The sequence below is a fragment of the Pedobacter sp. R-06 genome, from assembly GCF_049913135.1.
GTDB lineage: Bacteria > Bacteroidota > Bacteroidia > Sphingobacteriales > Sphingobacteriaceae > Pedobacter.
In genome coordinates this window covers 2,248,990-2,306,660 of sequence record NZ_CP183977.1, presented here as the reverse complement: position 1 = coordinate 2,306,660, position 57,671 = coordinate 2,248,990, and the positions used below count along the sequence as shown (strand labels likewise).

The following is a 57,671-nucleotide window of genomic DNA, read 5'->3' as shown; positions in this document are numbered from 1 at the left end:
CAAGCACTGATGTCGCAGCGATATTCTGGTCTCCACTTAACAGTACGCCTGCTCCTACAAATCAATCCTGGATCTATAAAAACGAGATGCTGGCACTCATTGACAACAGCGTAAGCGTTAATGCAAACAGCTTTCAGACAGGATCAGATGTACCTTTATTGGCTTGGCCCATAACACCAGGGCAGACAAATTCCGAATGGTACATTTTCCCTGAACAGAGTGTACTTACAAACAGTTGGTTTTATCTGAAGACCCTTACAGGTGAAACGCCTGCAGATTCCACGTACGTACTGACAGCGGCCGGTGATATTGCCGGTTCTGCTGTAGTGATAGATGAACAGCAGCCAGATGCCTTGAATCAATTATGGTGCATAACAGTTGACGGAAATATCGTTAATGCTGCAGCTCCGTCACTTTTTCTTTCAGCTGTAGCCGGCGAGTCTTCTTGCCTTAAGGCACTTGGTGCGAGTGGATGTACTCAGAACTGGTATATTACGCCAAACGGCATGTTGATTTCAGGTACATCAACGAATCTTCAATATCTGAATGTACAGTCTGCACTCAAAACTCTGGATGGCGGTGAAGTCCTCACTGTTGGATGGGGAGGTTCTAGCCCGCTATGGGAACCTATTGTTTACGAGCCGTTTCCCCTGGGTCAATGGTTTACCATCAGCTGTGCTATAGCCGTCCCGGGTGTACCAGAAACGCCATACCTTCTAACAGCCAATGATGACTGGCAGACAGTAACCGCCACTCCACCCCTGGGCGGATATCAGGTTCCGGATGGAATTGCTGCTATAAGCCAATTGTGGCGATTTAATCTCAATGGAACCTTAATAAGCGCAGTAAACCCAAATCTCAGCTTGAGCGCTAATGGTACAGGAGCGGCTCTTGTCTTACAACCGCTTCAATCGGCTAACCCAAACCAGCAATGGGAATGGGGATATTCCCAGAGAAATACACTAGGAAAGACCGGAAGGCAATACGGCATATTGCAAAACCTTGGTTTCCCTGGGCAAAATGCAGGCATTTGTTTCAACAGTGCTAATGCGGAGGTAACCCTCCAGGTTCAGAGTGGCGTAGCTGATATCGAGACTACGCTATGGGCAGTCGCTGCATTTGCACCAGCTTTCAACCGATCAACAACAATCAATAATTTAGGCGAGGGCGAAGGAGGTTCGCTTTTCCTGTCCATTTTGGGCTTAACTGAGCGGGTAAGCGTTGGCGAACGTGGGGCTGATCCGGCAACTTCGACTTGGGAGTTTGTTTATCCGGGATATATCGTCAGTGCAGCTAATGAAGAAATCGTCCTTGGCATTGGAGTTAACCAAGACCAATCTTCTTTAAGCCAGCCACAATTCACGGATGAAGTGGTACCATATCTAAAACAGCCGGGCTATCAGCCTTTTCAGCTATGGTCGATGACACAGGAAGGTCTTATTATTAATAAGCTAACCGGAAAGGCTCTGACAGTAACAACATCCGAGTCTGACACCAAGGTATGCCTCACAGAACTTAACCGAAAGGATAGCTCACTATCACAACTTTGGGATTTCTCTCCTGGCTTCGCATTGCAGAACCTTATTGTTCAGCCTATTACAGGGTATCCGCAAGGGGGCTCCGGCAGTGACTTTAACATTATTTACGAATATATTAGTCAACAACTAGGCCTGTCAAATGGCATCAGGACGCAATATTACAATCTCTCGGCACCCCTCTCAAGCTATCAAATACAGTTAAATGTATTGACCATACCCGACACCGGGATTTCCCCTGAAGATTGGACGATCACCCTTGCTCAGATTAATAAGGAGCTTACTGCAGCGTGCGCAGTCCAGTCTTTGTTCCAACAGATCACGAACTTTCATGCAGATCTGACACAGGCACAGTCTATCGCGCTGTCCGAAGCGATTACTGCCGCGGCACTTCCGGATTTATCCCAAACTAAGATCAAACCGAAGAAGAAGCATAAATGGATCACCGACCTTGTAGAAGGCGTAGTTTACACCGCGCTGAATTTTGCCGGTGATATGATGACCGCCGACGCAGATGCTCCTGCTATGAAAAAGATAGTCAAGCATGGTTTGCCCGCAGTTGCCAACCTTTTTGAGACCGGCCTGAATACCGCTATGGATGGGTTCGGCGGTAACTCATCTAATCAACAGACATCAAAAAACCTTATAAAACTTCAATCATTTCTCAATAATGTATACAATTATGAACTTTCTGTATTGCAGCTTCAACAAACATTATTGAGTATCTTCAATGCAACAGGCAGTGCCCTTGGCCAGATTGAATCGATCATTCTGCGTGATTGGGAAAAACTTCAGGCATTCTATAAGATGATCATTGATACGGGGAGGCTTTCCTCTCTTTTCTGGCCGTCAACAATGGGGCCAATGGAAGTCGGGCAGATGTTGTCGGAATATAGGCTCGGCGTATTACAGACCCTAATGCCTGCGAATACAACTTTCAAAGTCACTGCTAAAATGTTTACCAATTTTGCGCGTAGTCAACCTGCCGGTCTTCAAAATAACGGATTAACATTCATCGAAAACAACGCTGACAGAACACAAAATATCTATACAACTACGGCTAATCAGCAGGTCATGGATATGCTTTGGGCCAACGGTGAAAATCCTGTAAACTTCTTTAGAAATCTAAATGGCTGGGCCTTACCGTATATCTACCAGGTTTCTGTAGCCCCAGGGTTAGCACCACTTAGCGAATTAACAGCAGCAGTTATCGTAACAATACATAATTTTACTGATCAGTCCCTAACCCTTATACTTACCCTTAATTCCCTTATCGGCTCTAGGGAATCCTTTCAGTCAAATACGTCTACTTCTCTTACCGAACGATCTCTTGAACCCTACGGTGTCCAGCATTTTGCCGGGGCTTGCTGGCAATACGAAGTTCCTAACGGCGGACCGTCAAATTGGCGTTATATCACTACTGCTTTACAAGGCAATGTTGAAATCACGAAAAATCATGAGGTAATAAGTACTCTTTATGTTAATAATTCCTATAATTCAAATGGGAACTCTAATGATCCAGCTACCTATGAATGGACTATTATCACGCAAAACGCAGCATATGAAGTTTCAATTAAACAAGAGCCGGCTAACTCCGGTATGTGCCTTCATAACATTTTCATCTCTGTTGCCGAATCGTAAGTAAACCCAATAAAATAAATAATAGAACCAAATAAAATTGCCCCGGGTGTTGGTGTTCAAATTTTGGATATCAATATTTGGGGTATTTTTCTTAAATATCCCCCCTTTTTACCTAGCACACCTACCAACTTCCCAAAAAGTGAAAAATGTTTTTTAGGAAAAGAAAATTTAACCGACTTTCCAAGGACAAGAATCAGTTGGTGCTAGATTGTGTATATTAGACTTAATCACCTTCATCGCGGATCTATTTGCGGTTTCATTTCACGTTTAGTATTATTTGTGAATGTTGAGAAATTTGCACCTCTGATTAGATTATAGAGAACAAAGGTATTTGCACAAATGGCTTTAATCCTGCCAAATAAATTGAACTTTTTACAACACAATTGGAAAAATTCAGAATACTATTATATCTTTACTTACCATGCCAGAAAATTACACATATAAAATAATCAAAGTTCTATCAATTATTTCAAAGGTATAAATGGCGATTTAGAACCCAACATGCAAAGGAAATATAACTTTATAAAATTAGAGAAAGTAAATCTTACAAATTTCTCCCTTTATACCAAACAAGGAAAAACTTACCAGGTAAATGAAGTTATAAACAAAGGTGTTTATTGCTTAGCTGGAGCTAATGGATTAGGCAAGACAACATTTTTAAATGCTATTAATTATGGTTTGACAGGTATAATTTTAGATCCGCACAGGGGTATTCTTTCTCCATCAGAAATTGAATCTGAGAATAAAGTTTTTGCAGATCAATATTTCACCGGCCGAATTCAAAAAGCAGATTTAAAAGATGCATCTATCGAAATAACCTTTTCTGTAAACAAGAAATTTTTTCGAATTGTACGTGGCTTTATAAACAGAGATGAACTGAAAGCTTTTGAGATTTTCAGTATCAATAAAGACAAAATTGCAGTTTCGTTATTAGACACTAAAGCCAAAAGCCCAAAGCAGCTAAATGAGTTATATAAAGAGCATTTAGTCTCAGAAGTAGGCTTTACTGATTTCGACTATTTTGTTTTTTATCAACTGTATATTTTGACTTTTGATGAAACCAGACGCATGATTTTTTGGGATGACAGAGCATCGTATAATGCATTGTCAATTGCTTTTAACTCAGACCCAGCTGAAGCTGTTCAGGTGTCCGAATTGGCACGTAGAATTGATAAATATGAGTCCAATGGAAGGAACGCTAGATGGCAGGCAACCCAAATCAAAAATAAAATTGACGAATTAACCCAAAAGATATCAAAGAAGAAACCAAAAAATATTGAAGTTCTTGAAAAAGAATATAACAAACTTTTTGATGATCTTAAAGAATATGAAAATTCGTTAAAAAATAATAAGATTGAATTTGACGCCATGCTTAGAAAGCAAAGCTATATAAACTCAGAAATTATGCAGCTTAGATCTGAACATACAAAGCTTTTTTCTCGATATTCTAAGCCTAGGTCTAAGTTGCTTGAAAGTGCAAACGTCATTCTTTCTTTAAAAAAACAAGAGTGCTGTATTTGTGGTGCGCACGGCAATTATGTTGTAGAAGCTATTGAAAAAACTATTCATAAGGACGCATGTCCCCTATGCAAAACAGCAATTGATATCACTGACAGTAAAGAGCAAGGTGAACTGTTAAAAGTGATTGAGAAAAATGACATTGCTATTTCCGAAAAAAATGAAGAATTACAAAGGTTGTTTCAAGAAATAGATTTCAAAAGAATTTTAGTAGAAAAATTCGAAATTGAAGTAGAAACACTTACAAAAAAAATAACAGAATTTGACGAAGATTATCCTGATCTAAGATTCAATAAAACTGGAGATGAACAAGCTGATAATTTGATCTCTCAATTTCAAAATCAATTTGATCATTACGATACGGAATCCAAAAATGCCTATAAGCAAAGAGACAAACTCAAGCCTCAATATGAGAAATTATTGAAAAATGTTGAGATAGCATATAAAGAAGGTGAAAAGGTTTTTGTTCCTATTTTTAAGCGATTAGCCAAGAGCTTTATCGGTTACGAATTGGAAATAAACCCAAAACGAGATTCTAAAACAATAAAACTGATTTTGGAATTAAAAGATTCGGCAAGAACACAGGCTTCTCAGCTTTCTGAAAGCCAGCGTTTTTTTCTTGACATAGCGCTTCGCATGTCTCTTTTAATATATCTTTCTAAACCACAAAGCCCCGGAACAATGTTTATTGACACACCAGAAGGGTCTTTAGACATAGCATATGAAAGCAGAGTTGGGACGATGTTTGCAGAATTTGCTACAAGATATAATCAGAACATGTTTATGACAGCAAACATTAATGCATCACAGCTTTTAATTTCATTGGCCGAAAAATGCGGTAAAAACAATATGACATTTAGAAGGATGTTAGAATGGACAGATTTATCAATTGTCCAAAAAGAGGGAGAAAAATTATTTCAGAAGGTTTACAATGATATTGAAAAGGCATTAAATAAAGGCAAATGATAACAACACAATTATTACCTGAAGCTTTCTATGATAGTTTGTCGTTAGCTCATAAATTGGATAATTATTTAGACGGTTTTAAACGGCATGAAATTCAACTTTTTTCCTATTTCGCATCAATTTTATATTTATATAGTGGAAAGCCAATCGCGACCTGGGAGTATCGGTATATCGTTGTAGACGGTTTTCCATTTGCGGATACAATCAACGAAGCGATCACAAGACATTTAGCAAACGGTAATTTTGAGGAGAACGATGATTTTCTTACATTATCCGGGAGAGGAACTGATGAGTTCCAAAAGTTTACAAAACTGTCGATGTTTTCACCACGGGAGAGGTTTTTAGATGCTGCTTGCACTGCGAGCATATTAGTGCCATATTCTAAAACGGTCAAAAGTTTATTAAGCCAACCTGAGATAAAAGAAATTGGACAATTAAACAAGCGGTCTTGGCTTGAGCAAATGAACATATATCCGAAATTTCAAGAGATAAGTGAATCGTTAGGCGTGCATACTGATGATTTGTTGCTTCCTGCTGTAACGTGGATCAATTATTTAGGGGTTAACGAGAAAGAAGAATTTTAACATGGAAGAAAAAATAAGACTGGACAATATTTCCACTCACTATACATTTAAAATCTTCAAATCATTTGATAATAATCCTTTGAGCTTGAAGGCATTAGAAGTTATAACTAAGTCGCTCAAAGAATTATATCGGTTTTTTGAACCTGCATTTTTTACGGGTAACTTTTTTCTATATAAGCACTTTAACGATGAATTTTTATATTCGAAAACAACGGGCGAGTTACTATATGATCGTAATATTTTAATCAATAAAACCGCTGGAGATTTTGCTATTCAAATATTCGAGACAGGAGAAACATATATTTGGTATAATATAGATAAAACTAAAATTTATGAAGCTGAAAACACGCTGACATATCATTTCACTTCGGATCAGGACAGCTACATTGCCAAAGGGTCCGAAATCAAGGTTGCAAGTGAAGGAAAAGGGAGTAACTACGCTCCGTATTTTGTTAATTTGTCTAAAGCTCTCATAGCTTTTAAACACGAAAGGGTTTTTCGCTCAACTTGCCCGACTTTTCGCAAATCATGGAACGATCCTAAATATATTGCTTTCGCAGGGGAAGGTTCTGGTAATAATGCTCCTGAAAAATATATTCAGGAATCTCTTCATGAATTCCTTCGAACGCAGGAATCTTTAAGAGGCATTGCTTTCGAATGTTCAAGAGAACATAATTTTGATTCAGATAAACCAAAGCCTGTAGACGTTAGGATGTTATGGCGAGAAGCAAATAGGCATGCGCTAATTGAAATAAAGTACACTGGCCTTGTAATAAATAAAAACTCGGGAAAAAGTCGATTTCATCCTGATCAAGCAACCTTTGATGATGGATATTTCCAGGTTAAAGGTTATTATGATAGTGCTCTAAAAGACCATCCAACTACAATAGCAAAAGCCCTTTTAGTCGTTATTGATGGGCGTCGATCTAAAGTAAATAAATCTACTCAAACGGTAAATGAAGTTGATGGGATGTTTTACAAAGATGTAGAGGTAGAAATTTCAGCAGATAAGCGATATTATCAAGATAATCCTGCTTTTGAAAAGCCAATACGTATGTTTGCGGCACCAATTACTAATTAGTATAAATGATTAATAAACTTAACGATGATTTTGCACTGAAGAATGGTGGTTTTTCAGATTATGGTGATACAGTAAAACTGGCTCGGCATCGCTGGTATTATTATAAAGAAGGCTTTTCTCCTTTATTAGTAGAAAAGGCAATAGAGTCGGTGGGAATGAGACCAGAAGATTATGTGATTGATCCCTTCAATGGAAGTGGTACAACAACTCTTTCGGCAGCTGTGAAGGGTTATAATTCAATAGGGATAGAAGTCAACCCTTTCACTTCTTTCTTATCTGACGCAAAGCTTAAATCAGCAAACCTTATAGAACTCGAGAATTGGCTTTCGACTATCTTAGTAGCAGCAAATAAAACCCTAAAATCCCCCTTATTAGGTTTTTCCACTTTTTCTCAAACGCCAAAATTAGAGAAATGGCTTTTCAATGATAGTGTCTTAAATGCATTTGAAGGTGGGTGGATTTCAGCATCACAAATACCTTCATACAATTTAAGAAAATTGATGAAGCTTGCGCTAATAAATTCAGCTATGGATAATTGTAACGCAACAAGAGATGGAAAATGTCTCCGTTACAGACCATCATGGACATCACAACATTTTGACAAAGAATCATTTATAAGTTCTCTCATTAAGAATATCAATATAATCAAATCAGACATTGAAACTCAGCAGATTTTAGCAAAATCCACAATTATAAATGGGGATGCACGCAAGGTGCTTTCAAATGATAATTTGCCTGCCAATTTTCGACTATGTATTACTTCTCCTCCATATTTAAATACATTTGATTATACTGATATTTATCGCCCAGAATTATTTTTAGGTAAATTCATCAAAAATAATCCAGAACTGTATAAATTAAGGTTAACTACAGTAAGATCGCATGTTCAAGCTAAATGGGATATGCCAATTTCAAATGATTTTGGATTACTATATCAGCAGGCTATGAGCCACCTGGCTGCAAACCCAACTGGTTTAATGCATAAAAATATTCCTGTTATGGTCCAGGCATATTTCGAAGATATGCTCAACATATTAAAGCTTTTAAGAAACAAGGCAGCAAAAGATGCAGAGCTGTGGTTAGTTGTTTCTAACTCTGCTTATGCCGATATGGAGATTCCTGTTGATCTAATTATTGGGGAACTCGGAACCAGAGCCGGATGGTTTTTAAAAGAAATTGGAGTTATGAGGTATATTCATCGCAGAAAAACCAAACACAGTCCAAATGTTAATAGCCTTAGAGAAAGTGTTGTCATATTTACTGCTAGTAAAATACACCGATAGTTAAAGTGTTTAAGGCAAGCACCAAATAGTAAAAAAACGTAATGCTAACAATAGATCAACAGGATTTCTACAACAGGTGGTTACAGAAGGCTGACGATATTACTACCGTAGATGTCTCCAGTTTAATTGATAAGTATGTGGCATTATTTATTAATTACAACTTCTTGTACAATATTTTACCGATTAGGAAATCACAGGAGACTGGCAACAAAAGAGAAAAAATCGGCGATAGAGCGGGTGCCACTTCATTTACAATGGAGTTCGTGGGTGCAGAAGTAATTGGTGCTTATTTAACAAAGCAAGACCTTGACCATCAGATAGAATTATTATGTCAGGCTATGCCTTATTTTAATATCGAAATTGATAAAGGAAAGCCGCAACCCCGTCGTGATCAACAACTAATGAAAGGTCTACAATCTCCAGACCAAAATTTAAAAATTTTAACATTAATGAAAACGCTTTACGCGATTCGATGTAATATTGTTCATGGTGAAAAAGGACTGAATCAGTATCAGGAACTCCTCCTACTCCCTGCTATAAAGTTATTAAGGGCTATTGTTGTCCGCGTTTACGAGAGGTTGGACATTTAATTAATATACCTTAAATTAAAAAGGAAGTCATAATTAATTTTGCACAAATGGAAACAGAATTTGCTAATCAGTTGATAAGTTTGCAATTAAACCTAAATCAGCAGCTAAATGGTTCGAGTTTTGTACCAACAGGTTCACAAAAATCCTCCAACAAATTTGGAGGATTTTTTGTTTAAAAGGATTTCGTTATGCTAAAATCCTGAACAGCCATTTATTAGTGAGATGAATTCGTTATCTGATAATTGTCTGGTGCACGGCTGGGACTGAACGAGCTGAAGCATCTGATAAATGGAATCAAGGGGTTGTCTTAGTCTTGCTCCTTGCCAGTGCTGCTCCGACACAGCGCTAGACCAACAATACCTTAGGATAACTTTTCTTTACCTTTCATTTAGCGATTGTGAACACGCTGATCTAATGCGACGCAAATCTTTGACCTACCTGAGTTACCCCAGAACTACTACTCAACCGAAGTAAGTGCAAAGCAGTATACAAGCAAGTCCCAAGGCCTGGCTGGAAGGTGGCCTTAACGTGGGGTAAAGGTGGATTTTGGAATATTTCTTTTTGGAATTTTAATCAGATCGATTAGTTGGGTTATCGTCCTTTTCTGATTATCCTAATATACTAAAATTATAGTAAAACGGGCAAAAAAGCAGCGCAATTTGGTACGGACAGCAGAAATGCAGCTTATACTTGTCTGCCCTGTTTTATGTGGATATAAAAAACTTAAATGGCAATCAAATTTTAATGGATGCTTCTGTGTATGCCTCAACTTTTTTAATCATGAAGTTACCGAAGCATTTCTCAATGATTACTTTTTTTCTGAAAACCATTTCGCAACTCAACCCCGCCTGACTGGCTTCTAAAGTCGATCTGTTTTCTTTTGTTATTATGGTTTTGAATTTTTTATGATGTAAAACAAAGAATGGCTAAACCCAGCCATTCTCACTTATCCTGTAATTTTCAACGATTGAATCAATTGGCCTGTTATTTCTAAATGATAACGCAAAACAATTGGGCTTCCGTCAAAATTCCCTGAAACTTCTACTTTTAAAATACTTTCTGTTTCTTCTTCTTCATAGCTGATGGGCTGCATTTTTGCCGCATACCGCTTATTAGCATCGTCAATCCAATGTTCTATTTCTTTTCTTCCTTTGTGCGTTTTACCTTCATCAAAGACTACGGCTGTATCAGAAAAACAGTTTGCATATGCAACGCTATCAAAGTTGTTTTGTGTTTTTACTAATGCTGATACTACTTTCGGTAAGTTCATTTTTTTTTTATTTTTAAGGTTATTAAATAGTTGGTACAGTTCCCCCATCAATTATAAATTGTGTTCCTGTGTGTTTACAGGACAAAATTGGGATGTAAAAACAGTTCTTACAAGTACGGAGTTACGATTCATATAGGGATAAATTTATCCCCTATTGCGCAAATTGAAGCATAAGCTTAATTTCGCAATATGTATGAACGAAAAACAATGCCTAATTTGAACTGTGGACTTGATCTGATTGGTGAGGTTCTTTACGGAAAATGGAAGATACGTTTGCTTTGGTTTATAAATGAGGGATATAAAAGACCAAGTGAGTTGCAGCGCAAGATACCGGATGCATCACGCCGGGTTTTAAATATGCAGCTGAAAGAACTAGAGGAACATGAACTTATTACAAAGATGATTTACCCGGTGGTTCCACCAAAAGTTGAGTACAGCCTTACCGAATTTGGAAAAACTTTAATCCCCGTTATTGCCACACTAGGTCAATGGGGCGATACACACGAAGACCGTTTGCGGGATGTAATTTTGAAATATACTGTAAGTTCTAATTTGGCCAATGCCCCTGTTTAATTAATCTCTTTATCAACAATGACGCAGTACGGTGTTGCATGTTTCAAGATTACTTACTTAAGATGTTCGCCTGGCGACTGATCACCATCGCGGTCAGTATTGCATACAAACTCAATCTTATATCTTTATCTTAGTACCGATCAGCCAGGCCATATTACCATACCGATTTCCATCAATGCGCCCTAATGTGCCGGATTTGGATCTAATTTTTTGCCCTCCGCAATTACCGCCCGGTTAATTTCACTGACCCGTTTGATATCCATTTTTTCCACCTCACGGTCATAGGTCAACAGGCCGTTTACCTCATGCTCCACATCGGTTGTCTGGGTATACACCGCAACACTCAGCCCCTGGTATTTCATCAGCTGCTCCACCTGGCTCATTAGCAGCACATACCTATCGGTCAAGGCAGTCTGGGTTGGTTCGTAAGCATAAGCATTGTTCTCCACTGGCCACATGTGGTCCCTCACAAAAAGTCCAACGCCACCAAACTCACCAAGAGAGGCCGCCCTTTTGGCATCAGGTTTCGAAGCCTCATAGGGACCGATGTAAATATGGGTATCCACAAAGTCGCCGTTACCCGGATCGCCGGCTGCCTTCTGGTAGCCCGGATTGTTGTTGAACCCGGAATTTCCGTTCACCAGTCTGGAAGGATCGTACTTTTTAACCCAATCGGTAATTTCCGGCACGTCGAAAGCACCCCAGTTTTCGTTAAAGGGTACCCATGCAATAATCGAGGGCGAATTGTAATGTTCATCCATCATGGCTTTGAGCTCCCTGCGAAAGGCGGGGCGCACTTTTGCCGTATCCTCATTCTGGTACCAGATTGCAGGCATGTCCTGCCATACCAGCATGCCCAGTTTATCTGCCCAGTAATAAAAGCGTTTAGGCTCGGTTTTCATGTGCTTGCGGATGAGGTTGAAACCGGCCTTCTTGGTAAACGCTATATCAGATTTCAGTGCTTCTTCTGTCGGGGCGGTCAGGATGCCGTCCGGCCAATAACCCTGGTCCAGCAATCCGAGTTGCATGAGGAACTTACCGTTCAGTAGTGGCCGCATAGTGCCCGATACTTTGCCCAGTCTGATGTCCCGCATCCCGAAATAGCTACTGATCTCGTCGGTAATCTTGCCATTGTTGTCCTTTAGCGTGATCTTCAGGTCGTAGAGAAAAGGTTCCTCTGGCGACCATAGTTTTGGGTTTGCGATGGGCAGATAAAAAATCTTTCCGGAGCTTCCCTGTGCCTGTGAAACCACATTCTTGCCCTCCAGTGCGACTGCTGATACGATCGACGCACCGGCATCAACGCTTACCTGGAGCCTGCTATGCGCCAGATCTGGTAAAAGCCTGATACTTTTGATATGGTCCGGACTAACCGGTTCGAGCCACACGCTCTGCCAGATCCCCGAACTGAAGGTATAGTCGCCACGCGGGCCATTTTTGCCCGAGGGCACCCGCCCATCGTTGGCATCATAGGCGGCCACGATCAGTTCGTTGCTTCCTGTTTTCAGCAGCCGGGTAATGTCAAGCGAAAAGCTGTTGTATCCACCAGCATGCGAGCCGGCCATTTTTCCGTTCACAAATATGGTCGCATCATGGTCGACTGCCTCAAAATTGATCAGGATATTCTTCCCGCTCCAGTTCCTGGGAATTTCAAAACGCCTGCGGTACCACATATTGATCTCCTGGCCGCGCGCTATACCCGAAATCACCGATTCAGGGCAATAGGGCACCAGGATCTGTTCGGCTTTTTCGGGAAAGGTAACAGGTGTTTTGGGATGGAGCGCGGCAGCTTTATCCTTACCGCCCAAATAATCCCATTTGCCGTTTAACGATTTCCATTCCCCGCGAACGAGCTGTGGCCGGGGATATTCCGGAAACGGATCTGAAGCAGACATTGCCCCGGCGGTCCATTTTGTAGGCAGCTTTGGTGTTTGTGCAGCAGCATCTCCGCAATAATTTCCCTGAAACAGGACCGTTAAACATAAAATCAGTAAGCTGGTATTCTTCATGGCAATTTAAGATAGAGCCCTTCGGGCGTATAAGACCATTTTATTATTATAAATCGATTTAAGTGGAAATATGAAACCCCTTATTTCGTATCAATTTCGACCTTTCCGCCGTTCCTAAACAAATCATGAGAAATAAAAAAACCTTGATTTATCTTTCCATTAACTTTAACTGTGCTAATGTCCCTTCCCTTCCCAGGTTTGCTTATCGTTAACAATTTTCCTGTGCTGGTTTTCCATTTAACTTCATCAAATAGCGGTGCTGTAACTATATAAGATGGATCGGTTGCCGAAAAAGGATATAAGCCCAGCGAACTAAATACATACCAGGCCGACATTTCACCAGCATCATCCATTCCCGAAAGCGCCAAACCATCGCTCCCGATGCCATAGAGTTCATTTAAGATTTTATCGATAATTTTTTGTGATTTTTCTGGTTTACCGATAAACGTATAGGCAAAAGGCGCTTCATGATCGGGCTGATTTCCCTGGCAGTATTGACCGATCATGGTTTCTACATTCCGTGCTATATATTTCGGATTCCAGGGCACAGTAAACAAGGAATCTAATTTAGATTCAAATCCTTTTGCACCACCATAAAGTTCGATTAAACCTTTCATATCGTGTGGTGCGTAAAACGAAACCTGCCAGGCATTGGCTTCCCTGTACATATATTCGTAATAAGGGTACTGTGGATTAAAAGGTTTAATCCAATCGCCATTCTCTAATCTGCCCCTCATAAAGCGCGTACCCGGATCGAACATGTTTTTATAGTTTTTCGATCTAGCCATCAAGATGCGGTAATTGCTGCTATCGCCCAGTTTTTTGGCAATTTGGGCCAGCGAATAATCATCGTAAGCGTATTCCAGTGTTTTAGAAACACCTGCCTTGGCTTTGGTTTCTACATGCGGATTTTTAACATCAGGATCTGAGATATAACCCTTCTCGATATATTCTTTCACAAACGGACGGGCACCACCATCTACATTGGCATTACGTAATAAAATCTGATAAGTACCCTTGATATCGAAATCATCTATTCCCCTTAAATAAGCGCCTGCAATAGAAGATGCGCCATGGTCGCCATGAAAAAACGTTGGGATAAAACCTGTTTTATCGCCAACCTCTTTCATCGATTTAATTACATCCAGGGTAACCTTAGGTGTAATTAAACCCAGCAGTACATCCTTATTGCGATATGTATCCCAAAGGGAAGGTTCGGTATAATAGTTGAAATTATCCTTTACTACGCTGTGCTTAGCATCTTTAAACTCCCCGTTTACATCACTCCGTAAAGCTGGCCATAAAAAAGAACGGTACAGGCAGGAATATAACATTTGCTTCTGTTTTTCGGTACCACCCTTTACCTGTATGGTAGATAAAAGCGTTTCCCATTTTGCTGTCGCTTCATTACGGATCTCGGGAAAAGTCTTGTTGCCAATCTCTTTTTCCAGGTTTTCTCTCGCATTAGCCGTACTTACAAACGATAAGCCGATTTTAAGTTCTACAGGCGCTGCACCGCCATCAGCCAAGTGCACAATTGCATAGCCTGAGCGTTTACCTACGTCTGTCTGATCAAGTTTTTCGATCTTGCCATTTACAGTTGCGTAGAAATATACATTTTCGCCGCCTTGAAAGCCTTGTATAGCCGAAGTACCAACTTGTTCGATATTCCATGTAGAAACCCTGCTATTGGCCTTTCCCATGTCGAAAAGAACCTGTCTGTTACTGGGATTTTTATATTCATATTGATGATATCCACACCTCAAGGTTGAAGTAAGCTTTACATTTATCTGATAATCATTAAGATAAACCTGGTAAAAACCAGGTGCCGAACTTTCATTTTTATGCGAAAATTTCGATCCGAATTTACCGTTAGCATCAGATAGTGGTAAAATTGGAATGTTGCACAGGTTCCAGTGCCCTTTATTGGTGTGTGCAAAGCCATAAATAGTATCATCTTCATATTCGTAACCTGCACCAGATCCAAATTCGGTAATCGGACTTAATTGCACCATAGCATTCGGCAATGAACTACCCGGAAAAGTTAAACCTGCCCACGATCGCCAGCCCTGTGGCAACTCATAACCTAAAATTTTAGGATCAGTTAAGGGCGCTGTACCGATAAAAGTATTTACATATTTGGTAAAAGAGGTTTTCGACTGACTTTGAACATTATAAATGCCCATTAGGTTCAAAAGAAGGATTAAAGATAAAAATTTGGTTAGCGATTTCATTTCACATAAAACGTTTTAGTTCGTTATACCAAATATATAAAATCTATTAAAATCCAATCTAAGCTATCACAATAGTTACCAACTAAAGTTTCGCCAACACAAATGACCGGATGCTTAAATAATTGAATAGTATGCCAATAATCGATATGTATTCACCTGCTTAGCCAATAGCACAATCGTCTGATTATCTATATATTTGGTTACACACTAATCAAATAACCAACATGTTTTTTAATTGCAAGCTAGCTATTCTCTGCACATTAACCTCATTTGTAGTCTTTAACTTTTCCACGTCAGTTTTCGCTCAAGAACAAGAAAAACCATCTTTATTGCTTTGGGACGATAAACCTGCAACAAAATGGATGACCGAAGCTTACCCCATTGGAAATGGTCGAATTGGCGGTATGATTTTCGGCGGTGTAAATCAGGAACATATTCAGTTTAATGATAATACACTCTGGACCGGCGATGAAAATGATCGGGGCATGTACCAGGCTTTTGGCGATATATTTATTGATTTCGACAATAAAGAACAAAATTTCAGCAATTATACACGGAAATTAAATCTGACTGATGCGGTCCATTCCATCAACTACACTCAAAACGGGACCAGCTATAAACGTGAATATTTTTGCAGCTTTCCGGATAAAGTAATGGTTTTAAGGTTAACTGCTGATCGAAAAAAATCATATTCGGGCACTATTAGATTAAAAAATGCACATCAAGGCAATATAACCGTTAGTGGAAATACCATCCAGTTTGCAGGCAAATTACCTAACGGAATGCCTTATCAGGCTACTGCTGTGGTTAAAGTCGAAAATGGGAGCAGCCACGCGGTTAAAGACGATGATGGTGAAAAATTAAAAATCGATAATGCCGATGCCATAACCATCCTTTTTACCGCTGCTACCAATTACAGTAATAAACGCAGTGAAAACTGGAAGGGAGAAGAACCTGCTTCCAAGATAGACCGTATCCTAAAACAAGCAACTGCAAAATCATATTCAAGTCTTTTAAAAGCACACGTTCAAGACTATCAGCAATTATTTAACCGTTTGGCGATTAATTTAGGTCAGAATGATATTAAAAACAACAGTTTGCCAACTTATCAAAGACTTATCAATTATAAAAAAACTTCTGATCCGGCCCTAGAAGCCTTAATTTTTCAATATGGAAGATACCTGTTGATCAGTTCATCACGACCAGGAGGTTTACCGGCCAACCTGCAAGGCCTTTGGAACGAAAGCAATACTCCGCCCTGGGGCAGCGATTATCACTCTAACATCAATATCCAGATGAATTATTGGCTGGCTGAACCGACTAATCTTTCTGAATGTCAGATCCCCTACCTGGATTACATTAACAGCATGCGGGAAGTGAGTGCTATAGCCACCCGCAAACAATATCCGAATACCCGTGGCTGGACTGTAAAAACAGAAAATAATATTTTCGGGGGAATGAGTTTTTTATGGAACACACCTGGTAGCGCATGGTATGCACAAGCACTATGGGAGCACTACGCTTTTACAAAAGACAAAGATTATCTAAAGAATTTTGCTTACCCGATTATTAAAGAAATCTCTGAATTTTGGGATGACCACTTGAAAAGAAGGCCAGATGGCACCTTGGTATCGCCGTTAGGCTGGTCGCCCGAGCATGGGCCAACAGAAGATGGCGTAACCCACGATCAGCAAATTGTGTACGATCTCTTCACCAATTATATAGAAGCAGCCGAAATTTTAGGCATTGATGCTGATTACAAAAAACACATTGCAGATCTTAAGGCGCACTTATTAAAGCCTAAAATTGGCAAATGGGGGCAATTACAGGAATGGGAAACCGACCGTGATGACCCTAAAGATCAACACAGACACATTTCTCATCTTTTTGGTTTACATCCGGGGAGAGAAATCAGTACCATTAAAACACCAGAACTTGCCAAGGCCGCAAAGGTAACTTTAACGGCACGCGGAGATGAATCGACAGGATGGTCTATGGCTTGGAAGATTAACTTTTGGGCCAGGCTACAGGATGGCAATCATGCTTACAAAATATTACAGAACTTCATTACCCCGGTAGGTGGCTCGGGTACAGATTACAATAAAGGTGGCGGGATTTACACCAATCTTTTCTGTGCACATCCCCCCTTCCAGATTGATGGAAATTTTGGTTATACAGCCGGCGTTTCAGAAATGCTTTTACAAAGCCAGGCTGGTGAATTGCAATTTTTACCTGCCCTGCCCGATCAATGGTCAACAGGAAGTATACAGGGTTTAAGAGCCAGGGGTAACTTCGAAATTACTGATCTGCAATGGAAAAATGGTAAAGTTGTTAAGCTGTCGATCAAATCGCTATCTGGCGAAGATTGTATTGTGAGATCTCCTAATGCATTAAAACATCAGCTTAAAGGTATAGATGAAGAAAAATCAGGAAATGACTTTAAATACCGTTTTAAAACACAGGTCGGAAAAGTATATGGTTTTGAAAGCTAGTATGGTCGTCGTTGCGAGAAGGCTTTTTCAGCCGACGAAGCAATGACGACCCTTTTTATTTAAATCTTTCATTTATTCCTCATCAAGTCATTCCTTTTTCAAACATTTCACCGCTAACGTTCGTTTAATCGTAAAGATTTTGTTATGAGCACCTCCGATAAACTACTAACCGAACATAACGCTAAAGTTGTTGTACTTGATTTTATCAATGCCTTAAACACCGAAAACTTCGAAATGGCCAGAGCACAACTGCATGATGATATGACTTTTAAAGGTGTTATGGGCGAAAGAAACGGAGCCGACGTTTATATCGACGACATGAAGAAAATGAAGTTCAAATACGATGTTAAAAAAGTATTTGTAGATCAGGAAGAAGTTTGCCTTTGGTACGATATCAATATGGGTGAAAAAACAATCTTTTCAAGCGGCTGGTACAAACTGGAAGATGAAAAGATTAAATCATTCCAGGTGATTTTCGATCCGAGGCCTATATTGTAAGGGAGATAGAAACGTCGTAGTATCCTCATTGCGAGAAGGCTTTTCCAGCCGACAGCCAGTCCCGACCCCGGGAAAGTGATCCTACAACGTTCGCTATTAGCGCGCGCTTTAAGATTGCTTCGTGCCTCGCAATGACGAGCATTACATAAGAATCTGTAAATGAAGTCGTTGTCAAATAATATTTACCAATTTATGGTTAAATAAATAGTTAACAATAGATTGCTCCATTCATGTTATGTAGAAATGACGAATATTAATATTACTAACAGATCTGCTTAAGCTTCTTAACAATGATGTGGCTACTTTCCAACTGAAAAAGAAACATCAAAAATTCATCGGTTTCGCTGATCTCGATATTTTTTATTGTACCAGATCGATCATTTCCATTCGTAATCTCATCTCCTGCTTTCAGCGCTAAAAGTGCAGAAGTAGGCAAATTATCATTTATTATTGTCATTTGTTAAGGGTAAGTGCAGGAAAAGCATGTTTTTTTTAGGCGTAGAAGATACCTTATTGTTCCATTACAGGCATTCGTGATTTCTGATGCAATGCATGGAAAGATAAACAAAACCGTATTGATTAGGAATTAAACTGATACCAAAATCAGTCATTAACACCAATCAATACGGTCGGTTATATTAGGCTTTTAGTAAAGCTGGTTTTTCGTGATAAGTTCTCCAAAGCAACTCACCAAACAAGGTGTTAGACCATGCGAACCAGGCCCTTGTAAAGTTTGCAGGATTGTCTTTATTGAAAGATTCGTGCATAAAACCTTTGCCAGCATGTGTTTTGCGTAACATTTCGATACAGGCTTTAATCTCGGCATCATCTTTTGAGGTTAAGGCACGCATGGTGATACTCATTGGCCAGATCATATCCTGACCAGCGTGTGGACCACCAATTCCCTCTGCAGCTGTACCTTTAAAGAAATATGGGTTATCTTTAGAAAGTGCAAATTTCCTCGTATTCTGATAGATCGGATCTTCAATTTTCATTGCACCTAAATAAGGTAAGCCCAACAAGCTTGGCACATTAGAATCGTCCATCAGATACGAACTTCCAAAGCCATCTACCTCAAAGGCATAAATTTTGCCATATTTTGGATGATTAACGATAGCATGTTTCTGTAGCGCTGCACTCACTTCATCAGCCAGGTTTAACAAATTGCTTTCCAAAGCCTGGTCGTGCTGTAAAGCTTTAATCATTTCTGCTGCCTGCTTTAAGCTTGATACCGCAAAAAAGTTAGAAGGAACCAGGAATGGGAAAATGGTGGCGTCATCGCTCGGACGGAATGCAGAACAGATTAATCCAACCGGATTTACCGGAAAACCATAACCCGCCATCGGTAATGAATCGGTTGGTTGGGTAGTTTCGCGTTGAAAATGATATGGTCCTTTATCCTTTTTTCGCTGTTGTTCTTTAAATGTTTTTAGAGTAGCTTCAATTCCTTTTTTCCAATTGATATCAAAAGGGGTTTTATCGCCTGTTTTTTTCCAGTAGTGGTAAGCCAGGCGGATTGGATAACATAAAGAATCTATTTCCCATTTACGCTCGTGTACACCAGGCTGCATGGCAGTTTTATCGGTTTTCCACTCGCCTACCTTAGTTGCATCGCCATAAAAAGCATTTGCATAAGGATCTTTTAAAACACATTTTGTTTGGTGGATAATTACGCCCGCTATCAATTTTTTAAGTGGTTCATCTTCGTTTACGAACTGAAGATATGGCCAAACCTGTGCCGAGCTATCGCGCAACCACATCGCATCAATATCACCGGTAATTACATAAGTATCTGGCCTACCTTCTTTTTCTGAATGATAAACCGTAGTATCTAAAGTATTTGGAAAACAATTTTCGAACAGCCAGGCCAATTCGGGGTTTTTAACGTTTGCCTGAAAAGTCTTAATTGCAGCATCTACCGCTTTACTTTGAAAGTGTCTTTTTGCAGCAGCTACACGTACCACAGGAAATTCTGGTGCAAGATTAGCGGCAAAAGAAAATTTCGATGCAACAACTCCTGCCCCTAACAAGCCGGTGTTTTGTATAAATGTTCTTCTTTTCATTATGGTGTATTATGATATTTTGATTTAATTTCTACTAAACGAAATCTATACATTATCGATTATGATAAATAGTAGTGGTAAGATTTTATTCGGTTAGCGCTTAACAAATATTATTATAATTTTCCGAACATCAAAATCATAATAGTCAATTAAACTATTCCTAAATCGATTTTCTTATGCATCATATTGAAATAGATTCAGATAACATTTTTGACGGACCTAAAGGTAATAATTATGTCAGTAAAAATAATTCTGAATGAGTATATTTAAATAACCAAACCTATTCTTATGAATGCAGATAACATTACCCTATCTAAACGCATTTTATCTATAGATATACTTCGCGGGTTAGTGATGATCATTATGGCGCTGGATCATACGAGAGATTTCTTTCATGTTGGCGCCATGACCGGAGATCCGTTAAATCCGGACACCACTACAGGGATGTTGTTTTTTACCCGTTGGATTACACATTTCTGTGCACCAACTTTTGTTTTCTTATCAGGATTATCTGCTTATTTATCAGCACAGAACAAAACAGCTGCTCAGGCAAGTTCATTTTTGTTAAAACGGGGTTTATGGTTAATACTGATAGAAATTGTGGTGATCACATTCGGCTTAACCTTTAATCCAACCTATAATTTCATTATTCTTCAGGTAATCTGGGCCATTGGCACCAGTATGATATTCCTCGGATTGGCCAGTCGCATTTCATATAAAACTGTGCTCACCATCGGCCTGATATTGGTTTTTGGGCATAATCTTTTCAATTTATTTCCTGCTCCAGCAGATTCAAATGGGGGCTTGATCTTAAAAATATTTTTCACCGCATCAGGAACCGTTGTGCCGCTTTCTGCCAATCATTTTGTTGGTGTATTTTACGCCATCCTCCCATGGACAGGTGTGATGTTTGTGGGCTATGGAATTGGTGCCTGGTATAAAAAAGGTTACGCTGCCGACCGCCGACAGCGCAATTTATTAACTATAGGCTTACTCACTATCTTTGTGTTTATCTCCCTGAGGTTGATCAATATATATGGCGATCCCGTTCCGCGAAAGGAATATCACGATTTCTTTAAGAACCTGCTTGCTTTTTTTAATGTAAACAAATATCCGCCATCTTTACAGTATATCGCGATGACTTTAGGTCCGGCCATGTTATTTTTGGCTTTAACCGAAAAACTGAGCAACCGGTTTACTAGGATAACTTCTGTATATGGCGCTGTGCCTTTCTTCTATTATGTACTGCACTTTTATCTGTTGCACACCCTCTTGATTGTGGTGTTTTTCGCCACAGGACATAGTACCAAAGAAATTGTGCAGGTACCATTTTGGTTTAGGCCTGCAACATTTGGGTTTAATTTGCCAATAGTATATCTAATCTGGTTTTGTGTAGTCGCCTCTTTGTATCTCCCTTGCAGGTGGTTTAAACGATATAAGGAAACACACCGGCAATGGTGGTTAAGCTATGTTTAAAACAAAGAGGGCGTATCCTAAAGGCGATTTCTCCTCAGATGTTGTCATGTTGAGTCTTTCGAAACTCGTTAAAAGCGTATTTAAGCGAGCCCATCGACAGGTTGCTATTGACGTTATTTTGTAATCATTTAAATATGAACTATTTATATGGAGTTCGTATTTCCATCCAGCTAGGCCATAGCACAGTATCCCCGTTCTACTTAAATCCGGCCTAACAAATTTTTCGGGCTGCACTGTTCTGGCCACACAACTGGCTTCAAAAGAAAAATTTTCAGCCGGCATTTTTTGTTTCTTTTTGATGCCAAAAAGAAAGAGCCCTTCGGCGGCGAGCCGAGGCAAGACCGTGGTATGGCAAAAGAAATCAATTATACGTCGCTAATATTAATTTTTATAAAAATTATACCTCAGGATTGACATATATATATGATACAACTTTTTGTTTAGCCTTTTTTCCATTTTATACTACAACCAACAGCCTTAGTAGATGCAATTGCAGGTTTTTTACCGGCCGATAATTCGTTAACAGCATTTTTAACATATTCCACTTTTGTGCTGTTTGCTTCTTCCGGATCGTTATCTATGGCACCAATGTACTCAACCACATTTCCCTTGTCGGTTTTGCCCAGCACAAAAACATGCGGTGTTCTGGTTGCGCCAAACTGTTTGGTTACCAAATGATCGGGATCTAAAAGATAAGGGAAATTGAATTTCTTTTCTGAAGCCAGCGCCTGCATTTTCTGAAAACTTTCATCGGGAACAGCTCCGGCATCGTTTGGATTAATAGCCACAACAGGATAACCTTTAACAGCATAAGTTTCGTTTAAAGCCGAGATACGCTCCTGATAAGCTTTTGCCACAGGACAGGTATTACAGGTAAAAACCACAATATATCCCTTTGCATCCTTGTAATCGGCTAAGGCAACCATTTTATTGTTTACGTTTTTCAGCGAAAAATCTTTTACTACATCGCCCACTTTATAACCTTCAGTCTGTGCAAATGCGAATCCAGAGATCAGCATAAAAGCCATTAAAATCAATCTTTTCATTACGATCTATTTTAAGTTTAACAAAGTATTTTTCAGTTCAGTTTCTGTAAATTCTTTCTCATAAAAACGTCTGGCTTTCTTGTTTACAAACAATGTAGCAGGAATAGCACCCGACCATTTTTTATCGATCCTTTCGATATACTGTTGCTGATCGGGTTCGTTTAAAAGAAATACCTCAGCGTTAATTTTATTGTTCAACACAAATGGAACCACTTCCTTTTGCAATTTTGACTTGAAATCTAAACTCACTAAAAGTACCTTAACAGGCTTATTTAAATTGGCTAAACGTAATTTCTCGAAATTCGGCAACTCAGTCACACATGGCGAACACCAGGTAGCCCAGAAATTGATTACATAAGTTGTATCTTTTCCATTGGTGATGCGTTTATCCAACTCATCCAATTTGAGCAATGTTACCTGCGCTGTAGCGCAATAAGTAATTAAAGATAAGCAGATTATGAAAAATATACGCATAAATGAATAACGAAAAATGATAAAGTTTGTTTTATTGGTAGGGTCGTCACCCTGAACTTGTTTCAGGGTCTGTTGTGGAATCGTACTAAATGTAATTCATTTTCTATTAAGATGCTGAAACAAGTTCAGCATGACGGTAAGTATAGGAAATGACGATTGGATTTAATTCACCGATCCCGATTTAACCAATACACGCTGATAAGCAGGAAGTGTTAAATCATCAACAATTACACCTCTGGTAGTGCTTGCATGCACGAAAAAGCCATTATTGAGGTATACGCCCACATGATCTACATCATTGCCGCCAAAAGAGAAAAACACCAGATCTCCTTCCTTTAAATTATCTATATTTTTACGCTTTACTACATTGGCTTGCTCGCGTGAAATACGTGGAAGTGTAACTCCATAAATTTCTTTCTCCAATAAAAAAGCAAAACCAGAACAATCAATACCACCTTTATCTAAACCCCCAAAACGGTATTTTACACCTGTCCAGTCGGTAATGAAACGATAAAGCGGTTTGCTTTTTAAATTTGCCATGGCATCAGCAGCTTTAGAAGCTTTCGTATCACTTTTAACTGTATACTTTCCGGTACCGCATGACGAAAGAAAGAATATAATCGCTATTAAAAAGAATATATTCCTTTTGAGGTGGAAGGTAAAAGGTATAAGGTGTAAGGTAAGCTGCATAAATATTGTATTATTGTATTAGAGATTAAAGATGTTTTTTCCTCAAACCTTACACCCTAAACCTCTAACCTTTCTTAATTCTTAATTAATCGTTGTATTTCGTCCAGTTTTAACAGTGCTTCCACTGGCGTTAAGGCGTTTACATCCAAATTATTCAATGTATCGCGGATTTTCACCAGAACAGGATCATCAATAGCAAACATCTGTAACTGGTAAGCCTGGTTCTGTACTTTTTTAATACTGTCTTTTATACTTTGCCCTTCTGTACGGTCTATTTCCAGTTTCTTCAATATCTCGTTGGCACGGCCAATTAGTTTAGTTGGCATACCCGCCATTTTTGCTACATGAATACCAAAACTGTGTTCACTGCCACCAGGAACAAGTTTCCGTAAAAAGATTACCTTATTGGTCATTTCTTTTACCGATACATTAAAGTTTTTGATGCGCGGCATGGTATTGGCCAGTTCATTTAACTCATGATAGTGGGTAGCAAATAAGGTTTTTGGTCTGGCAGTTGGATGCTGATGCAAAAATTCGGCAATGGCCCAGGCAATTGAAATACCATCGTAGGTGCTCGTTCCGCGGCCAATCTCATCGAGTAAGATTAAACTGTCGTCCGAAATGTTGTTCAGGATACTGGCCGTTTCATTCATTTCGACCATAAACGTACTTTCTCCTGAAGAAATATTGTCAGATGCCCCCACACGGGTAAAAATCTTATCTACGATACCTACTTCCGCATCTTTAGCAGGAACAAAAGAACCCATTTGCGCCATCAGTACAATCAGTGCAGTTTGCCTTAAAATGGCCGATTTACCCGCCATGTTGGGTCCGGTAATCATAATGATCTGCTGACTTTCTGTATCTAGGTAAACATCATTAGTGATGTATTCCTCTCCCACAGGCAGTTGTTTCTCAATTACCGGGTGGCGGCCACCTTTAATATCGAGCACTTTATTTTCGGTAACTTTTGGCTTGTTATAGTGGTTTTTGGCCGCTAACTGTGCGAAACACAATAAACAATCAAGCTGTGCAATTAAAAACGAATCGAGTTGGATCGGCTTAATGTAACTGGCAGTTTCGTACATCAATTCGTTGTACAAACGGATTTCGATCGCCTGTATCTTCTCTTCTGCACCTAAAATCTGATCTTCGTATTCTTTAAGCTCTGGTGTAATGTAACGTTCGGCATTTACCAGCGTTTGTTTACGGATCCAACCCGCTGGTACTTTATCTTTATGGGTATGGGTAACTTCCAAATAATAACCAAAAACGTTATTAAAGGCAATTTTTAGCGACGGTATTCCCGTTGCCTCTGCTTCGCGTTTTTGTATCTGAACCAGATAATCTTTACCTCCAAAAGCTATTTTACGCAAGCGGTCTAAATCTTCATCAATTCCGTCGGCAATTACATTCCCTTTAATCAGCAATGCTGGTGGTTCGGGTTGTAATTCCCTCTCAATTCTCTCCCTGATAGCCAAACACGGATTTAACTGATCTGCTATTTTAATCAGGAAAGGGTTTTTAGAATCGGCAGCCAGTTTTTTAACTGCTTCAATATGGTAAAGTGCACGTTTTAAAGCAACCAATTCCCTTGGGCCAACACGCTGGAGGCCTACTTTAGAAATGAGTCGTTCTAAATCGCCAATCTGTTTAATGTTATTTAGAAATTCGCCTTGTAATTCTTCATTTTTAACAAAATACTCTACCATTCCAAGTCGTTCCTGGATTGGTTTCAATTCTTTTAATGGCATAATGATCCACTTCTGCAGCAAACGTGCACCCATTGGGGTACAGGTATGATCCAGAATATCGAACAAGGTTACGGCGTTATCGTTAGGCGAATTCACCAATTCCAGGTTACGGATGGTGAAACGGTCTAACCACATGTAACGGTCTTCTTCAATGCGACCGATCGAACTGATATGTTGTAGATTACGGTGCTCGGTTTCACCTAAATAGTGTAGAATAACACCAGCAGCAACAATTCCGCTCTGTAAACGCTCTACACCAAAACCTTTTAACGAGGAAACCTCAAAGTGTTTCATCAGGGTTTCATTTCCGAAATCAGTAGTAAAAGGCCATTCGTCTAAACCAAAAGTGTAAAAACGGTCGCCGAAGTTCTCGGTAAATACCTGTCGTTTCGATTTCTGAAAAATAACTTCTGTTGGCTTAAAGCCTTGTAAAAGTTTATCAATATAATCGCTGTTGCCCTGTGCAATTAAAAATTCACCTGTCGATATATCTAAAAATGAAACGCCCAGTTGTGTTTTATCAAAGAAAACACAGGCAAGAAAATTGTTCGATTTTTGGTTTACAATATTATCACCGTAAGCTACTCCAGGTGTAACCAATTCTGTTACACCACGTTTAACAATGGTTTTTGTGGTTTTAGGATCTTCCAGCTGGTCGCAAATGGCTACGCGTTGTCCTGCCCGCACCAGTTTGGATAAATAATTATCTAGCGAGTGATGCGGAAAACCAGCCAGTTCTAAAGCACCGCCATTGGGCCCAGTACCTCTTCTGGTTAATACGATGCCTAATATCTGTGCCGTTTTAATGGCATCTTCGCCAAAGGTTTCATAAAAATCGCCAACCCTAAATAGTAAAAGTGCGCCCGGATACTTCGCTTTAATCGCGTTGTATTGCTGCATTAACGGGGTTTCTTTATTCGTGTCTTTAGCCAAAACTGAAATTAATTTACAAAAGCCATAAAGATAACACGAATAAGCATTTTACAGCTGTTTTGTTGAAAAGTTAAAAGATTGTTAGTTTGTTTAAGCGCTTAAATGTTTAAATCTGCTATTTGAGAGGCATCCCAGTTAACCAGTTCTCTTCAATTAACCAATTTATACAGTTTAACCAATTAACCATAATTAGAAAATGAAGGGTTCTGTGCTTTTCGGCTGGTGTAGTCCTGCTATCCGCTTTATCCCGATGAAAAAATCGGGATGCCCGCTCCTATCAGGTTTAGGTACAAGGGTCTGTTTTAACCCAGTTGTATAATGGTTTTATTTTTTTAACAGTTAACCGGTTTATACAATTTAAACAGTTAACCATTATTTGGAAATGAAAGGTTCTCTGCTTTTCGGTTGGTGTAGTCCTGCTATCCGCTTTATCCCGATGATAAAATCGGGATGCTCGCTCCTATCAGGTTTAGGTACAAGGGGCTGTTTTAACCCAGTTGCACATAGTTTTCTTTCTTCAACAGTTAACCGGTTTATACAATTTAAACAGTTAACCATTATTTGGAAATGAAGGGTGTTGTGCATTTCAGTTGGTATAGTCCTGCTATCCGCTTTATCCCGATGAAAAAATCAGGATGCCCGCTCCTACCAGGTTTAGGTACAAGGGTCTGTTTTAACCCGGTTGCATAATAGTTTCTTTCTTCAACAATTAACCGATTTATACAATTTAAACAGTTAACCATTATTTGGAAATGAAAGGTTCTGTGCCTTTCGGGTGGTGTAGTCCTGCTATCCGCTTTATCCCGATGAAAAAATCGGGATGCTCGCTCCTATCAGGTTTAGGTACAAGGGGCTGTTTTAACCCAGTTGCATAATAGCTCTGGCACCTAAATAGTTAACCAATTTATGCGATGAACCAGTTAACCGATAGAAACAATTCACCTGCTTATATGTTAATCTTAATATAAATTTAACCTAATATTATAATTATGACGATCCAATTGAATACCGACAAAAACTTAACCATACACCAGGAATACGATGAAAAAATTCAAACACAGTTAAATGAAGGTTTGAGCAGATATAGCGATTTAATTACTCGTCTGGAGGTCCATTTATCTGATGAGAATGGCAGTAAAGATGGCTTAGACGATAAAAGATGTTTATTAGAGGCCAGAATTACCGGAAAAGATCCGATAGCTGTTACCAATATGGGCAATACCTACGATTTGGCCATTACAGGTGCTTTAACCAAGCTGAAAAGCACACTCGAAAAAGTGGCTGGAAAGATGAAAACTCACTAAGATATAGACTCCATAAATTTGAGTCTGTTGACGACTAATCATTTATAATAATAATGAAGGATATGGATTGGAGAACGCCTGTACCAAATCAATGGGAAATAACTATGTTATACAATAGACATCCAGCTGGTTGTGAAAAGGGCTGTCATTGTGTACATCCAGCAGACGACTGTGCTTGTGATAATTGCCAAAAAAGACATGCTTATAAGACCTACCAAAGTAAAATATTAAAGCAATATCTATTTTATAGACTCAATTGAATACACAAAAGAATTAAAATGGACATTCTTAGTTGGCAATTAAGTTGCTGAAACAAGTTCAGCATGACGATAAGAATAAAAAAGCAATCTTAGATAGATTGCTTTTTTATTATAAACTAACTTTCTCTAGCTGCTCTATATATCCCAAAAACAGCTTTAAAGCTTTCTTTCTATCATCAGTAACCTCAAATTGAAGTTTGTGGTACAGGTAATCTTCCAGGTCGAAATTCGACACTTCAGGCAATTCCTGCAAAACTTCTTTTCTATGCGTTAAACCAAATTTTAAGGCGGCATTAAATTCATCCTTAAATTCCTGCGAAATTTCTTTATTGGCCACCCAGGCAGCATACATAAATGGTAATCCGGTAAAGTTTTTCCATTCCTCGCCCATATCGTAAGCATAAGCAAAATCTTCTTTTTTACCAAAGGTTCTATCGCCGATTAAAACAAAAGCATCAGTTTTTACAGCAGGGTCAGTAGTGAACACCACTTCCTTTTTCCAATGGAACTTAAGCAATACTTTGGCTAAATTATTCGATGTACGTGAGTGGGTATCCAGTCTTACCGTTTTAATTTCCTGGGCAGGAACTTCACTAAAAATGAATACAGAATTTACACCTCCATCACTTCCGATACAATAATCAGCTACAATATTCGCATTGGGAACCAAGGGAATAGCTGCCACCGGCATTAAACCGATATCAACCTGACCATTAATCACTTTAGCTGCGCAATCTGAAGGAATATCTAAACTTAAATCTATTTTATTTATAATGTCCGAATGTGCTAATCCGTATATAAAAGCTTTGGTATTGGTATAGGCAACAGCCGATATTTTAATCTTATTCAAGGTGTTATGTTTTTGCGCTTCGCGTTTGGCGTTAAGCGTTTATTCAATTACTAAACCGTCTAAATGAGCGGCATTGTTAAATTCGGGCACGGTAAATTTTCCATTTTCGAAGGCTATTTACCCGCTATGTTTCGTGTCCTCACGAACCGTTACAAAAATTCCTGTTATCGTTCCAACAGATCCTGAAACAATCCGATAGCTATCGAATCAGGATGACGAACTGTGGAAGTTATTCAACTATTAAACCATCCAAATGAACCGCACTATTAAATTCAAGCACTGTAAATTTTCCATCTTCAAAACCCATCTTATAAAGCACCGTATTTTGATGTGGAAATTCAGTCATTTCGCTCAGCGGTTTGCCTAACAATAAACACAAGAAAACGCGCATCGCTCTACCGTGCATGCAAAGTAAAACCGTTTTTTCCTCAGGTCTGCTCATCAAAACTTCCATGGGTTGTTTTAAACGTTCGTAAACATCCTGCACACTTTCGCCACCCTCGAAATGTGCTGTATAATTACCATCCTGCCAACTCTGTAACATCTCTCGGAAAGCATCACGTGCATCTTCTGTATTCGGTTTTCCTTCCCAAACGCCCCAGGCCAATTCGTCTAAACCCGAAAGTTTTTCCCAGGGTAATCCCGAATCAATAAACTTCTGAACAGTTTGCCAGGTACGTTTTAAATCCGACGTGTAAATCTTATCAAAAGGGACATTTTTATAGGTTTGATAAAACGCTTCTGCCTGTGCCCTGCCTAAATCATTTAAGTCAGAATTTATACCTCTGCCCTGTACTATGCCTTGTCTGTTAAGTTCCGTTTCGCCGTGGCGTATGATGTATATTTCTTTGACCATTTAAATTGGATTTTTAGGGTTATAAGATTGCAGGATTAATCTTTCTTATTTATTATTTTTTTTGGACTTTGCGAAAAGATCTTAAAATCCCATCATCATAATAATCCTAATTTACTACCGGTAGCTTATAATATTGAGGTTTCTTTTCTTCTTCGAAAACTACATGTTCGAAATCGGTAACCACGTTATATAATGTATCGCGTTCTATTGCTTTTCTACCCACTTGTTTAATCAGATTCACCAGTTCTTTGGTACTCATTGCAGGTGTTTGTTCCTCAGCACCGGCCATTGAATATATTTTGGTGGTATCATCCAGGGTACCGTCAATATCATCAACGCCATAATTTAAGGATAACTGAGCTGTTTCGCGACTGATCATTGCCCAATAGGCTTTAATATGATCGAAGTTATCCATATAAATACGGGCGATGGCGTAATTCCTTAGGTCTTCAATCACTGAAGATTCAGGCACATTACTCATCTGATTATGTTGATTTCTGAATTTTAGTGGAATAAAAGTCTGGAAACCACCTGTGCGATCCTGCAATTCACGTAATTTCTCCATATGATCTACCCGATGCCAATATTTTTCGATATGACCATAAAGCATAGTGGCATTACTACGCATACCAAGTTTGTGCCATTCTTCATGTATATCCAACCATTGCTGGCCGGTACATTTATCTTTAGCAATCTGTTCTCTGATTTCAGGGTGAAAAATCTCTGCCCCTCCACCTGGTATCGATTCTAATCCGGCTTCTTTCATCAAACGCATACCTGTTGCATAATCGATTTTGGCTTTCTTAAAGATATAATGATACTCCACAGGCGTTAATGCCTTTACATGCAAATCAGGACGATGCTGTTTAATAGCAGTAAATAAAGCAGAATAAAAGGCCACATCGTATTGCGGAAGTACCCCACCTACAATATGCACTTCGGTTACAGGTTCGCCATCATATTTTTTAACGATATCGAGCATCTGCTCCATCGTTAAGGCCCAGCCTTCTTCTTTTTGTTTGATTAAACGGGAGTACGAGCAAAATTTGCAGTCGTAAACGCAAAGATTGGTCGGTTCTAAATGGAAATTCCGATTGAAATAAGTTTTATCACCGTGTTTCTGTTCGCGGATAAAATTTGCCAGAATACCAAGATAACCCAGTTCTGCATGTTCGTACAGGTAAACGCCTTCATCAAAGGTAATGCGTTCTCCGTGAAGGACTTTGTGTGCTATGTTTTGTAATTCAGTTGATAAATTGGTATCAGCTAATATTTTTTCAACTTGCTCAGTTGTATTCATTCCTAATTTATTTTGAACAAAAATACAATAATGAGCCGATTTGAAAATCATTTTCTTGTAACAACATCGATTTTAAGATAGCAATCGCTGTAATTAACCACAGATCAGGGACAGATAAACACAGATTAGGCTTTTTATATGAGGTAGAACGCTATTAACTCTTCGACTCCGCTCAGAGTAACATATCAAGAAAAAACTACGACGAAAATCGTCATCTCGACTGGAACGCAGTGGAATGGAGAGATCTATCTTTATAGATTTAGCTTCGCTGAGCATTTCGTGATTCTCGACTGCGCTCCGCCCGAATGACGACTATATAGAATTAAACAAGTTAGTATGGTTACAAAAAAAGCACCTCTTTTCAGAAGTGCTTTAAATGTTTTTCACAGGTTGATATTTTTATCTAACTATCTTGCTGCAGGTACAAACGTTAAAACGATGTTAGCCGTTTTGCCACCAAATTCGATTGGCGATTTCAAAATCATTTGTGTGCTAGAAAGATCAGTTAATATTAAACGGTAACCTTCTGTTACGTTTTTAGCTTTATCACCTTCAAATATTTTCTTAAACTGGAAGGTTTGATCTTTAGGTGCTGCCGACCAGAAAATAGTCTGCATTACCGAACCACAGGCACTTGATGCAGGTAAAGTGTAAGAACCATTACCGCTATTGGTTAAGTTCCATGTACTTCCCTGGAAACATTTGTAAGATTTCTCTCCAAATAAACCTTGAACAGCGCCATCAGGCAGTCCTTCTAAAGCTACATTACTCACTACCCATTCGCGAACAACTGTACCTCTGCTACCTGTTACACCTGCAGTTACTCTTTTTGCAGTATTACAACTTTGTAACATTACTAAAGTAGAACATGCTATTGCGATAGCTATAAATAATCTTTTCATTTTTGTTTAATTTAATTTCGTCAAACTTGTTACATAAATCTTGCCAAAACCATTACGAACCTTAAATTAGCACCAAATTATTAAATTGCATACCAATATCACTTCGATCAAAATCAATTATCATGAAACCCGAAACCCTTGCTATTCACGCTTCTAATCTTGTAAAAAGCACTACCGGCGATGTTACCCTGCCTATTAACCTATCTACAACTTTTTTTCGCGACGAAGATGGAGGTTATCCGGGAGGGCACATGTATAGCAGGGTAAGCAATCCAAACCGGTCTGCTTTAGAAAACACTGTAGCCAAATTAGAATATGGCGAAGATGCTGCTGCTTTTTCTTCGGGCAATACCTGTGGTATGGTTTTGTTCCAGGCCTTGAAACCTGGTAGCCACATTATTGCTCCTGATGATATGTATTGGGGTATTAAAAAGCAATTACTTACAATCTTTAACGATAGTCTGGAATTTGATTTTATTGATCAGACTGATTTAAACCTGATACAATCGAGCATTAAACCTAACACCAGATTGATCTGGACGGAAACCCCATCTAACCCACTATTAAAGGTTACCGATATCGAAGAAATTGCCAAAATAGCTAAAACCAAAAACATTACAATGGCCTGCGACAGTACCTTTGCTTCGCCTATTTTACAAAATCCGATTTTGTTAGGTGCTGATATTGTAATGCATAGCAGTACCAAATACCTGGGCGGTCATAGTGATGTGCTCGGCGGGATTTTAGTAACAGCAAAAAAAGATGAGTTGTGGGAGAAAATCAAAAATATTCAACAAACTGGTGGATCTGTTCCTTCTCCCTTTGATTGTTTTCTACTAACCAGAAGCATTAAAACACTGGCTTACCGCATGAAAGGTCACTGCGAAAACGGAAAAATTATAGCTGACTATTTAAACGGACATCCAAATGTTGAAGCTGTTTTTTATCCAGGTTTGGAAAGTCACCCACAGCATGAAATTGCAAAGAAACAAATGAAAGATTTTGGTGGAATGATGTCGTTCCTGGTTAAAGGAGATGTTGAAGCAGCTCACAAAGTGGCAAATAAGGTTCAGTTATTTGCGCAAGCGACGAGTTTAGGAGGTGTAGAAAGTTTAATTGAGCACCGTTATTCGGTGGAAGGCCCTGATAGTAAAACGCCAAAAAATTTACTCCGTATTTCTGTAGGCTTGGAGCATGTAGACGATATTATTGCCGATTTAGCGCAGGCGCTGGGGTAAAGAAGAAATCCTATAAGGTTTTTAAAACCTTATAGGATTATATATCTTATTTAGGATTACAAATCGTGGTCAACTTCAACGAATAATTTGCCTCCAGTGGCTCATTTGTCTGCGCCAAACGTTGCGATCCCGTATTAGCCGGGCAGGCAATGTCGCCTGCAGCATCGTATATTAATTTTGTACCGCCGGCCAATAATTCTTTTGGTACATAAACCTGCACCCTGGTAATCGAATAACCAGAAGGAAAATAACGCACATAATAACCGTCAGGGTGTTTAGTCCAGATACCACTTGGCACATCGCTTCTTGGTGGTGCCATGCCCGCTATAATAGCATATTTCTCCATGTCGGCATAAGTATAATTTCCGGACGACACTAGTTGACGGATATTATTTTCTGCTTCAAAAACAGCCCTCACCCCTGATGGTAACTGATCTTTAGCCTTCTCCATTACATCGAAAGGCAGAACACCTAAAGCACCACCTTCCAATTGAGTAAGTTGTTTCGGTGTTAACAATTTAATGGCCGTTACTTTAACCTGTCCGTTAAAATCGGCAAATTTTGTTCTTGCAATGATTGTCCAGAGTAAAGCCTGAATATCGTGCTGGTCTACATCAGGATGTTTCTCTGCACTTTTGAGTATAGAAACCACAATTTCTTCCTTCGGGCCTAAAACCGGAGCAAACATGTAACCATCACCTTTTGACGGCGCGAAAGTTCCTGCTTTTAAACAATAGCTTTTATTGGTCATTTCGTAAAGCCCCTCGCAAAGCACAAAACCACCCTCTGGATTTTTAGGCAGTAAATACAATGGCTGGGCTTTTAAATTTAATGAATTAATAAAATCAGGCAGTTTTTCGCCTTCTCTGTTTACGTCTTCAAAATTAGTGGTAATGGCAGCAGGTTGCTTTAAAAACTTGTCTACACCTAATGCTTTAGCACCCTGAGCAGTGCCTACTTTTAGTAATTTATCTTTTAAGCCTCCGAATTGAGCGTTTACATTATTTAAACAAGCTATAGTAAATAACAGGCCTAAACATAGGGATTTTGCATTTCTCATCATAATTAATTTAGATAGGTATCACAAACTTAGAATTTTAAGCGTTAATTCAGTATTAAAATTTCAGATTGTCATCGCACCATAAAAATACAGAATTCATTTTCAATGAGTTAACGTAATTTCAAAATTTTATTTTGTGGATTAAAATTAAATTCAGACATTTGGAATATTATTTGGCAGATAGCTAAATAAAAGTCAATCTTCACGGGTTGATTTATAAAGAAGTGGCGAGAGACTGGCTCGATGACCCACTGGCAACCCTCAGAAAGAGAAGGTGCCAATTCCTGACCGGATAACATGGTGTTATTTGGAGATATAAATTAGAACTGATGAAAACATTAAATCTTCAATCGCTAAGCGAACCCAGTGCAAACCTTAAGCAGGTAGGACAAGCTTCTATTTCTTTTATTTGTTGCGATATGCGTGCGTTTACTTGTATGTGCTGTTGCATACAGTAATTTAAAAATCTTCCTTTTTTGTTTCTTTCAAATTGGAAGGTCCCGGGAAATCGGGATACGCCCTGCTAGGTTTTAGGATTATCCTAATTTCTGCTATCTAATCACATCAACTAAAAAAAATAGAAATTATGTCAACATCATATAAATTTGAAACTTTACAATTACACGCTGGCCAGGAAATAGATCCAACAACAGGATCAAGAGCTGTTCCTATTTATCAAACCACTTCTTATGGATTTAAAAATGCCGAACATGGGGCTAATTTATTTGCACTAAAAGAGTTTGGCAATATCTACACCAGGATTATGAATCCTACCAATGATGTTTTCGAAAAACGTATTGCAGCTTTAGAGGGTGGTGTAGCTGCTTTGGCGGTGGCATCGGGACAAGCCGCTCAATTTATAGCGTTAAATAATATATTGGAGGCTGGGGATAGCATCGTTTCTTCATCTCACATTTACGGAGGAACCTATAATCAATTCAAAGTAGCTTTTAAGCGCTTGGGTATTCATGTCGATTTTGCAAATCCAGATGTACCTGAAGAATTTGAAAGCAAAATTACTGATAAAACCAAAGCAATCTATCTCGAAACCATTGGCAACCCGGCATTTAGTGTACCTGATTTCGAAAAAATTGCCGCAATTGCAAAAAAATACGATCTACCTTTAGTGGTTGACAATACTTTTGGTGCAGGAGGTTATTTGTTTAAACCATTGGAACATGGCGCCAATATTGTTGTAGAATCTGCAACGAAATGGATCGGCGGGCATGGAACAAGTATTGGCGGTGTTATAGTTGACGGCGGAAATTACAACTGGGGCAATGGAAAATTCCCCCAATTCTCTGAGCCCTCAGAAGGTTATCATGGTTTGGTTTTCAGCGATGTTTTTGGTATCGGCGGACCATTTGGCAACATCCAGTTTATCATCCGTGCCCGTGTGGAAGGATTAAGAGATCTGGGACCTGCCCTATCGCCTTTCAATTCTTTTCTTTTATTACAAGGATTAGAAACTTTATCGCTCCGCGTTCAACGCCATGTAGATAATGCATTAGAATTAGCAACCTGGTTAGAAAACCATCCATTAGTTAAAGAAGTTCAGTACCCAGGCTTAGCCAGCAGTAAATATAATAACCTGGCCAAAAAATATTTAAGTAATGGCTTTGGTGCAGTTTTATCTTTCGAATTAACCGGAAGCAAAGAAAATGCAACACAGGTAATCGATAACTTAAAACTGGTATCCCACCTGGCCAATGTGGGTGATGCAAAAACGCTGATCATTCAGCCATCTGCCACAACACACCAGCAATTAAGCGAAACAGAACAGTTAGCTGCAGGGGTAAAACCGAATGCACTGAGGGTTTCGGTAGGCATTGAGCATATTGATGATATTAAAGCCGATTTCGAACAGGCATTTGCAACCATCAATGCTACAGTTCCGGCAGAGCATTTACAAGCCTAAACCCAAACCCCTTAGGGGCTTTTTAACAACAACAACATTACAAGATGCATAACAGTAAAAACGACAATGTAAAATCCACTTCGGGGAATTTTGCGTCAACATATAGCTATAACAAACAGTTTAAATTAGAGAGCGGAAAGAAGATCCGTAACCTGCAAATTGCTTATCAAACTTATGGCAAATTAAATGCAAATAAAGACAATGTGATTTGGGTTTGCCATGCACTTACCGCCAATGCTGATGTTTTTGAATGGTGGGAAGGTTTGTTCGGTGAAAATGCTTTATTCAATCCGGAAGAGCATTATGTTGTTTGCGCTAATGTTTTAGGCTCGCATTACGGCAGCACAAACCCATTGAGTACCAATCCGGTAACAGGTTTACCTTATTACCTTTCATTTCCGCAGTTTACCATCCGCGATTTAGTATCGGCACACCAATTATTGGCTGCGCATTTAGGTATTGATTATATTAAATTATTAATAGGCGGTTCTTTAGGTGGGCAACAAGCTGTTGAATGGAGTATTTCGGAGCCGAATAAAATCGAAAACCTGATCTTGATTGCCACCAATGCAGCACATTCTCCATGGGGAATAGCTTTTAACGAAAGTCAGCGTTTGGCCATTACTACCGATAGAACTTTTTATGCCAACCAACCAAACGGTGGCAGTAAAGGTTTAAAAACAGCCCGTAGTATTGCACTTTTAAGTTATAGAACCTACAGTGCTTACGGCAGTACACAGGTAGAAAGTGTAAATGATAAGACAGACAATTTCAGGTCATCTTCTTATCAGAATTATCAGGGAGAAAAACTGATCAACCGTTTTAACGCTTACAGTTATTATTATTTAACCAAAGCAATGGACAGTCACAATGTGGGCCGTAACCGCAAAAGCATTGCTGATGCACTAAGCCTAATTACAGCAAATACTCTGGTAATCGGAATAGAAAATGATGTTTTGTTTCCTTTATCGGAGCAAAAATACCTGGCCGATCATATCCCAGGAGCAGAATTTAGCGCCTTACATTCAGATTATGGTCACGATGGATTTTTAATCGAAACAGATGCCCTGACTAACGTGATCGGAAACTTTATTAAGGAAAGCCGGAATAAAAAAATAATCAAATTGCAGCATACTGCTTAGGGAGGTAGAAGGTTTAGGGTTTAGTGCCTGAACAACGAGAATCGTTAAAATTTGCACAATAAAAATCAACAAAAAATAATATAACACGCAGTTAATCGGTGTAATCCACCTATCTGTGTAATCACTTTAAAAAATGAGTAAAAATTTAAAAATCGGTTTATTTGGCTTCGGTGTTGTAGGACAAGGTTTATTGGATATTATCCAAAGCCAGAACCTGAACCTGGAGATCATTAAAATTGCAATAAAAGACCCAAGAAAGAAGCGTACCCTTAATAAGGATCTGTTTACTACTGATCGCAACGAAATACTGAACAATACAGAGATCAATACCATTGTAGAATTAATTAATGATGCCGATGCTGCTTACGAAATTGTAACTACCGCATTAAAAAACGGTAAAAATGTAGTTTCTGCCAATAAAAAAATGATCGCCACACACTTAAAAGAGCTGGTGGATTTACAACAAGAGCATGGTACTTCTTTATTGTACGAAGGAGCCGTTTGTGGCAGTATTCCAATTATCCGTAACCTGGAAGAATATTACGACAATGAACTATTCCATGCTTTGAGCGGAATTTTTAATGGTTCATCTAATTACATACTGTCGAAGATATTTAATGAGAACCAAAGTTACGACGCAGCATTAAAAGAAGCACAGGAATTAGGTTTCGCAGAAACCGATCCGATTTTGGATGTGGGAGGTTACGATCCGAAATATAAACTGGCTATTGCTACAGCACATGCATATGGTTTATTTGTAAACCCTGATGCCATTTTAAACATCGGTATACAGAACCTTTCTAAGCACGACATTAAATATGCCCGTGAGAAAAACTTTAAAATTAAACTGGTTCCTACGGCACGTAAAGTGAACACCAAAGATATCGTGACTTACGTATTGCCGAAACTGGTAGCTAAAGATGATTTCCTTTACAACGTAGAAAACGAGTACAATGCAGTTGCAGTTCAGGCGGCTTTTGCAGATAAACAGTTTTTCTATGGTAAAGGTGCTGGTGGCCACCCTACAGGTGCTGCTGTACTCTCTGATATTGCGGCTTTGCGTTACGACTATCGTTACGAGTACAAAAAATACCACTCAGAAAACGGCGTAAAACATACCGAAGAAATTTTATTGGAAATTTACTTACGTTATGCGGATGAAGATCTGATCACTTTATTGGATTTTGATAATATCAGCGAACGTTATGCTGCAAGCAGCTATAAATATGTGGTTGGAACAGTTAAGCTAGAAAGTTTAATTAAGAACCGCGACTTGCTTCTGGAAGAGTCTGTTTTTGTGGCCTATACTGGCAGACAGATTTACAAACAAGAGCAATTGAGTGAAAATGTTTTTGCCCAGGAATTGGCAAGCCTATAATTTATTTTTAAGGTTAATTTTTTTATTTGTTTTGTTGTTAAGCACAAAGGTCGGAGCGAGTCCGACCTTTTGCGTTTATTACTTTACCTTAATGTATTTTTCGATTATCATCCGGTCTACCCCTGCTTTTTCTACCTTCTCAATGCCTTTCTGAATCAAAGTATCTTTATGGATGGCGAGTTTAAACTTAAAAGTCTTGCCTTCCCAATCTTTGTTTTTATAATATTCCAAATGCTCGGTATAATCGTCTTTATCTAATACAAAGCTTCCTCCGCCAGCATCAAAACTGCTGGTATCTTTAGGATTAAGGCTATGTTTTAAAAATGCAAAATGCGTGTGATTAAACATCTTGATCATTTTCAGTTTGCCAGAATAATCTGTTGTTTGGCTTGTTCCATTTTCGATGGTTGTAGCCGATAATAATTGCCAGGTACCCTGAATATCAAGATCAGAATCTTTTTTGCTTCCATCTTTGTTCACGCAAGAAAATAATGAAAGCACAGCAAAAAGCATTAAAATGTTTCTCATAAATGGGATGTATTAATTTGGTTATTATTGTTTTAAATATTTATCCCCTTCCAGCCATTTTGATCAGCTTATGTGCGAGGTCTTTTCCTAAGTAACCATCAATTATGGCGTGTACGATATATAAAATCGGGGTCATTAAAATAGCCACAACAAATTTATAGGTATATCCTACTAAACCAATGGCAAAAACCTGTTGCCAGCTGTAATGATATTGTGGATTAATATAAAATGCGATAAAAATGACCACAAAACTGTCAATAAACTGAGAGACTAAAGTAGAGCCCGTAGCGCGTAACCAAAGTGCCCGCTCCCCTGTTATTCTTTTTATTTTATGGAATATCAATACATCAACCATTTGCCCGATGATAAAGGCTGTAATCGATCCTACAATGATCCACATCCCTTGACCGAATATCCCCGAAAATGCATTATTCATATTGAGGTCCTCTCCGTTTATATTCTGATGCACCCAGAAATCGGCAGCGGTTAAATGCATCGACCCCCAAACCACAAGAAAGGCAAATGCAATTAATATGGCGGTGAGAATAGACAAGAATCGAACCTGTTTAACACCAAAATATTCATTGATAATATCCGTCATGATAAAAATAATCGGCCAGGTTAATACTCCCGCCGACATTACAAAAGATAAATGCGGAACACCCAATAAGTTTATATCGAACTTTTTAAAGCCCAGCGTTTCTTCAACACTGAACAATTTAACTCCAATAAATTCTGATAATATAGCGTTTGCTACAAAAAAGCTACCCAGGATGAGTAGTAAACGGCTTTCTTTTGTCTTAAAAGTCATAGACTATAAATCTAGAAATAAATAGCAGATTTAGCATAGCAATCATCGTATTTTTAACAGAGATAACACAAAGATTACGCATCCGCCCTATTGTATAATTGATTTTGACTAAAAATATGATTTTTACAATCGTTCGACTGTAAAAATAGGTTAACAAATTAAATCTCCCAATCTTTGCGGAATCAAAATCTGGTAATCTTCATGGCTAAAAAACAACACTTCTATCTCATACTCATTTTAGGATCATTAGCGGCACTCGGCCCTTTCTCTATCGACATGTATCTACCTGGTTTTGTTGATATTGCAAAGGATTTAAGCAGTAATGAATCAACGGTAGCCTTATCACTATCAAGTTTTTTTATCGGGATTTCTGCCGGCCAGTTATTGTACGGACCACTGTTAGATAAATTTGGAAGAAAGAAACCATTATATTTTGGTTTAGCACTTTATATTCTTTCCTCTTTTCTTTGCTTGGCTGTAACTGATGTTAACCAATTAATTGTTTTGCGTTTTGTACAGGCTATTGGAAGCTGTGCCACTGCGGTTGCTTCGGTTGCTATGGTGCGGGATCTATTTTCAGTAGAAGAAAGCCCGAAAGTATTTGCTTCCTTAATGCTGGTGATCGCGGTTTCACCTATGCTCGCCCCAACGGCTGGAGGCTACCTAATTTCGGCCCTGGGCTGGAAATATGTGTTTGTATTTTTAGGATTGATGGCAGTTTTAATGCTTCTGGCTTCAATTTTCAAGCTACCGGAGAGTTATAAACCCGATCCGAATTACTCTTTAAAACCAAAGCCTATTTTAACCAATTTCTTTACCGTTTTAAAAGAACCTCAATTTTATACTTATGCGTTGATCAGTTCGATTACCTTTTCGGGTTTATTTGCCTATGTATCGTCATCGCCCCAGGTATTTATGAAAATTTATGAGGTAAGTAAAACAGGTTATGGATGGATTTTCGCACTGCTTTCTGTATCATTTATTGGTTCAAGCCAGGTAAATAGCCTGATATTAAAATGGTTTACCAGTAAAAATATTATAACCTATGCACTTATTGCACAATGCATCTTCAGTTTAATCTTTTTGGTTTTCGCCTTAAATAACTGGTTAAATTTATATTCTACCATAGGCTTCATCGCCTTGTTTTTGGCCTGCCTAGGTTTAATTAACCCAAATGCTGCTGCCTTGTCGCTCGCTCCATTTACCAAAAATGCGGGTAGTGCATCGGCCTTAATGGGTGCCTTGCAAATGGGATTAGGTGCGCTGGCCTCAGTAATGGTAAGTTTATTTAGCGAACACTCGGTTGTGCCTATGCCTTTGGTAATGACGGCAGCTGCATTTATTGCTTTAGGCTGTTTACTAATCGGCAGAAGGTTTATCACCACCGTAGTGGAGGCATCGTCTGATGCTGCTGTTGCAGCGCATTAATATTTTACCGCAAAGACACTAATGACACATAGAAACAATCTAAATGCCCTCAGTGTCTTTGTGGTTAAGCTATGGTACAAATAACTTGTAAATTAAATAGCAAACAATTGTACCTACTGCCGCGATGATGAAGCCGCTTAATCGTTTCTTTTTGATAAAACAGATTAAGATAATTCCGGAGATAGACACCAAGGCCATCAGCACTGCGGAAATATCGATAATCCACGACCAGGCCTTACCAGAATCTCTTCCTTTGTGCAAATCGTTAATCACAGCCACAGCGCCAAACCTGGTTGTTGTTAATTCGTATTTACCCGTTTCACGATCAATAAAAGAATCGGCAAGGTAGCCAGGGCCATTAAAGGTTAAACTCAGTTCTCTGTCGTCCATCCTGAAATCGCTCAATGCACCTTTAACCTCATGTTTAGTTCTAAAAAACTCAACGATTTGCAACTTATTGATCTTATTGGTATCAGGTTGGTTTACCCATTTCAAGTTTAGTGTTCCGGAGTCTTTAGTAACCACTTCCTTACCGGAAGTAAACCAATCTGCATGATTTAAGGTTAAGCCCGATACTGCAAAAAATAACAGAATCGTAAAACTCACCATCGATAAATAAATGTGCAACCAGCGTGATAAGCCCGCTAAACGCTTTTTACCCTTACCTTTTCCGCTATCTTTTTTAACCTGTTTTTTCCCCAGGCCGCTAGGTGCCGCTGTTATCTTATTTTTTTGCGGTTCCGATTTTTCTGTAGTCAAGAGATGCTGATGTTAGTTCTGTATTTGGCGTTAATTCTACTTTTTGTGCTGAGCCTGTAAATTTCATTTCTTTCGCAATTACCTGATAAGTTCCATGCTCGCGGGCAACTTCAATAAAAACGGTGTAAACACCTGCTTTTACCAATTTCCCATTATCGTCTTTTCCATCCCATGATAAACTATATTTACCAGGGCCGCGTGTTGCAGAACTCGTTGAACTCAGTTTTCCCTCCGCTCCTTTTTTAAACTCATCGCCATTGGCACGGTTCCATGATTTTAAATCTGGCAACCAACGTGGTTTGTTATACCAAATAGCCAGATTACGCACAGGGGTTTTTGCTGCATCTTCGATCCATACGGCCACAAACGGGCGACGGACACGTTTACCATCTGTAGATTCTATATTGGCAATTTCTAAGTTTACCACCAACTCATATTTAGTATTCCAAAGTTTATCCGCTTTGCTGGCTTTTTCTAAAACAGTAGCTGGCTTACTTAAAGCAAGCTCGTAATTAGCCCATTCTTTACTTCTAATTTCTTTACCATCTTTAGTGATTAACAAGTACGCTATATCGTTTCTAGTTGCAGTCAATGCCTCAATCTCGGCAATAGAAAGTACATTAAAAGAAGTAGCTAAAGCGCCTGCTTCACTTGCGTCAGAACCAATAACTGTTGCACTGATTATTTCTGAAGCAGGCTTTCCTGTACGTGGATCAACAATATGTGAATACCATTTTCCATTTACATTAAAACCTCTGCGGTAATTACCACTGGTTGCCACGGCCATGTTCGAAACTTTGATTGTTGTTAAGGCGGCATCGTTTTCGGCATCAGCTTTAGGGTTTGCTATTTCGATAGCTTCTGGCTGGTTTCCTTTAATTACCATATCGCCACCAATATTCACAACCACGTTTTCAATTCCAGGACTTTGAACAGCTTTCTCAGCGGCTTTATTAATGATATAACTTTTTGCAAAAGAATTTAATGCCAATGGTGCATTATCCAAACGTGTAACCGTTTTATCCTGTTCGTTTAAGATGTAATGTTTTTGTTTAACCAGCGTAACTGCATGTTGTAATGCTTCAGCGGATGGTAAACGGTTTTCGGCAGCTGCTTTTTTCCAAACATCACCTATTACTTTAGCCGATGCATCGAGCGCGCCATTGGTTAACACTTTATAATTTTCAAACTGCTTTAAAACCTCAAACAATTCTGACGAAACTTTGGTGGTTTGTTTACCCTTGCTCATCCATCTACTAAACTCGCTGTTCGCTTTATAAGCACTTAAAATATCATCAAGCCTATCTATTTCGTTTAATGCACGCGTTTCGGCTAAATCTGCATCGGCCTGGCTGGTTGTTTTAAATTTTAATTCTAATGATGTACCCAATACATTTTCGTAGTTGGAAACAAATGTTCTTAAAGTTTTTTTAGGGCTAACAAATGCAGATGCACTTATTACCAGTAAAATGGCAGCTGTTAAGTGTTTAAACTTCATATTTAATGGATAATTGAGATTTTAATTGCAAAGAAAGGGGTTTATCTGGAATAATTTTAAATAAGCAGAAATATATTTGAAATAATACAAAATTCCTCGGTCTAAAATTCGTTCATAACTACCCTTTTAATGTGTTGTTTATTGACGTTAATTTAGTACGAGGGTTTAATGATCCTGAAAAAGTTTTAATCATGTACAATTGCAATCGCCCGACCAAGTAGCGGGGCTTTTGGCATGGGTTTTTACGCTTTAAGCTTTTTTTTCCTATTTTCGCTTATAAGATGCTTAATATACAATCTAAACTTCCTGGCGTAAGTACGACCATTTTTTCGGTGATGAGTAAACTTGCCGCAGAACACAATGCCATTAATCTTTCTCAGGGATTTCCTGATTATGCCTGCGATCCAAAATTAGTTGAATTGGTAAATAAAGCCATGCAAGATGGTTTTAATCAATATGCACCAATGCCTGGTTCTACTTTTTTAAAAGAAACCATTGCAGAGAAAGTAGAAAAATTATATAACGTAAAGTATAATCCTGAAACAGAAATTACAGTTACGGCAGGTGGAACGCAAGCTATTTTTACAGCATTGGCCGCCATTATCAATGCAGGTGACGAAGTTATCATTTTCGAGCCAGCCTACGACAGTTATGCACCTACCATTAAACTTTTAGGAGGCCTGGTTAAAACCTATGAGCTTGCCCCGCCGAGCTATGCCATTGACTGGGATATGGTTAAGAAATTATTTACGGCCAAAACCAGAATGATCATCTTAAATACGCCACAAAATCCAACAGGTAGTATTTTATCGTCGGATGATATGAAATCGCTTATTAAACTGATTACAGGCACCGATATTTTAATCCTGAGCGACGAAGTTTATGAACATTTAATTTATGATGAACAAAAACACCAAAGTGTAATGCTTTACCCTGAATTAAAGCAAAGAAGTTTCATTGTAGCTTCGTTTGGTAAGCTCTTACATGCTACCGGCTGGAAACTCGGTTATTGTTTAGCACCAGAGAAATTAACCAAAGAATTTAGGAAGGTACACCAATTTAATGTTTTCAGCGTTAATAGTCCCATGCAGCAAGCCATTGCCGATTATATTAAAGAACCAAAAAATTACACTGAAATAGGCACATTCTTTCAACAGAAAAGAGATTATTTTAGAAGCCTTTTGGCCGAAAGCCGTTTTAAACTTTTGCCTTGCAACGGTTCATATTTCCAGTGCGCAAGTTACAGCAGCATCAGCGATGAAAAAGATACCGATTTTAGCATGAGACTGATCAAGGAGTTTGGCGTGGCTACCATTCCGGTTTCTGCATTTTACCAGAAAGCAACCGACCATAAAATTATCAGGTTCTGCTTTGCTAAAGAAAACGCTACACTTGCCTTAGCGGCCGAGAAATTAAAAAACGTTTAACCAGACTAAACCTATATACAATGGAAGCACCTGTTTACACTCAAATAGAAAATCTGAAAGTAACTGTCTTTCAGGCCTATCTTTTTTGGGAAAACATTGAGAAAAACCTTTTGAATCTGGCACTTAGATTATCGATGGGTGTAAGGGAGAAAACCGATATAATTATTTTACCCGAAATGTTTAACACAGGTTTTAGCATGAATTCTGAAGCCTTAGCCGAAGAAATGGGTGGAAAAACGATGCAGTGGATGCAAAAAATGGCACATCAGTATAATTGCGTAATTACAGGAAGCATCATAATAAAAGAAAACAACCAATATTTTAACCGCTTGATCTGGATGGAACCAGATGGCAAAAACCAGCATTACGACAAACGCCATCTTTTTGGCATGGGTGATGAAGATCAGCACTTTAGCCCTGGTAAAGAAAAACTTATTGTAGAACTTAAAGGCTGGAAAATCAGATTGGCCATTTGTTACGATTTACGTTTTCCGGTCTGGTTACGCAATGTAGATCAGGAATACGATATCTTACTTTTAGTTGCCAACTGGCCTGATAAACGATCGGCACATTGGAAAGCATTGATTCCGGCCAGGGCAATAGAAAACCAAAGTTATGTTATTGCCGTAAACCGCGTTGGGCATGACGGAAACCAGATTTACCACAGCGGATTATCCATGTGTTTAGATCCTTACGGTAATACCGTTTATTATAAACCGGAAGACGAAGATTTATATACATTCAGTATCAATTACGAAGAACTGGTTAAAATCAGAAGACAGTTTCCGTTTTTAAAGGATGCAGATCGGTTTACTATTAGTTAATAATAACCAATATTCAAATTACAATAATCAAACTGGAGCAATTGTTTCAACAATATAACAATTGAAAAATATGCTCAATTCATCAATTAACCAGTTAAACGATTTAAACACTTAACCATTACAAACAATAACCACACACATGTTTAACCGCCGCAAATTTATAAAAGCGTCTGCCCTATCGGCCGGATTGCTGGCCATTGATAAAAGTAGTATCGCCAATGTAATTCCGCATAAAGAAACAAAAGCAGAAAATTTCCCGATTGTAATTTCTACCTGGGATTTTGGAATTGCGGCCAATGCTGATGCATGGAAAGTGTTATCAACTGGAGGACGGGCTTTAGATGCCGTAGAACAGGGTGTTTGGGTACCAGAGGCTGATGAAAACAACCAATCGGTTGGATATGGCGGTTTACCAGATCGTGATGGCCACGTTACCCTCGACGCCTGCATTATGGACGAACTCGGTAACTGCGGCGCCGTTTTAGCACTCGAACATATTAAACACCCCATCTCAGTGGCACGTAAGGTGATGGAAAAAACACCGCATGTGATGTTGGCGGGTGATGGTGCTCTACAATTTGCGTTAGAGCAGGGTTTTAAAAAAGAAAACCTACTTACCCCTACAAGTGAAAAAGCCTGGAAAGAATGGTTAAAAACGGCGAAATATGCACCTGTAATGAACATCGAAAATAAGCTCTACCAGAAAGCTGCGCCACAAAAACTTCCTGGAAACCAATACAACCACGATACCATTGGTATGCTTGCTATTGATGCTAAAGGAAATATTTCCGGTGCCTGTACCACCAGCGGTATGGCTTATAAATTACATGGAAGAATTGGCGATAGTCCGATTATTGGCGCTGGCCTTTATGTAGATAATGAAGTTGGTGGTGCAACCTCAACAGGTGTAGGTGAAGAGGTAGTGAGAAATGTTGGATCATTTTTAGTTGTAGAATTAATGCGTCAGGGTTATACCCCTGAAGCCGCCTGCAAAGAAGCGGTAATGCGTATCATTAAAAAGAAACCCGAAACTGCCAAAAACATACAGGTAGGATTTTTAGCCATCAACAAAAAAGGTGAATATGGCGCCTATGCCATTCAGAAGGGTTTTAGCTATGCCGTTTGCAATGCAGAAAAACAAGATCTTTTAATCAAAGGTAAAAGCTATTATTAATATGTTGAATTTTCCCAAACGATTAACAAAAATGAAACGGTAAATGGGATTATTATCTAAAATTTTCGGAAAGAAAAATGTTGCCGAACGCGAGGGTGAGCCAGATATGGTTTATGTACCGAGTGAAGATGAACGGATGAACTGGGCGATCGAAAAAGCCAATTTAACCCTTTGGTATTTCGAAGAAAGTTTAAAAAACCAACAACCTTATCAAAACTATTTTTCTATTAAAGTACTCATTACCGATGGTGATGAAGGCGAACATATCTGGTTAACAGATCCACATTTTGATGATGAAGGGAACTTATTTGGCACTGTTGGAAACGAACCGGTAAACATTCGTTCCGTAAAATTTAATCAAAAAATTGGCATAAAGCGCGATTTGATCTCAGATTGGATGATTATTGAAAACGGAAGGTTAATTGGCGGTTATACCATACGCGCTATTCGAGATGGCATTGCAGAAAAAGAGAAAGCCGCATTTGATAACAGCATAGGTTTATATATTGATGAGGGTGTTGATCATTTCAAAGCCAATCTCGAAACACCAGAAGGTGCGATTCTGGCGATCGAAAAAGCCTACAACAATAAAGATATTGATGCTGCAATAGCCTGTAAGGACTTTTTTGAAGAAGCTAAATCTTTACTTTCTGTGATGAAGATGGAGATTGACCAGGATATTATTGACGAAACCGCCGAAGTGCTCAAACTATCTTTCATCAATAATATAGAAGAACATGGCTTCCCTGATTTTTCTACTGTCCAAAATGCTTTCCCAGAACGCAAAAAGGTTGATGAAACGCATTGGGTAATCACAGAAGTATGCTGGTATCCAGATGGTGGAAAATCAGTACAGTTGCTTAACACCTACAAATCTCCAAAAGGATGGGTGGTTTTAGGGCCGGCAGGACCACAAGAATAATAAATTAACTAAATCTAATATAATGAGTGAAGTGGCAATTGGTTGTTTAGAGGTATGCGCTAATTCTTATCAATCGGCATTGGCTGCGCAAAATGGCGGAGCGAAAAGAGTGGAGTTTTGCGATAACCTGGCAGAAGGTGGTACAACACCAAGTTATGCTCAAATTGCCTTGGCTAAGAAAAACCTATCCATCGAAGTTTGGCCAATTATCCGTCCGCGCGGAGGCGATTTTTTGTATTCCGAAATCGAGTTTGAGTTAATGAAAGAAGATATAAAAATCTGCAGATCATTAAATTGCGAAGGGATAGTTACCGGAATACTTAAAGCAGATGGCACTATCGACAAAGAAAGGTGCGCTGAACTGATTGAGCTGGCCAAGCCTATGGAGGTGGCTTTCCACAGGGCATTTGATATGAGTAACGATATGGATCAGGCATTGGAAGATTTAATCGCACTCAACATAAAAAGGGTGCTTACCTCTGGAGGTGCATCTTCTGCAATTCTGGGGGTAGAAAAACTAACACAGCTTGTAAAAAAGGCCAATGGCCGGATTACCATCATGCCTGGCGCGGGTATAAATGAAAACAATATCAAAAACCTTATCGATCAAACGGGTGCCACTCAATTTCATGCTTCGGCAAAGGAATTCGTGCCAAGTAAAATGGAATTCAGAAACACGGAAACCAAAATGGGCAGTATTGAGGACGAATATCGATACGAACTCACCTCAGAAATAAAAGTAAAGGCTTTGGTAGATTGTATTAACAGTACTATAAATAATTAATTTCAATCGTCATTTCGGCCGCAGTGCTCCAAAGGAACTCCTTCGGAGGAGAAATCTTTGAACTATACAGAAACTTAAAATAGTACCGCTTGTAATGAGGGCTGGCAAGATCTGCATTTTAGAATGCGAAATGAGCAGTTAAATGGCGATAAAATGGTCCTTCACTTCCATCCACATTGCAAACGAGGACGATAACATAACTTTAAATCAATGCGCTAACAAATGAAAATAATTTTCAAAACCTATAACTTTCTGGTTTTACTTGCTACCCTTATTCTGATAGTTTCATTTTTTATCCCTGTATCAAACCTGGATATCAATTTTCACGACACCTATTATGTGATGACGAATATTCAGTTTATAAGATTCTGGAGCATACTTTTATTCATTTTAGCTTTATTTTATAAATTATTATCGCCGTATCTGGTCTGGAACATTTTGAATTGGCTTCACATCCTATTGTCTATCTTATTGCTTCTTGCTTATTTGTATACCCAGTATAGTTTCACAAAGTCGCTTGCCGTAGTTGAATTAACCAATGAAGGTTCATTGACATATTTCAAACGATTCAATACTCAACTCGCTGGCTTTGGGCTAGGATTTATATTTGTCCAAGTGCTACCCATCATTAATTTAATCCTTGGCTTTAAAAAACGAAAACGCGCTGTAAGTTAATTTATTTAACTTGTCTACTGTATGTAAACCCACGAACAAAAACTGTACACATTCAATTAATATTCAAGTAATTAGTTATATTTAATCAAACCAATAAACTAATTATCATGAAGAAATTATCACCCCTGATCATGGCGACCTTACTTTTTGCAGCATGTCTAAATAAGGAAGCTAAAACTACTGATATGGCAGCAGTTGCAGATAGCACCAAGTATCCCTATACTATTAAACAGGTGCAAAACTGGGAAATGAACCCCGATACCAAAAATGCGGTAACCGCAATGACCCTTATTAAAACATTCGAAAATTTAGATACAGCCAGTATGAGCAAGGTGCTTGCAGACAGTGTGGCCTTAGACCTGGATGGCTACAAATTTAAAGGGACAAAATCTCAGCTCCTGAAAGAATTACAGGGCGAATTCGAAAAAATGAAGGGCTTTAAAATCGACATGCAAGACATGGAATCGGTTGTAAACAAAGATAAAAGTGAAGAATGGGTAAGCCTGTGGTACAACCAGGTTTCTACAACAAAAGATGGCAAAACAGATACAATAGCTTTATTTAACGATATTAAATTGAAAAATGGAAAGGTGGTGAGACTATCTGAATATGTTCAGCATCCAATGAAGAAATAGCTTAAAGAGTTGTGTTCTAAATATTGATTGTCATTTTAAGGGATAATTAATTGCATAAGAATCAACATGGCTTTAAGAGAATGATAACCTCGGGATATCATCATCCGATAGCTATCGGATGCGAGAAGGCTATTTTCAGCCGGCGAAGCAATCTTTTATGGCAGGATTACTAACATGAAAGATTGCTTTGTCGTTTCCTCCTCGCAATGACCGACCTTTCTATTGGAGCTGTTCGAAAGACAAGGTTAAATAACCTTGGCTACGTATTTCGGCAAGCTCTCCGTAGGAGTCATTTGGACAGCACGACAAAACCTGAAGGAAAATTAGTTTTACAATACTGCCTCTTTTCTTTATAGTTTATTAATCTCCACTTCCGGGTACATAGTGCAATCCCGGTGTAAGGTAATGAAGCAAAATAACTCTCGAATAACGGTAATTAATTGGAGATAGCAGTAAAACACCTGTTAAGATTAAACCTACGTAGTACCACAGGTTTTCATAAATTAAAGGCAAACCCAAAACATAAGATGCTACGCCGATAGTAATGATTTCTGCAACATTCATGGCGTAGCTTACAAACATCGCTACGTAGAAAAACCCTGGTTCACGCTCAAATTTTAAGTTGCAATGTGGGCAGGTAATATTTGTTTTTTGTAATCTGAAAGAATAAGCACTCCCAGTAAAGATATCTCCTTTGCGGCAGCGTGGGCATTTACATTGTAAAAACGCTTGAAATTTAGATAACTCAGCCATAATCTTCTAATTTAATACCTCAAAGGTAAGGCTAAAATTAAAAACTAATTTATGATCTGCGTCATGTTTGGTGGTTTGGTTATTAGTTCATTGGTCAATTGCTTACTGGTTCATTGGTCAATTGTTTATTGTAACTTGGTTATTGGTTCATTAATACTTTCCCAATTAAACCTTTACTATTTTTCCTTTAATGGTTTTAATCAGGTCTTTTTCAGCCAGTATTTTAGTGCCACGGATAACTGTTTCTACCCTTAAACCAGTCATATCAGCTAATTCCTGCCGCGTTACCTTTAAATTTTCACCTACAGCAATGTCGTCAAGGAGGTAATTGATAATCGTTAACAATCGATGCTCAGCCTTTTCGCTCGCCAGTTCTTCCAACATCATCGATTTATAAAAAAGGCGGTTACTCAGCGTCCGGATCAGTTCCATGCTAAAATCGGGTTCGTTTTTAATCAAACCAAAGAAATCTTCTTTATTTACAGCAATAATCTGCGAATCTTTATTGGTAATGGTAAAAGCTAAATAAGGCCTGTCGATTAATAATGCAGGTTCCCCAAAATACTGCCCCGTTTTAAAAACCCCCTGAATAAATTCCTTTCCTTCATCGCTAACGGTAACCATTCTTACCTCGCCCGATTTGATAAAATATACATAACGTGGCTGCATACCAGGCTCGTAAATAACCGAATCTTTAGGATAGTTTTTGAGTTTTAAACCTTTATCAATCAGTTTTTGGAAGTTCATCATTGCTTATAATGGTTTAATCTGCTCAAACGGTCGTCATTCCCGCGCAGGCGGGAACCACGAAGTGCTCAGCGAAGCTAATCTTAAAGCCTATTGCATTACGATTACTCATAAGTTTCCCTTGTTTCAAAGCCATTCATGAGCACTCCGTGGTTCCCAATCAACCCGATAGCTATGGAGTTGGGAATGAAACTAATCACAAGAATTACGAAAACTAACCTAACGTCTCTTTCATTAAACGGGTATAAAACGCTTTCAATGTAATCCCCATTGCCGCCACCTGTTGCGGAATAAAACTGGTTGCTGTTTGCCCGGGAATGGTATTGATTTCGATAAAATAAAATTTACCGGTTCCTTCTTCCAGGAAATAATCAACACGTACCACTCCCTTGCAATTTAATTTCTTATATACATCCTTTACCACCTGTTGCACCCGGCTCACCTCTTCTTCATTCATTCTGCCTGGTGTAATTTCTTCAGTTGCACCCGGGGTGTACTTGGCTTCAAAATCAAAAAATTCATTTGCCGGGATAACTTCTGTGGCTGGCAAAACAATGATTTTTCCTTCAGCACCAAAAATGCCAATCGAAAACTCTCTGCCGCTAACAAACTCCTCAATTAAAATCTGATCATCTTCTTTAAAGGCCTTTTCTAAAGCACTTTCCAGATCATCGGCATGTTTTACCTTACTCATACCAATGCTACTGCCCCCACTATTAGGTTTAACAAAATAAGGCAGTCTTAGATCTTGCTTAATTTGATTTAAGTTATAGCTGCCACCTTTAAATATCTGAACAGATTTTGCTGTGTACAGGTTATCAATGCCTTCTACAATCGCTTTGGTATAACCTTTATTCATCGTAATTGATGAAGTTAGTGCATCGCAGGCAGTGTATCGGATACCCAACATATCAAAATAGCCCTGTAATTTCCCATCCTCACCAGGCGAACCATGGATAGCAATAAAAACACCGTCGAACTTAATTTTTCTTCCTTCAAGCGTTAAGGAAAAATCATTTTTATCAATTTCAATTTTAACAGAATCAGCAGGCTCGTAAAACCAGCCCTTTTCAGTCAGCATAATCTTATACACATCGTATAAATCAGGGTCGATATTTTGAGCAATAGTGGCTGCGCTTTTCACCGAAACAACCCATTCGCCTGTGGTACCGCCTGTTAACAATGCTATCGTTTTCTTCATGTTAAAAATCCTTTTATAAATAGAAATTGAATATAAATATATCCTCAAAAATATAAATATCTTTGTGCTTTAATAATATTGAAGGAGAGAATTATTGAATGATCGAATGAATTAATTAGAGCATGATTGAATGAGGAAACGGATTCTATAATTCAATCAACCATTAAAATAGTTACATTTGAGCTTGTACGCATAACCCAAATTAAGATTCATGTCTAAATTTATAGATTATTTAAAAACCAAATCGTTTAGAAACAATATTTTAGCTGCAATAGTAACAGTTGTGGTGCTTCTATTGGTCGCTTTTTTTAGTTTAAGATATTATACCAAACACGGACAAGGCTTAAATGTACCTGTGGTAAAAGGCTTGTCTTTTGAGCAGGCAGTTAAGAAACTCGAAGATGCCGGATTAAAATATGAAGTAGATTCTGTTTTTATTATGGATCAGCCTGCGGGAATTGTAATTGATCAGGATCCTGATCCCAATACTTTTGTTAAAGATAACCGTACCATTTACTTAACCATTAATGCAGGTAAAACACCGAATACAAAATTCCCTGATATAGCGTTTAAGACCTTAAGAGAAGCGCAAGCTATAATAGAGAGCTCGAGATTAAAACTCGGAGATACCACTTATAAACCAGATGTAAGCCGCGATGTGGTTTTAGAAGCTTCTTTCGGCGGTCAGCCGATAGCAGTCGGACAGATTGTGCCTGTTGGCTCGAGGATTAACCTGGTATTGGGCGATGGACGTGGAAACGAAGAAGTAGATATTCCGCAATTAATGGGATTAACGATGGATGAAGCGAAATTTAGCCTAAGAGGTTCGAACCTGAGTTTAGGTACCATTATTTATGATGGTCCTATTACCGATAGCGCTGCTGCTGTTATTACTAAACAAGATCCTATGCTGGTTGATTCGTTAACCAAAGTGGCTATAGGCACAAAGATTAATATTACCCTATCTAACAAACAACAATAAACACGTATCATATTACAGATGACTGAAGTAGAAAAAAAGAACATGAGTACAGGCAAAAAAGTGGCAATAGTTATTGCGCTTGTAGTTATTTTAATTGCCGGTTACTTTGCGTTAAATATTTACAGGCTTTACTTTGCCCCTAACGTTACCGAAAATCAAAAATATCTATATATCAAAACCGGAAGCAGCTACGATGATTTGATCGCAGAAATTAAAAAGAAAGATCTGGTAAAAAGCATCTCTTCTTTTACCGCAGCTGCCGGAAAAATGAATTTAGCTACGAGTGTTAAACCCGGACGTTACCGTTTAACCAAAGGGATGACCAACCGCAGTTTAATTAACTTAATTAAGGCCGGAAATCAGGATCCGGTTAAATTGAAATTCCATAACATCCGTAAGAAAGAAAACTTTGCTGCATATCTGGCCAGCAATCTGGAAGCCGATTCATTAAGCTTTATCAATGTTTTAGATTCTACGGCGCTGATTAGCAAATATGGTTTTAACCAGGATAATGTATATGCCATGTTTATTCCGAATACTTACGAAATGTACTGGAATATTTCGCCGGTTGATTTCTTTGAACGCATGCACAAGGAATATGATAAATTCTGGACAGCCGACCGCAAGCAAAAAGCAGCAAGTTTAAACCTGACGCCGATACAGGTATATACGCTGGCGTCTATTGTTGACGCAGAGGCCCTTTACGACAAAGAAATGCCCATTATAGCAGGCTTGTATTTAAACCGTTTAAATAAAGGGATATTGTTACAGGCTGATCCAACGGTGATTTTTGCAAACAACGATTTTACCGTTAAAAGGGTAACCGGAAAATTATTACAGGTACAATCGCTTTACAACACTTATAAATATGCAGGTTTACCTCCGGGGCCGATTATGATGCCAAGTATTAATGCAATTGATGCCGTACTAAACCGCGACAACAACAATTATATTTACATGTGTGCCAAAGAAGATTTTTCTGGCTATCATAACTTTGCTGAAAATAAAGCGCAGCACGAAATCAATGCAAAGAAATATCGTGAAGCTTTAAACAAAAGAAATATTTTTAAATAATGTATAGCCACAGTACAAAAATCAGGGTCCGGTATGGCGAAACCGATCAAATGGGCTATATGTATTATGGCAATTATGCGCAGTACTACGAAGTAGGCCGGGTAGAAATGTTACGCAGTTTGGGCATGAGCTATAGCTCGATGGAAGCTGATGGAATTATGATGCCTGTTTTAGAATTAAAGTGCAAATATATTAAACCTGCTCTTTACGATCAGGAAATTACCGTAAAAACAATCATCAAAGCCTTACCAGGCATCAGGATCTTTTTTGAGTACGAATTGTATAACGAAAAAGAAGAACTCATAAACATTGGAGCCACTACACTGGTTTTTGTTGATATGAAGAAAAATAAACCTACAAATCCGCCCGAAAATTTTATGCAAAAACTATCGGTGTTTTTTAAATAACAAATACAATGGAATGGTTACATAGGCAATTATTACATCTTAAACTCTATTCTAGATTTATCGAATGGACAAAAGGATGCGTTTTGCCTGGTTTTAGTCCACTTCCATTGTATACCGTAGCCACATTTTTCTTTCGTGAAATTGGCAAAGATGCTTTGGTAAACAAGTCATCATCTTTAGCTTACAGTTTTATGCTGGCTATCTTCCCTGGCATTATCTTCTTGTTTACATTAATTCCTTTTATTCCGATAAAAGGTTTCCAGGATCAACTGTTAAACTTAATACAGCTTGTACTCCCACACAATGCTTTTGATGCCTTTGAAACCACATTGAAAGACATTATTAAAAACCAGAATAAGGGCTTATTATCTTTCGGTTTTTTATCGGCCATTTTTTTTGCCACCAATGGGGTTAAAAACTTAATGAAGGCTTTTAATAAATCATCATTGATTATCGAAACCAGGGGCTGGTTAAAACAACGCTTAATTGCACTGGTATTAACTACGATTATTTGTTTTTCTATTATTATCTGCATCAGCGCCATGACTCTGGGAGAAGTTTTACTGAATAAGATCACAAACGAACTCCACATTAAAGGTAGTTTCCTGGCCTTTGCCGTACAGTTTACCCAGTGGGCACTACTGGCTATTTTATATTTTTTAACGGTATCTATCCTATATCGATACGGGCCAGCACATTCTAAAAAATGGCGTTTCTTTAGTGCAGGTTCCTGGCTGGCTACCATTTTAGCTTTCCTTACTATTTGGGGCTTTTCTTTCTACATCAACCATTTTGCTTCATATAACAAAGTTTACGGCTCTATCGGAACATTAATCGTTGTGATGATCTGGCTTTACCTTAATTCTTTGATTTTATTGATTGGTTTTGAACTGAATGCCAGCGTTGATGTAAGCAAAAGAAGTGTGAAGATTATCCGCCCTACCTTTAATTTGTTCAAAAAATCTGAGCCAATTGAAGAAAATATACAGAAAAAATAATTTTTTCTCCCTCTGTGTTAAGTAATTATCAAGTTTATATAAAAAAAAAGCATTCATAGTTTGCAGATTTAACCGGAGTTCGTACTTTTGCCTCCGGAAAGCTGGCAGAGTGGTCGAATGCGGCAGTCTTGAAAACTGTTGACTGTAACAGGTCCGGGGGTTCGAATCCCTCGCTTTCCGCCAAATGGAAAAATGGGTCTTATTAAGGCCCATTTTTTTTATGTCTAAAAAAATAGCTAAGTCATGGCTATTTTAATATCGAGAGATATAAAAGCAGGCTTAATAGCATATAGATGAGTGGGTTCGAATTCTTTTCACTCTGCTAAAGCCAACATATATGTTTATTAAGACAATATCACTTCCTTTTCACCCATAGTCAATAGCGGAAACTTAATGTTTTCTGCCACTTTTTTAACAATGAGTACTTACGACTTCATCAACGAAAAGATTTTAAGGCCTATATCAACGTGGGTGTGAACACAGATGATATTGATGTACTAAATTGTTTTGTAAAACATAATCAGTTATTACCTTTGGATAGGTGCCTACAAATAGGCGCTGTTAAATTCAAATGGAGTTCTATGATTGAACTCTTATTAAAACCTGAACATTTTTGTGGGTAAATATTCGTCACCAAGTGAGCCTGCTTGCCGTTAGCAGCTTGATATGAAGAATGCAAATAAATATACTATATGAACCTTGAGTTTTATACTACCAGAGACAAAACCCTGCAAAAATATATCGAGGGTTATTATTTTATCTCTGAAAATCAAAATTCAGCCCCATTTCATTATTGGACTTTTCCTAACAATTTTTTCATTCTTTCAGTAAATCAAAATACCGAAATTTGTATGGAACAGCGTAAAATGATAATAAAGTCAAGCCTTGAGGAAAATATTGTAGCTGATTACGTAGCCAGTTATTCAAAACCGATAGAAGTATCTTACGTTAATCCGGTAAATGAAATGACCTTCTATTTTAAGCCTTTGGGAATCCATCATTTTATTGCAGATACAAAACCTCTTTTCATCAATAAAATGGTTAGTCAATTTATTCCGTTCTCTGATTTTACAGCCAAAATGAGAGAAATATTTATGCTTACAGACAGAAAAGAACAAATTGAAAA

Annotated in this window: 50 protein-coding genes, 1 tRNA gene and 1 riboswitch (2 of these 52 only partly in view); of the genes, 29 read left to right on the top strand and 22 right to left on the bottom strand. The window is 38.5% G+C overall.

Annotated elements, in window-relative coordinates; translation table 11 throughout:
- From ACN9MR_RS09500 to ACN9MR_RS09470, 7 genes are all read left to right on the top strand, one after another.
- A protein-coding gene (locus ACN9MR_RS09500; RefSeq protein WP_426329464.1) for a hypothetical protein crosses the window boundary here: on the top strand, positions 1–3,176 show its 3' portion. The gene continues 832 nt to the left of window position 1, outside the view; only the last 3,176 of its 4,008 coding nucleotides appear in the window; the start codon falls outside the window, past its left edge; the stop codon is at positions 3,174–3,176.
- Positions 3,177–3,677: 501 nt separating this feature from the next.
- A complete protein-coding gene (locus ACN9MR_RS09495) occupies positions 3,678–5,660 on the top strand; it encodes a hypothetical protein (RefSeq protein ID WP_426329463.1) in 1,983 nt (660 codons plus the stop codon).
- Positions 5,657–6,244, top strand: coding sequence for a hypothetical protein (locus ACN9MR_RS09490; protein WP_426329462.1), 588 nt, complete (start codon positions 5,657–5,659; stop codon positions 6,242–6,244). Before ACN9MR_RS09495 ends, ACN9MR_RS09490 begins: the two co-directional genes overlap by 4 nt.
- A gap of 1 nt (position 6,245) precedes the next feature.
- Positions 6,246–7,325 carry a hypothetical protein gene (locus ACN9MR_RS09485; RefSeq protein ID WP_426329461.1) on the top strand — a complete coding sequence of 360 codons (1,080 nt, stop codon included), beginning with the start codon at positions 6,246–6,248 and terminating at the stop codon, positions 7,323–7,325.
- A gap of 5 nt (positions 7,326–7,330) precedes the next feature.
- Positions 7,331–8,608 (top strand): DNA methyltransferase, encoded by a 1,278-nt coding sequence (locus ACN9MR_RS09480; RefSeq protein ID WP_426329460.1) that lies wholly within the window; start codon positions 7,331–7,333, stop codon positions 8,606–8,608.
- Positions 8,609–8,649: 41 nt separating this feature from the next.
- On the top strand, positions 8,650–9,198 hold the full coding sequence (locus ACN9MR_RS09475) for a hypothetical protein (protein WP_426329459.1): 549 nt from the start codon (positions 8,650–8,652) through the stop codon (positions 9,196–9,198).
- 47 nt (positions 9,199–9,245) lie between these two features.
- The gene (locus tag ACN9MR_RS09470) at positions 9,246–9,374 is read left to right on the top strand and encodes a hypothetical protein (RefSeq protein WP_426329458.1); all 129 of its coding nucleotides are present in this window, start codon (positions 9,246–9,248) and stop codon (positions 9,372–9,374) included.
- A gap of 558 nt (positions 9,375–9,932) precedes the next feature.
- On the opposite strand, the gene ACN9MR_RS09465 is transcribed toward ACN9MR_RS09470, so the two are convergent.
- Both ACN9MR_RS09465 and ACN9MR_RS09460 read right to left on the bottom strand, forming a co-directional pair.
- A complete protein-coding gene (locus ACN9MR_RS09465) occupies positions 9,933–10,085 on the bottom strand; it encodes a DNA-3-methyladenine glycosylase I (RefSeq protein WP_426330222.1) in 153 nt (50 codons plus the stop codon).
- A gap of 59 nt (positions 10,086–10,144) precedes the next feature.
- Entirely contained in the window at positions 10,145–10,468 is a 324-nt protein-coding gene (locus ACN9MR_RS09460; protein WP_426329457.1) for a nuclear transport factor 2 family protein, read from the bottom strand.
- A gap of 189 nt (positions 10,469–10,657) precedes the next feature.
- Here ACN9MR_RS09460 and ACN9MR_RS09455 point away from each other — a divergent pair, with 189 nt between their 5' ends.
- Entirely contained in the window at positions 10,658–11,041 is a 384-nt protein-coding gene (locus ACN9MR_RS09455; protein ID WP_426329456.1) for a winged helix-turn-helix transcriptional regulator, read from the top strand.
- 182 nt (positions 11,042–11,223) lie between these two features.
- Here the strand turns inward: ACN9MR_RS09455 and ACN9MR_RS09450 are convergent, their stop codons facing one another.
- Together ACN9MR_RS09450 and ACN9MR_RS09445 are read right to left on the bottom strand one after the other, a co-directional pair.
- Positions 11,224–13,050, bottom strand: coding sequence for a glycoside hydrolase family 2 protein (locus tag ACN9MR_RS09450; protein WP_426329455.1), 1,827 nt, complete (start codon positions 13,048–13,050; stop codon positions 11,224–11,226).
- A gap of 80 nt (positions 13,051–13,130) precedes the next feature.
- Complete coding sequence (locus tag ACN9MR_RS09445; protein WP_426329454.1) at positions 13,131–15,284, bottom strand: GH92 family glycosyl hydrolase; 2,154 nt, start codon at positions 15,282–15,284, stop codon at positions 13,131–13,133.
- 224 nt (positions 15,285–15,508) lie between these two features.
- Here ACN9MR_RS09445 and ACN9MR_RS09440 point away from each other — a divergent pair, with 224 nt between their 5' ends.
- Both ACN9MR_RS09440 and ACN9MR_RS09435 read left to right on the top strand, forming a co-directional pair.
- On the top strand, positions 15,509–17,776 hold the full coding sequence (locus tag ACN9MR_RS09440) for a glycosyl hydrolase family 95 catalytic domain-containing protein (protein WP_426329453.1): 2,268 nt from the start codon (positions 15,509–15,511) through the stop codon (positions 17,774–17,776).
- Positions 17,777–17,920: 144 nt separating this feature from the next.
- Positions 17,921–18,274 (top strand): nuclear transport factor 2 family protein, encoded by a 354-nt coding sequence (locus ACN9MR_RS09435; protein WP_426329452.1) that lies wholly within the window; start codon positions 17,921–17,923, stop codon positions 18,272–18,274.
- A 262-nt stretch (positions 18,275–18,536) separates the two neighbouring features.
- On the opposite strand, the gene ACN9MR_RS09430 is transcribed toward ACN9MR_RS09435, so the two are convergent.
- Entirely contained in the window at positions 18,537–18,731 is a 195-nt protein-coding gene (locus tag ACN9MR_RS09430) for a hypothetical protein (protein WP_426329451.1), read from the bottom strand.
- A 181-nt stretch (positions 18,732–18,912) separates the two neighbouring features.
- The gene (locus tag ACN9MR_RS09425) at positions 18,913–20,337 is read right to left on the bottom strand and encodes a glycoside hydrolase family 125 protein (protein ID WP_426329450.1); all 1,425 of its coding nucleotides are present in this window, start codon (positions 20,335–20,337) and stop codon (positions 18,913–18,915) included.
- Between the two features lie 288 nt (positions 20,338–20,625).
- Between ACN9MR_RS09425 and ACN9MR_RS09420 the strand changes: the two genes are divergently transcribed.
- Positions 20,626–21,813: a DUF1624 domain-containing protein gene (locus tag ACN9MR_RS09420; protein WP_426329449.1), complete on the top strand. Its 1,188-nt coding sequence runs from the start codon at positions 20,626–20,628 to the stop codon at positions 21,811–21,813.
- A gap of 440 nt (positions 21,814–22,253) precedes the next feature.
- On the opposite strand, the gene ACN9MR_RS09415 is transcribed toward ACN9MR_RS09420, so the two are convergent.
- The 4 genes from ACN9MR_RS09415 to mutS all read right to left on the bottom strand — a co-directional run bounded on the left by ACN9MR_RS09415 (position 22,254) and on the right by mutS (position 26,710).
- Positions 22,254–22,859 (bottom strand): thioredoxin family protein, encoded by a 606-nt coding sequence (locus ACN9MR_RS09415; protein ID WP_426329448.1) that lies wholly within the window; start codon positions 22,857–22,859, stop codon positions 22,254–22,256.
- A gap of 6 nt (positions 22,860–22,865) precedes the next feature.
- A complete protein-coding gene (locus ACN9MR_RS09410) occupies positions 22,866–23,333 on the bottom strand; it encodes a TlpA family protein disulfide reductase (RefSeq protein WP_426329447.1) in 468 nt (155 codons plus the stop codon).
- 162 nt (positions 23,334–23,495) lie between these two features.
- Positions 23,496–24,023, bottom strand: coding sequence for a C40 family peptidase (locus ACN9MR_RS09405; RefSeq protein ID WP_426329446.1), 528 nt, complete (start codon positions 24,021–24,023; stop codon positions 23,496–23,498).
- Positions 24,024–24,097: 74 nt separating this feature from the next.
- The gene (mutS, locus tag ACN9MR_RS09400) at positions 24,098–26,710 is read right to left on the bottom strand and encodes a DNA mismatch repair protein MutS (RefSeq protein ID WP_426329445.1); all 2,613 of its coding nucleotides are present in this window, start codon (positions 26,708–26,710) and stop codon (positions 24,098–24,100) included.
- 989 nt (positions 26,711–27,699) lie between these two features.
- Here mutS and ACN9MR_RS09395 point away from each other — a divergent pair.
- The gene (locus ACN9MR_RS09395) at positions 27,700–28,014 is read left to right on the top strand and encodes an HPF/RaiA family ribosome-associated protein (RefSeq protein WP_215127322.1); all 315 of its coding nucleotides are present in this window, start codon (positions 27,700–27,702) and stop codon (positions 28,012–28,014) included.
- A gap of 369 nt (positions 28,015–28,383) precedes the next feature.
- Here the strand turns inward: ACN9MR_RS09395 and ACN9MR_RS09390 are convergent, their stop codons facing one another.
- The 4 genes from ACN9MR_RS09390 to ACN9MR_RS09375 all read right to left on the bottom strand — a co-directional run bounded on the left by ACN9MR_RS09390 (position 28,384) and on the right by ACN9MR_RS09375 (position 32,182).
- A complete protein-coding gene (locus ACN9MR_RS09390) occupies positions 28,384–29,124 on the bottom strand; it encodes a menaquinone biosynthetic enzyme MqnA/MqnD family protein (RefSeq protein ID WP_426329444.1) in 741 nt (246 codons plus the stop codon).
- 229 nt (positions 29,125–29,353) lie between these two features.
- Positions 29,354–29,980, bottom strand: a complete 627-nt coding sequence (locus ACN9MR_RS09385) for a histidine phosphatase family protein (protein WP_426329443.1) — start codon at positions 29,978–29,980, stop codon at positions 29,354–29,356.
- Positions 29,981–30,086: 106 nt separating this feature from the next.
- Positions 30,087–31,280, bottom strand: a complete 1,194-nt coding sequence (gene mqnE, locus ACN9MR_RS09380; protein WP_426329442.1) for an aminofutalosine synthase MqnE — start codon at positions 31,278–31,280, stop codon at positions 30,087–30,089.
- 407 nt (positions 31,281–31,687) lie between these two features.
- Positions 31,688–32,182: a hypothetical protein gene (locus ACN9MR_RS09375; protein WP_426329440.1), complete on the bottom strand. Its 495-nt coding sequence runs from the start codon at positions 32,180–32,182 to the stop codon at positions 31,688–31,690.
- Between the two features lie 122 nt (positions 32,183–32,304).
- Here ACN9MR_RS09375 and ACN9MR_RS09370 point away from each other — a divergent pair, with 122 nt between their 5' ends.
- The gene (locus tag ACN9MR_RS09370; protein WP_426329438.1) at positions 32,305–33,420 is read left to right on the top strand and encodes a trans-sulfuration enzyme family protein; all 1,116 of its coding nucleotides are present in this window, start codon (positions 32,305–32,307) and stop codon (positions 33,418–33,420) included.
- A 46-nt stretch (positions 33,421–33,466) separates the two neighbouring features.
- Here the strand turns inward: ACN9MR_RS09370 and ACN9MR_RS09365 are convergent, their stop codons facing one another.
- A complete protein-coding gene (locus ACN9MR_RS09365) occupies positions 33,467–34,483 on the bottom strand; it encodes a hypothetical protein (RefSeq protein WP_426329436.1) in 1,017 nt (338 codons plus the stop codon).
- A gap of 208 nt (positions 34,484–34,691) precedes the next feature.
- Positions 34,692–34,802: riboswitch (SAM riboswitch) on the top strand.
- Between the two features lie 264 nt (positions 34,803–35,066).
- Between ACN9MR_RS09365 and ACN9MR_RS09360 the strand changes: the two genes are divergently transcribed.
- From ACN9MR_RS09360 to ACN9MR_RS09350, 3 genes are all read left to right on the top strand, one after another.
- Positions 35,067–36,398 (top strand): O-acetylhomoserine aminocarboxypropyltransferase/cysteine synthase family protein, encoded by a 1,332-nt coding sequence (locus ACN9MR_RS09360; protein ID WP_426329434.1) that lies wholly within the window; start codon positions 35,067–35,069, stop codon positions 36,396–36,398.
- 44 nt (positions 36,399–36,442) lie between these two features.
- A complete protein-coding gene (locus tag ACN9MR_RS09355; protein ID WP_426329432.1) occupies positions 36,443–37,540 on the top strand; it encodes a homoserine O-acetyltransferase family protein in 1,098 nt (365 codons plus the stop codon).
- A gap of 133 nt (positions 37,541–37,673) precedes the next feature.
- On the top strand, positions 37,674–38,918 hold the full coding sequence (locus ACN9MR_RS09350; RefSeq protein WP_426329430.1) for a homoserine dehydrogenase: 1,245 nt from the start codon (positions 37,674–37,676) through the stop codon (positions 38,916–38,918).
- A 78-nt stretch (positions 38,919–38,996) separates the two neighbouring features.
- Here the strand turns inward: ACN9MR_RS09350 and ACN9MR_RS09345 are convergent, their stop codons facing one another.
- Positions 38,997–39,446, bottom strand: a complete 450-nt coding sequence (locus tag ACN9MR_RS09345) for a hypothetical protein (protein WP_426329428.1) — start codon at positions 39,444–39,446, stop codon at positions 38,997–38,999.
- A 40-nt stretch (positions 39,447–39,486) separates the two neighbouring features.
- The gene (locus tag ACN9MR_RS09340; protein ID WP_426329426.1) at positions 39,487–40,257 is read right to left on the bottom strand and encodes a queuosine precursor transporter; all 771 of its coding nucleotides are present in this window, start codon (positions 40,255–40,257) and stop codon (positions 39,487–39,489) included.
- Positions 40,258–40,458: 201 nt separating this feature from the next.
- Between ACN9MR_RS09340 and ACN9MR_RS09335 the strand changes: the two genes are divergently transcribed.
- Positions 40,459–41,685 carry a multidrug effflux MFS transporter gene (locus tag ACN9MR_RS09335; RefSeq protein WP_426329424.1) on the top strand — a complete coding sequence of 409 codons (1,227 nt, stop codon included), beginning with the start codon at positions 40,459–40,461 and terminating at the stop codon, positions 41,683–41,685.
- Between the two features lie 69 nt (positions 41,686–41,754).
- Here ACN9MR_RS09335 and ACN9MR_RS09330 read toward each other — a convergent pair whose 3' ends face one another.
- Positions 41,755–42,444 carry a PepSY-associated TM helix domain-containing protein gene (locus ACN9MR_RS09330; protein ID WP_426329422.1) on the bottom strand — a complete coding sequence of 230 codons (690 nt, stop codon included), beginning with the start codon at positions 42,442–42,444 and terminating at the stop codon, positions 41,755–41,757.
- Positions 42,410–43,942, bottom strand: a complete 1,533-nt coding sequence (locus tag ACN9MR_RS09325) for a DUF2271 domain-containing protein (protein ID WP_426329420.1) — start codon at positions 43,940–43,942, stop codon at positions 42,410–42,412. The genes ACN9MR_RS09330 and ACN9MR_RS09325 overlap by 35 nt, the downstream gene beginning before the upstream one ends.
- Before the next feature lie 281 nt (positions 43,943–44,223).
- On the opposite strand from ACN9MR_RS09325, the gene ACN9MR_RS09320 reads away from it, so the two are divergent.
- The 6 genes from ACN9MR_RS09320 (at position 44,224) to ACN9MR_RS09295 (ending at position 50,383) form a co-directional block, all read left to right on the top strand.
- The gene (locus ACN9MR_RS09320; protein ID WP_426329418.1) at positions 44,224–45,369 is read left to right on the top strand and encodes a methionine aminotransferase; all 1,146 of its coding nucleotides are present in this window, start codon (positions 44,224–44,226) and stop codon (positions 45,367–45,369) included.
- Positions 45,370–45,389: 20 nt separating this feature from the next.
- Positions 45,390–46,193: an amidohydrolase gene (locus ACN9MR_RS09315; RefSeq protein WP_426329416.1), complete on the top strand. Its 804-nt coding sequence runs from the start codon at positions 45,390–45,392 to the stop codon at positions 46,191–46,193.
- Between the two features lie 139 nt (positions 46,194–46,332).
- Positions 46,333–47,367, top strand: a complete 1,035-nt coding sequence (locus ACN9MR_RS09310; protein WP_426329414.1) for a N(4)-(beta-N-acetylglucosaminyl)-L-asparaginase — start codon at positions 46,333–46,335, stop codon at positions 47,365–47,367.
- A 43-nt stretch (positions 47,368–47,410) separates the two neighbouring features.
- Positions 47,411–48,289, top strand: coding sequence for a YegJ family protein (locus tag ACN9MR_RS09305; protein ID WP_426329412.1), 879 nt, complete (start codon positions 47,411–47,413; stop codon positions 48,287–48,289).
- Positions 48,290–48,311: 22 nt separating this feature from the next.
- Positions 48,312–49,073 carry a copper homeostasis protein CutC gene (locus ACN9MR_RS09300; protein WP_426329410.1) on the top strand — a complete coding sequence of 254 codons (762 nt, stop codon included), beginning with the start codon at positions 48,312–48,314 and terminating at the stop codon, positions 49,071–49,073.
- Between the two features lie 782 nt (positions 49,074–49,855).
- The gene (locus ACN9MR_RS09295) at positions 49,856–50,383 is read left to right on the top strand and encodes a hypothetical protein (RefSeq protein WP_426329408.1); all 528 of its coding nucleotides are present in this window, start codon (positions 49,856–49,858) and stop codon (positions 50,381–50,383) included.
- Positions 50,384–50,743: 360 nt separating this feature from the next.
- Here ACN9MR_RS09295 and ACN9MR_RS09290 read toward each other — a convergent pair whose 3' ends face one another.
- The 3 genes from ACN9MR_RS09290 to ACN9MR_RS09280 form a co-directional block, all read right to left on the bottom strand.
- A complete protein-coding gene (locus ACN9MR_RS09290) occupies positions 50,744–51,136 on the bottom strand; it encodes a DUF983 domain-containing protein (RefSeq protein WP_426329406.1) in 393 nt (130 codons plus the stop codon).
- A 165-nt stretch (positions 51,137–51,301) separates the two neighbouring features.
- Entirely contained in the window at positions 51,302–51,886 is a 585-nt protein-coding gene (locus tag ACN9MR_RS09285; RefSeq protein WP_426329404.1) for a Crp/Fnr family transcriptional regulator, read from the bottom strand.
- 211 nt (positions 51,887–52,097) lie between these two features.
- A complete protein-coding gene (locus ACN9MR_RS09280; protein WP_426329402.1) occupies positions 52,098–53,084 on the bottom strand; it encodes a D-alanine--D-alanine ligase in 987 nt (328 codons plus the stop codon).
- A gap of 211 nt (positions 53,085–53,295) precedes the next feature.
- On the opposite strand from ACN9MR_RS09280, the gene ACN9MR_RS09275 reads away from it, so the two are divergent.
- The 6 genes from ACN9MR_RS09275 to ACN9MR_RS09250 form a co-directional block, all read left to right on the top strand.
- Complete coding sequence (locus ACN9MR_RS09275; RefSeq protein ID WP_426329400.1) at positions 53,296–54,066, top strand: PASTA domain-containing protein; 771 nt, start codon at positions 53,296–53,298, stop codon at positions 54,064–54,066.
- 18 nt (positions 54,067–54,084) lie between these two features.
- Positions 54,085–55,140 carry an endolytic transglycosylase MltG gene (gene mltG / locus ACN9MR_RS09270; protein ID WP_426329398.1) on the top strand — a complete coding sequence of 352 codons (1,056 nt, stop codon included), beginning with the start codon at positions 54,085–54,087 and terminating at the stop codon, positions 55,138–55,140.
- On the top strand, positions 55,140–55,547 hold the full coding sequence (locus tag ACN9MR_RS09265) for an acyl-CoA thioesterase (RefSeq protein ID WP_426329396.1): 408 nt from the start codon (positions 55,140–55,142) through the stop codon (positions 55,545–55,547). Before mltG ends, ACN9MR_RS09265 begins: the two co-directional genes overlap by 1 nt.
- A gap of 8 nt (positions 55,548–55,555) precedes the next feature.
- Positions 55,556–56,545: a YihY/virulence factor BrkB family protein gene (locus ACN9MR_RS09260; RefSeq protein ID WP_426329394.1), complete on the top strand. Its 990-nt coding sequence runs from the start codon at positions 55,556–55,558 to the stop codon at positions 56,543–56,545.
- A gap of 95 nt (positions 56,546–56,640) precedes the next feature.
- Positions 56,641–56,728 (top strand) — tRNA-Ser (locus ACN9MR_RS09255).
- A 668-nt stretch (positions 56,729–57,396) separates the two neighbouring features.
- Positions 57,397–57,671: the 5' end (the start) of a helix-turn-helix domain-containing protein gene (locus ACN9MR_RS09250; protein ID WP_426329392.1), read on the top strand. 373 nt of this gene lie beyond the right edge of the window; only the first 275 of its 648 coding nucleotides appear in the window; its start codon is at positions 57,397–57,399; its stop codon lies off the right edge, out of view.

Bases quoted from the DNA above. Each gene is read 5' to 3' on its own strand.
- ACN9MR_RS09495 (WP_426329463.1), top strand. From the start codon at position 3,678: ATGCAAAGGAAATATAACTTTATAAAATTAGAGAAAGTAAATCTTACA.
- ACN9MR_RS09490 (WP_426329462.1), top strand. From the start codon at position 5,657: ATGATAACAACACAATTATTACCTGAAGCTTTCTATGATAGTTTGTCG.
- ACN9MR_RS09485 (WP_426329461.1), top strand. From the start codon at position 6,246: ATGGAAGAAAAAATAAGACTGGACAATATTTCCACTCACTATACATTT.
- ACN9MR_RS09480 (WP_426329460.1), top strand. From the start codon at position 7,331: ATGATTAATAAACTTAACGATGATTTTGCACTGAAGAATGGTGGTTTT.
- ACN9MR_RS09475 (WP_426329459.1), top strand. From the start codon at position 8,650: ATGCTAACAATAGATCAACAGGATTTCTACAACAGGTGGTTACAGAAG.
- ACN9MR_RS09470 (WP_426329458.1), top strand. From the start codon at position 9,246: ATGGAAACAGAATTTGCTAATCAGTTGATAAGTTTGCAATTAAACCTA.
- ACN9MR_RS09460 (WP_426329457.1), bottom strand. From the start codon at position 10,468: ATGAACTTACCGAAAGTAGTATCAGCATTAGTAAAAACACAAAACAAC.
- ACN9MR_RS09455 (WP_426329456.1), top strand. From the start codon at position 10,658: ATGTATGAACGAAAAACAATGCCTAATTTGAACTGTGGACTTGATCTG.
- ACN9MR_RS09450 (WP_426329455.1), bottom strand. From the start codon at position 13,050: ATGAAGAATACCAGCTTACTGATTTTATGTTTAACGGTCCTGTTTCAG.
- ACN9MR_RS09445 (WP_426329454.1), bottom strand. From the start codon at position 15,284: ATGAAATCGCTAACCAAATTTTTATCTTTAATCCTTCTTTTGAACCTA.
- ACN9MR_RS09440 (WP_426329453.1), top strand. From the start codon at position 15,509: ATGTTTTTTAATTGCAAGCTAGCTATTCTCTGCACATTAACCTCATTT.
- ACN9MR_RS09435 (WP_426329452.1), top strand. From the start codon at position 17,921: ATGAGCACCTCCGATAAACTACTAACCGAACATAACGCTAAAGTTGTT.
- ACN9MR_RS09430 (WP_426329451.1), bottom strand. From the start codon at position 18,731: ATGACAATAATAAATGATAATTTGCCTACTTCTGCACTTTTAGCGCTG.
- ACN9MR_RS09425 (WP_426329450.1), bottom strand. From the start codon at position 20,337: ATGAAAAGAAGAACATTTATACAAAACACCGGCTTGTTAGGGGCAGGA.
- ACN9MR_RS09420 (WP_426329449.1), top strand. From the start codon at position 20,626: ATGAATGCAGATAACATTACCCTATCTAAACGCATTTTATCTATAGAT.
- ACN9MR_RS09415 (WP_426329448.1), bottom strand. From the start codon at position 22,859: ATGAAAAGATTGATTTTAATGGCTTTTATGCTGATCTCTGGATTCGCA.
- ACN9MR_RS09410 (WP_426329447.1), bottom strand. From the start codon at position 23,333: ATGCGTATATTTTTCATAATCTGCTTATCTTTAATTACTTATTGCGCT.
- ACN9MR_RS09405 (WP_426329446.1), bottom strand. From the start codon at position 24,023: ATGCAGCTTACCTTACACCTTATACCTTTTACCTTCCACCTCAAAAGG.
- ACN9MR_RS09395 (WP_215127322.1), top strand. From the start codon at position 27,700: ATGACGATCCAATTGAATACCGACAAAAACTTAACCATACACCAGGAA.
- ACN9MR_RS09385 (WP_426329443.1), bottom strand. From the start codon at position 29,980: ATGGTCAAAGAAATATACATCATACGCCACGGCGAAACGGAACTTAAC.
- mqnE (WP_426329442.1), bottom strand. From the start codon at position 31,280: ATGAATACAACTGAGCAAGTTGAAAAAATATTAGCTGATACCAATTTA.
- ACN9MR_RS09375 (WP_426329440.1), bottom strand. From the start codon at position 32,182: ATGAAAAGATTATTTATAGCTATCGCAATAGCATGTTCTACTTTAGTA.
- ACN9MR_RS09370 (WP_426329438.1), top strand. From the start codon at position 32,305: ATGAAACCCGAAACCCTTGCTATTCACGCTTCTAATCTTGTAAAAAGC.
- ACN9MR_RS09365 (WP_426329436.1), bottom strand. From the start codon at position 34,483: ATGATGAGAAATGCAAAATCCCTATGTTTAGGCCTGTTATTTACTATA.
- ACN9MR_RS09360 (WP_426329434.1), top strand. From the start codon at position 35,067: ATGTCAACATCATATAAATTTGAAACTTTACAATTACACGCTGGCCAG.
- ACN9MR_RS09355 (WP_426329432.1), top strand. From the start codon at position 36,443: ATGCATAACAGTAAAAACGACAATGTAAAATCCACTTCGGGGAATTTT.
- ACN9MR_RS09350 (WP_426329430.1), top strand. From the start codon at position 37,674: ATGAGTAAAAATTTAAAAATCGGTTTATTTGGCTTCGGTGTTGTAGGA.
- ACN9MR_RS09345 (WP_426329428.1), bottom strand. From the start codon at position 39,446: ATGAGAAACATTTTAATGCTTTTTGCTGTGCTTTCATTATTTTCTTGC.
- ACN9MR_RS09340 (WP_426329426.1), bottom strand. From the start codon at position 40,257: ATGACTTTTAAGACAAAAGAAAGCCGTTTACTACTCATCCTGGGTAGC.
- ACN9MR_RS09335 (WP_426329424.1), top strand. From the start codon at position 40,459: ATGGCTAAAAAACAACACTTCTATCTCATACTCATTTTAGGATCATTA.
- ACN9MR_RS09325 (WP_426329420.1), bottom strand. From the start codon at position 43,942: ATGAAGTTTAAACACTTAACAGCTGCCATTTTACTGGTAATAAGTGCA.
- ACN9MR_RS09320 (WP_426329418.1), top strand. From the start codon at position 44,224: ATGCTTAATATACAATCTAAACTTCCTGGCGTAAGTACGACCATTTTT.
- ACN9MR_RS09315 (WP_426329416.1), top strand. From the start codon at position 45,390: ATGGAAGCACCTGTTTACACTCAAATAGAAAATCTGAAAGTAACTGTC.
- ACN9MR_RS09310 (WP_426329414.1), top strand. From the start codon at position 46,333: ATGTTTAACCGCCGCAAATTTATAAAAGCGTCTGCCCTATCGGCCGGA.
- ACN9MR_RS09305 (WP_426329412.1), top strand. From the start codon at position 47,411: ATGGGATTATTATCTAAAATTTTCGGAAAGAAAAATGTTGCCGAACGC.
- ACN9MR_RS09300 (WP_426329410.1), top strand. From the start codon at position 48,312: ATGAGTGAAGTGGCAATTGGTTGTTTAGAGGTATGCGCTAATTCTTAT.
- ACN9MR_RS09295 (WP_426329408.1), top strand. From the start codon at position 49,856: ATGAAGAAATTATCACCCCTGATCATGGCGACCTTACTTTTTGCAGCA.
- ACN9MR_RS09290 (WP_426329406.1), bottom strand. From the start codon at position 51,136: ATGGCTGAGTTATCTAAATTTCAAGCGTTTTTACAATGTAAATGCCCA.
- ACN9MR_RS09285 (WP_426329404.1), bottom strand. From the start codon at position 51,886: ATGATGAACTTCCAAAAACTGATTGATAAAGGTTTAAAACTCAAAAAC.
- ACN9MR_RS09280 (WP_426329402.1), bottom strand. From the start codon at position 53,084: ATGAAGAAAACGATAGCATTGTTAACAGGCGGTACCACAGGCGAATGG.
- ACN9MR_RS09275 (WP_426329400.1), top strand. From the start codon at position 53,296: ATGTCTAAATTTATAGATTATTTAAAAACCAAATCGTTTAGAAACAAT.
- mltG (WP_426329398.1), top strand. From the start codon at position 54,085: ATGACTGAAGTAGAAAAAAAGAACATGAGTACAGGCAAAAAAGTGGCA.
- ACN9MR_RS09265 (WP_426329396.1), top strand. From the start codon at position 55,140: ATGTATAGCCACAGTACAAAAATCAGGGTCCGGTATGGCGAAACCGAT.
- ACN9MR_RS09260 (WP_426329394.1), top strand. From the start codon at position 55,556: ATGGAATGGTTACATAGGCAATTATTACATCTTAAACTCTATTCTAGA.